52 protein-coding genes (1 of these 52 running past the window's edge) are annotated in these 57,671 nt (G+C 56.0%); 19 read left to right on the top strand and 33 right to left on the bottom strand.

Translation table 11 applies throughout. The features are described from left to right. From rsxC to blr, 7 genes are all read right to left on the bottom strand, one after another. Positions 1-1,670, bottom strand: a 1,670-nt coding sequence (gene rsxC, locus KO1_RS24905) for an electron transport complex subunit RsxC (RefSeq protein WP_064407158.1), incomplete at its 3' end; no start/stop codon positions are given. Next, positions 1,663-2,241, bottom strand: coding sequence for an electron transport complex subunit RsxB (gene rsxB / locus KO1_RS24910; protein ID WP_023321112.1), 579 nt, complete (start codon positions 2,239-2,241; stop codon positions 1,663-1,665). The genes rsxC and rsxB, both read right to left, overlap by 8 nt. Next, complete coding sequence (gene rsxA, locus KO1_RS24915) at positions 2,241-2,822, bottom strand: electron transport complex subunit RsxA (protein WP_004102633.1); 582 nt, start codon at positions 2,820-2,822, stop codon at positions 2,241-2,243. Before rsxA ends, rsxB begins: the two co-directional genes overlap by 1 nt. Before the next feature lie 77 nt (positions 2,823-2,899). Then, positions 2,900-3,340, bottom strand: a complete 441-nt coding sequence (locus KO1_RS24920; protein WP_004102630.1) for a DUF2569 domain-containing protein — start codon at positions 3,338-3,340, stop codon at positions 2,900-2,902. An 80-nt stretch (positions 3,341-3,420) separates the two neighbouring features. Continuing rightward, the gene (gene ydgT / locus KO1_RS24925) at positions 3,421-3,636 is read right to left on the bottom strand and encodes a transcription modulator YdgT (RefSeq protein WP_004102628.1); all 216 of its coding nucleotides are present in this window, start codon (positions 3,634-3,636) and stop codon (positions 3,421-3,423) included. Positions 3,637-3,856: 220 nt separating this feature from the next. After that, positions 3,857-5,227 (bottom strand): GH1 family beta-glucosidase, encoded by a 1,371-nt coding sequence (locus KO1_RS24930; protein WP_023321111.1) that lies wholly within the window; start codon positions 5,225-5,227, stop codon positions 3,857-3,859. A gap of 103 nt (positions 5,228-5,330) precedes the next feature. Further along, positions 5,331-5,480, bottom strand: a complete 150-nt coding sequence (gene blr / locus KO1_RS24935; RefSeq protein WP_017145752.1) for a division septum protein Blr — start codon at positions 5,478-5,480, stop codon at positions 5,331-5,333. Positions 5,481-5,664: 184 nt separating this feature from the next. Here blr and KO1_RS24940 point away from each other — a divergent pair, with 184 nt between their 5' ends. Then, positions 5,665-6,705, top strand: coding sequence for an oxidoreductase (locus tag KO1_RS24940; RefSeq protein WP_023321110.1), 1,041 nt, complete (start codon positions 5,665-5,667; stop codon positions 6,703-6,705). Between the two features lie 62 nt (positions 6,706-6,767). On the opposite strand, the gene add is transcribed toward KO1_RS24940, so the two are convergent. Then, positions 6,768-7,769 carry an adenosine deaminase gene (add, locus tag KO1_RS24945; protein ID WP_004102621.1) on the bottom strand — a complete coding sequence of 334 codons (1,002 nt, stop codon included), beginning with the start codon at positions 7,767-7,769 and terminating at the stop codon, positions 6,768-6,770. 272 nt (positions 7,770-8,041) lie between these two features. On the opposite strand from add, the gene metQ reads away from it, so the two are divergent. Next, a complete protein-coding gene (gene metQ / locus KO1_RS24950) occupies positions 8,042-8,857 on the top strand; it encodes a methionine ABC transporter substrate-binding lipoprotein MetQ (protein ID WP_023321109.1) in 816 nt (271 codons plus the stop codon). Between the two features lie 82 nt (positions 8,858-8,939). Here the strand turns inward: metQ and yedF are convergent, their stop codons facing one another. The 5 genes from yedF to malX all read right to left on the bottom strand — a co-directional run bounded on the left by yedF (position 8,940) and on the right by malX (position 13,910). Next, on the bottom strand, positions 8,940-9,173 hold the full coding sequence (gene yedF / locus KO1_RS24955; protein ID WP_004102619.1) for a sulfurtransferase-like selenium metabolism protein YedF: 234 nt from the start codon (positions 9,171-9,173) through the stop codon (positions 8,940-8,942). Continuing rightward, the gene (gene yedE, locus KO1_RS24960) at positions 9,170-10,381 is read right to left on the bottom strand and encodes a selenium metabolism membrane protein YedE/FdhT (RefSeq protein WP_023321108.1); all 1,212 of its coding nucleotides are present in this window, start codon (positions 10,379-10,381) and stop codon (positions 9,170-9,172) included. The genes yedF and yedE overlap by 4 nt, the downstream gene beginning before the upstream one ends. Positions 10,382-10,569: 188 nt before the next feature. Continuing rightward, complete coding sequence (gene ydfZ, locus KO1_RS24965; protein ID WP_004102617.1) at positions 10,570-10,773, bottom strand: putative selenium delivery protein YdfZ; 204 nt, start codon at positions 10,771-10,773, stop codon at positions 10,570-10,572. Between the two features lie 324 nt (positions 10,774-11,097). Then, positions 11,098-12,270, bottom strand: coding sequence for a MalY/PatB family protein (locus tag KO1_RS24970; protein ID WP_004102615.1), 1,173 nt, complete (start codon positions 12,268-12,270; stop codon positions 11,098-11,100). Between the two features lie 47 nt (positions 12,271-12,317). Continuing rightward, positions 12,318-13,910, bottom strand: a complete 1,593-nt coding sequence (malX, locus tag KO1_RS24975) for a maltose/glucose-specific PTS transporter subunit IIBC (RefSeq protein ID WP_023321107.1) — start codon at positions 13,908-13,910, stop codon at positions 12,318-12,320. A gap of 174 nt (positions 13,911-14,084) precedes the next feature. On the opposite strand from malX, the gene KO1_RS24980 reads away from it, so the two are divergent. Continuing rightward, positions 14,085-15,113, top strand: coding sequence for a Mal regulon transcriptional regulator MalI (locus KO1_RS24980; RefSeq protein ID WP_023321106.1), 1,029 nt, complete (start codon positions 14,085-14,087; stop codon positions 15,111-15,113). A 25-nt stretch (positions 15,114-15,138) separates the two neighbouring features. Here KO1_RS24980 and KO1_RS24985 read toward each other — a convergent pair whose 3' ends face one another. Together KO1_RS24985 and manA are read right to left on the bottom strand one after the other, a co-directional pair. Next, a complete protein-coding gene (locus tag KO1_RS24985; protein WP_004102609.1) occupies positions 15,139-16,686 on the bottom strand; it encodes a YdgA family protein in 1,548 nt (515 codons plus the stop codon). 98 nt (positions 16,687-16,784) lie between these two features. Next, positions 16,785-17,963, bottom strand: coding sequence for a mannose-6-phosphate isomerase (gene manA / locus KO1_RS24990; protein WP_024274264.1), 1,179 nt, complete (start codon positions 17,961-17,963; stop codon positions 16,785-16,787). Positions 17,964-18,160: 197 nt separating this feature from the next. Between manA and fumA (KO1_RS24995) the strand changes: the two genes are divergently transcribed. Further along, the gene (fumA, locus tag KO1_RS24995; RefSeq protein WP_023321104.1) at positions 18,161-19,807 is read left to right on the top strand and encodes a class I fumarate hydratase FumA; all 1,647 of its coding nucleotides are present in this window, start codon (positions 18,161-18,163) and stop codon (positions 19,805-19,807) included. 142 nt (positions 19,808-19,949) lie between these two features. After that, positions 19,950-21,350 (top strand): class II fumarate hydratase, encoded by a 1,401-nt coding sequence (gene fumC, locus KO1_RS25000; protein ID WP_023321103.1) that lies wholly within the window; start codon positions 19,950-19,952, stop codon positions 21,348-21,350. Here the strand turns inward: fumC and tus are convergent. The 4 genes from tus to iraM form a co-directional block, all read right to left on the bottom strand. Further along, entirely contained in the window at positions 21,340-22,272 is a 933-nt protein-coding gene (gene tus, locus KO1_RS25005) for a DNA replication terminus site-binding protein (RefSeq protein WP_004113404.1), read from the bottom strand. The two genes, fumC and tus, sit on opposite strands and share 11 nt — an antisense overlap. Before the next feature lie 76 nt (positions 22,273-22,348). Then, complete coding sequence (gene rstB, locus KO1_RS25010) at positions 22,349-23,650, bottom strand: two-component system sensor histidine kinase RstB (protein WP_004113401.1); 1,302 nt, start codon at positions 23,648-23,650, stop codon at positions 22,349-22,351. 15 nt (positions 23,651-23,665) lie between these two features. Further along, entirely contained in the window at positions 23,666-24,385 is a 720-nt protein-coding gene (rstA, locus tag KO1_RS25015; RefSeq protein ID WP_004102597.1) for a two-component system response regulator RstA, read from the bottom strand. 310 nt (positions 24,386-24,695) lie between these two features. After that, on the bottom strand, positions 24,696-25,043 hold the full coding sequence (gene iraM / locus KO1_RS25020; RefSeq protein WP_004102595.1) for an anti-adapter protein IraM: 348 nt from the start codon (positions 25,041-25,043) through the stop codon (positions 24,696-24,698). 1,031 nt (positions 25,044-26,074) lie between these two features. Here iraM and KO1_RS25025 point away from each other — a divergent pair. Next, positions 26,075-26,410, top strand: a complete 336-nt coding sequence (locus KO1_RS25025; RefSeq protein WP_004102593.1) for a GlpM family protein — start codon at positions 26,075-26,077, stop codon at positions 26,408-26,410. Here KO1_RS25025 and folM read toward each other — a convergent pair. The 3 genes from folM to ydgH form a co-directional block, all read right to left on the bottom strand. Beyond that, a complete protein-coding gene (folM, locus tag KO1_RS25030) occupies positions 26,407-27,132 on the bottom strand; it encodes a dihydromonapterin reductase (RefSeq protein ID WP_004102591.1) in 726 nt (241 codons plus the stop codon). The two genes, KO1_RS25025 and folM, sit on opposite strands and share 4 nt — an antisense overlap. Positions 27,133-27,168: 36 nt before the next feature. Beyond that, positions 27,169-28,551 (bottom strand): amino acid permease, encoded by a 1,383-nt coding sequence (locus tag KO1_RS25035; RefSeq protein ID WP_016810120.1) that lies wholly within the window; start codon positions 28,549-28,551, stop codon positions 27,169-27,171. Between the two features lie 179 nt (positions 28,552-28,730). Further along, positions 28,731-29,681 (bottom strand): DUF1471 family protein YdgH, encoded by a 951-nt coding sequence (gene ydgH / locus KO1_RS25040; protein ID WP_064407161.1) that lies wholly within the window; start codon positions 29,679-29,681, stop codon positions 28,731-28,733. 522 nt (positions 29,682-30,203) lie between these two features. Between ydgH and pntA the strand changes: the two genes are divergently transcribed. The 3 genes from pntA to KO1_RS25055 all read left to right on the top strand — a co-directional run bounded on the left by pntA (position 30,204) and on the right by KO1_RS25055 (position 33,466). After that, positions 30,204-31,733 (top strand): Re/Si-specific NAD(P)(+) transhydrogenase subunit alpha, encoded by a 1,530-nt coding sequence (pntA, locus tag KO1_RS25045; RefSeq protein WP_004102585.1) that lies wholly within the window; start codon positions 30,204-30,206, stop codon positions 31,731-31,733. A 10-nt stretch (positions 31,734-31,743) separates the two neighbouring features. Beyond that, complete coding sequence (gene pntB / locus KO1_RS25050) at positions 31,744-33,132, top strand: Re/Si-specific NAD(P)(+) transhydrogenase subunit beta (RefSeq protein WP_004102583.1); 1,389 nt, start codon at positions 31,744-31,746, stop codon at positions 33,130-33,132. Positions 33,133-33,277: 145 nt separating this feature from the next. Next, complete coding sequence (locus KO1_RS25055) at positions 33,278-33,466, top strand: YdiH family protein (RefSeq protein ID WP_004102581.1); 189 nt, start codon at positions 33,278-33,280, stop codon at positions 33,464-33,466. A gap of 127 nt (positions 33,467-33,593) precedes the next feature. Here KO1_RS25055 and uspE read toward each other — a convergent pair whose 3' ends face one another. The 6 genes from uspE to KO1_RS25085 form a co-directional block, all read right to left on the bottom strand. Further along, the gene (gene uspE, locus KO1_RS25060) at positions 33,594-34,544 is read right to left on the bottom strand and encodes a universal stress protein UspE (protein WP_004102579.1); all 951 of its coding nucleotides are present in this window, start codon (positions 34,542-34,544) and stop codon (positions 33,594-33,596) included. A 138-nt stretch (positions 34,545-34,682) separates the two neighbouring features. Beyond that, on the bottom strand, positions 34,683-35,435 hold the full coding sequence (fnr, locus tag KO1_RS25065; RefSeq protein WP_004102577.1) for a fumarate/nitrate reduction transcriptional regulator Fnr: 753 nt from the start codon (positions 35,433-35,435) through the stop codon (positions 34,683-34,685). Between the two features lie 193 nt (positions 35,436-35,628). Continuing rightward, positions 35,629-36,144, bottom strand: coding sequence for a methylated-DNA--[protein]-cysteine S-methyltransferase (ogt, locus tag KO1_RS25070; RefSeq protein WP_004102576.1), 516 nt, complete (start codon positions 36,142-36,144; stop codon positions 35,629-35,631). 462 nt (positions 36,145-36,606) lie between these two features. Beyond that, the gene (gene abgT / locus KO1_RS25075) at positions 36,607-38,133 is read right to left on the bottom strand and encodes a p-aminobenzoyl-glutamate transporter (RefSeq protein WP_017145760.1); all 1,527 of its coding nucleotides are present in this window, start codon (positions 38,131-38,133) and stop codon (positions 36,607-36,609) included. Between the two features lie 111 nt (positions 38,134-38,244). Continuing rightward, positions 38,245-39,690 carry a M20 family metallopeptidase gene (locus KO1_RS25080; protein WP_024274263.1) on the bottom strand — a complete coding sequence of 482 codons (1,446 nt, stop codon included), beginning with the start codon at positions 39,688-39,690 and terminating at the stop codon, positions 38,245-38,247. Then, positions 39,690-41,000, bottom strand: coding sequence for a M20 family metallo-hydrolase (locus KO1_RS25085; protein ID WP_024274262.1), 1,311 nt, complete (start codon positions 40,998-41,000; stop codon positions 39,690-39,692). The genes KO1_RS25080 and KO1_RS25085 overlap by 1 nt, the downstream gene beginning before the upstream one ends. Positions 41,001-41,166: 166 nt before the next feature. Between KO1_RS25085 and KO1_RS25090 the strand changes: the two genes are divergently transcribed. Both KO1_RS25090 and smrA read left to right on the top strand, forming a co-directional pair. After that, the gene (locus KO1_RS25090; protein ID WP_004102561.1) at positions 41,167-42,075 is read left to right on the top strand and encodes a LysR family transcriptional regulator; all 909 of its coding nucleotides are present in this window, start codon (positions 41,167-41,169) and stop codon (positions 42,073-42,075) included. Between the two features lie 102 nt (positions 42,076-42,177). After that, complete coding sequence (gene smrA / locus KO1_RS25095; protein ID WP_024274261.1) at positions 42,178-42,741, top strand: DNA endonuclease SmrA; 564 nt, start codon at positions 42,178-42,180, stop codon at positions 42,739-42,741. Here the strand turns inward: smrA and KO1_RS25100 are convergent. Continuing rightward, complete coding sequence (locus KO1_RS25100) at positions 42,738-43,544, bottom strand: IclR family transcriptional regulator domain-containing protein (RefSeq protein ID WP_004102558.1); 807 nt, start codon at positions 43,542-43,544, stop codon at positions 42,738-42,740. The two genes, smrA and KO1_RS25100, sit on opposite strands and share 4 nt — an antisense overlap. Before the next feature lie 167 nt (positions 43,545-43,711). On the opposite strand from KO1_RS25100, the gene KO1_RS25105 reads away from it, so the two are divergent. Genes KO1_RS25105 through pcaC form a run of 6 tightly spaced genes read left to right on the top strand, consistent with a single transcriptional unit; the run spans position 43,712 to position 48,773 of the window. Then, the gene (locus tag KO1_RS25105; RefSeq protein ID WP_004102556.1) at positions 43,712-44,398 is read left to right on the top strand and encodes a 3-oxoacid CoA-transferase subunit A; all 687 of its coding nucleotides are present in this window, start codon (positions 43,712-43,714) and stop codon (positions 44,396-44,398) included. 10 nt (positions 44,399-44,408) lie between these two features. Then, positions 44,409-45,065 (top strand): 3-oxoacid CoA-transferase subunit B, encoded by a 657-nt coding sequence (locus KO1_RS25110; protein WP_004102554.1) that lies wholly within the window; start codon positions 44,409-44,411, stop codon positions 45,063-45,065. A 10-nt stretch (positions 45,066-45,075) separates the two neighbouring features. Continuing rightward, on the top strand, positions 45,076-46,278 hold the full coding sequence (gene pcaF / locus KO1_RS25115; RefSeq protein ID WP_023321098.1) for a 3-oxoadipyl-CoA thiolase: 1,203 nt from the start codon (positions 45,076-45,078) through the stop codon (positions 46,276-46,278). Between the two features lie 9 nt (positions 46,279-46,287). Next, entirely contained in the window at positions 46,288-47,640 is a 1,353-nt protein-coding gene (locus tag KO1_RS25120; RefSeq protein WP_064407163.1) for a 3-carboxy-cis,cis-muconate cycloisomerase, read from the top strand. After that, positions 47,630-48,400 carry a 3-oxoadipate enol-lactonase gene (gene pcaD, locus KO1_RS25125; protein WP_064407166.1) on the top strand — a complete coding sequence of 257 codons (771 nt, stop codon included), beginning with the start codon at positions 47,630-47,632 and terminating at the stop codon, positions 48,398-48,400. The genes KO1_RS25120 and pcaD overlap by 11 nt, the downstream gene beginning before the upstream one ends. Continuing rightward, positions 48,390-48,773: a 4-carboxymuconolactone decarboxylase gene (gene pcaC / locus KO1_RS25130; RefSeq protein WP_004113382.1), complete on the top strand. Its 384-nt coding sequence runs from the start codon at positions 48,390-48,392 to the stop codon at positions 48,771-48,773. The genes pcaD and pcaC overlap by 11 nt, the downstream gene beginning before the upstream one ends. 83 nt (positions 48,774-48,856) lie before the next feature. On the opposite strand, the gene fumA (KO1_RS25135) is transcribed toward pcaC, so the two are convergent. Both fumA (KO1_RS25135) and KO1_RS25140 read right to left on the bottom strand, forming a co-directional pair. Beyond that, entirely contained in the window at positions 48,857-50,512 is a 1,656-nt protein-coding gene (gene fumA / locus KO1_RS25135; protein ID WP_064407168.1) for a class I fumarate hydratase FumA, read from the bottom strand. Between the two features lie 52 nt (positions 50,513-50,564). Continuing rightward, positions 50,565-52,070: an anion permease gene (locus KO1_RS25140; protein WP_004102542.1), complete on the bottom strand. Its 1,506-nt coding sequence runs from the start codon at positions 52,068-52,070 to the stop codon at positions 50,565-50,567. Positions 52,071-52,697: 627 nt separating this feature from the next. Here KO1_RS25140 and KO1_RS25145 point away from each other — a divergent pair. Next, entirely contained in the window at positions 52,698-55,475 is a 2,778-nt protein-coding gene (locus KO1_RS25145) for a flavocytochrome c (protein WP_064407169.1), read from the top strand. 65 nt (positions 55,476-55,540) lie between these two features. Then, positions 55,541-56,491 (top strand): FAD:protein FMN transferase, encoded by a 951-nt coding sequence (locus KO1_RS25150; protein WP_004102540.1) that lies wholly within the window; start codon positions 55,541-55,543, stop codon positions 56,489-56,491. On the opposite strand, the gene dcuR is transcribed toward KO1_RS25150, so the two are convergent. Continuing rightward, complete coding sequence (dcuR, locus tag KO1_RS25155) at positions 56,472-57,191, bottom strand: two-component system response regulator DcuR (RefSeq protein ID WP_016807965.1); 720 nt, start codon at positions 57,189-57,191, stop codon at positions 56,472-56,474. The genes KO1_RS25150 and dcuR overlap by 20 nt on opposite strands. Beyond that, on the bottom strand, positions 57,188-57,671 hold the end of the coding sequence (locus KO1_RS25160; RefSeq protein WP_016807964.1) for a sensor histidine kinase. It continues 1,136 nt past the right edge of the window; the window shows 484 of its 1,620 coding nt (coding positions 1,137-1,620); the start codon falls outside the window, past its right edge; its stop codon occupies positions 57,188-57,190. Before KO1_RS25160 ends, dcuR begins: the two co-directional genes overlap by 4 nt.

The following is a 57,671-nucleotide window of genomic DNA, read 5'->3' on the forward strand; positions in this document are numbered from 1 at the left end:
GCAGGTTGCTCTGCGTCCGGGGCAGGTTCAGCCGGGACTACCAGCTGCTCAGCCCTGCGCGCCCGCGCCTCGGCCTTACGGGCTTCGCGAGCGGCGATGGCTTCGCTATTATCCGGTTTCTCGCCGGAGAGCACGATAATCGGCTGCGCCGCGTTGCGCTGCTTTTCACGTACGCGGGCAAGGGCGGCGTTAATCGCATCCTGATCTTTCGCTGCTGGCTGTACGGCTGCCTGCTTATGACGTTCCAGCCTTGCGGCTTTATCCCGTTCCAGGCGAGCCTGACGCGCCTCAAAGCGGACTTTCGCTTCCGCTGCGCGTTTCTCTTCTTGCGCAATGGCGTATATCTCGGCTTTCTCCTGGCGGAAGTACTGCACCAGCGGGATATTGCTTGGACAAACCCAGGCGCAGGCGCCGCACTCGATACAATCGGCGAGGTTATGGCTGGTGGCTTTGTCGTGCTGCTGCCCTTTGCTGAACCAGTATAACTGCTGCGGCAGAAGATCGGCCGGGCAGGCGTCCGCGCAGGCGCTACAGCGGATACAGCCTTTTTCCTCTTCCGGTTCGCCCATTTCGCTCGCCGAAGGCGCCAGCAGACAGTTGGTGATTTTGACCACCGGCACGTCGAGCCAGGGCAGGGTGAAGCCCATCAGCGGGCCGCCCATAATCACCATCGGATCGGCGCCTGGGCAGAAACCGGCATCTTTTAGCAGATGGCTGACCGGCGTACCCAGGCGCGCCCAGACGTTGCCCGGACGCGTGACCGCTTCGCCGGTTAAGGTGACTACGCGCTCCGTCAGCGGCTCGCCGTCTATCACCGCACGTTTCACCGCATAGGCGGTGCCGACGTTTTGCATCAATACGCCGATATCAGAGGAGCGCCCACCGTGGGGCACCTGTTTACCGGTGAGGATTTGCGTCAGCTGTTTTGCACCGCCTGAGGGGTATTTCGTCGGGATTACGCGCAGCGAAATACCGTGCGTGTCGGCGAGTACCGCGCGGAGCATCGAAATCGCCTGCGGTTTATTATCCTCGATGCCGATCAGCACCTGTGCAGGTTGCAGAATATGGGCAAGGATGCGAATTCCCTCAACGATTTGCGCCGCGCAATCCTGCATCAGGCGATCGTCAGCGGTGATATAGGGCTCACATTCCGCCGCATTGATGATTAATGTTTCGATTCTGTCGCCGCCCCCGCGCAGCTTAGTGCCGGTGGGGAAACCGGCGCCGCCAAGCCCGGCTACGCCAAACTGGTGAATGCGCTCAATCAGCTCTTCGCGGGATTTATTCTGGTAATCGTTCCAGCCATCGCGCTCAATCCAGCGGTCTTCGCCATCGGCATCAATAATGACGCTCATTTCCGCCAGCGCGGAAGGGTGGGCGGTCGAGTGGGGGGCAATCGCCGCCACGATGCCGGACGTTGGCGCGTGCACCGGCAGCATTCTGCCCCAGCCGCGGGTAAGCGGCTGGCCGCGCAGGACGCGATCGCCCGGCTGGACGCAGAGCTCACCTTCCGCGCCGATGTGTTGTTTCAGCGGGATGACAAAACGCTGCGGCAGGGAAACCTGACGCAGCGGGGTACCGTTAGACTGGGTTTTCATTTCCGGCGGATGAATGCCGCCGTTGAAGTCCCAGACTTTGTCTTTGCGAAATGCGGAAAATAACTTAAACATGTTGTTCCACGGGAATAATGCGTACCGGGATGGTTTGAAGATCCCATTTCCAGGTTTCTGTCGTCGCCGCCACCGGGCGCAGTTCAATACATTGCGTCGGACAAGGCGCGACGCAAAGATTACAGCCGGTGCAGAGATCGCTCATCACCGTATGCATCGCACGGGTGGCGCCGACGATGGCATCCACAGGACAGGCCTGAATGCATTTTGTGCAGCCGATGCAGTTCGCTTCGTCGATCACCGCCAGCATTCGCGCAGGTACGGCTTCTTGCGCATCGCCGTCCGTAGGCTGCGGGTCGACGTTCAACAGTTCAGCGATTTTGAGCATCACCGCTTCGCCGCCGGGCGCGCAGCAGTTAATTTTCTCACCCTGAGTGCCTACGGCTTCCGCGTAGGGACGACAGCCGGGGTAACCGCACTGACCGCACTGGCTCTGCGGTAGCAGGGCGTCAATTTTCTCCACCACCGGGTCATCTTCCACCTCAAAACGGCGCGAAGCGTACCCCAGAATTAAGCCGAAAACCAGCCCCAGCAGGCTAATGGCAACCACGGCTATCCAGACAGCATTCATTACAACTTCACCAAACCACTAAAGCCCATAAAGGCGAGGGACATTAAACCGGCAGTGACCAGCGCAATGGCATTACCGCGAAACGGCGCCGGCACATCGGCAACCACCAGACGCTCGCGGATGGAGGCGAAAAGCACCATCACCAGCGAAAAGCCGACGGCGGCAGCAAAGCCGTACAGCGCAGACTGCAGGAAATTATGCCCGAGGTTAATGTTGAGCAGCGCAACGCCGAGCACCGCGCAGTTGGTGGTGATCAGCGGCAGGAAGATGCCCAACAGGCGATACAACGCCGGACTGGTTTTACGCACCACCATTTCGGTAAATTGCACCACTACGGCGATAACCAGGATAAAGGCCAGGGTCCGTAAATAGACCAGGTCCAGCGGAATAAGGATCCAGGTATCAATCAGCCAGGCGCAAATTGAGGCCAGCGTCATCACAAAGGTGGTGGCGAGCCCCATTCCCATAGCGGCTTCCAGCTTTTTGGAAACCCCCATAAACGGGCACAGTCCCAGAAACTTCACCAGCACGAAGTTGTTAACAAGAACGGTGCCAACAAAGAGCAGTAAATAATCAGCCATTATTCGACCTGAAATAGAAAAAGCCGTCTATTATCGAATAAATCGATACCGGCGACAACAGGTTAACTGTGTGGTTATTACGGATTCACAAAGGTCCGCTTAACCCGTTCAGAACGCTTGAAATAGGGAGCCAGCAGCGCCGCAGCGAGAAGGGGAAACAGCAGCTGGCGCAGCGCCAGAGCGTCTGATATTGGGGAAAAGGCAAATGCTTTTACCGCCAGCAGAAGCGTAATCAGCAGCCAGATAATGTAATGCTTTGGCACCCCTTTCCGCCGCTTGAAAAAGGCAATGGTCAACCACAGCGTGTAGTACCACATGGCGATCGCGAAGGCCAGCGAAGCAATCCACAAGGCGAGATGTTCAGTACTCATATTGCGCAGCAGGGTATAAGTCTGGGAAGACATCAGAGCATCAGCAAAAAACAGCAGCGACAATGAGGCGCTAAGCAGGGCCACCAGGAGCCATGCCAGCGGCGCCAGAAGCCATCCGCCAATACGTTCCACAGAGTCAGAGGACATTATTACTCCCGAATTTAACGCCAGTTATCAATAAAAGCAGGGCCGGAAGTATAAGCAACTGGCGTGAATGATGACAGTCTTTATTGCACGTAGCGCCAGACGGACTTGGGCACCTCGCCAATGTTGAACAATTTGCCGCCAGAAACCAGCTCCGCCCGACGATGGTCTGCGGCGCGATACATGTTGACGATCTCTTCGTTATCGGTCAGGGAATAGTTAAGGTGATCAAAAAGTTTTTCCAGACTTTCCAGCGTGCTGATTTTACGAAATTTTAATAAGTAGTCCTGAACGGTCATTTGCGTATCCATTTTATAATCAGAATAATTTAAGTTGAATATACCCATTCTGTGTAAACCTGTTCTCAACCGGCCGTTCCTTTTTTTCAGTAAACTGTATGGAATTATTTCGGTTGTAAATACCCGGAACAAGAACAGATGATGTTTCTGGCCTGGTAAAGAGGAATTTAAGAGTATTCCAGAACTGAATCAGGCGCCGGATGGCGCCTGGGAGAGAAGATTAACGCTGTTCGCCTCGGCTGGCAATAACGTTTTGGTACCAGAAAAAGCTCTTTTTACGTTTACGCGCCAGATTGTTCTGATGATCGACATAAACAAAGCCGTACTGTTTTTTATAACCGTTGAGCCAGCTTAATAGATCAATAAAGGACCAGGGATAATAGCCGCGCACGTCAGCGCCCAGTTCCAGCGCTTTTTCCAGCGCAGTTATGTGGCTATTCAGATAGTCAATACGCGGGTCGTCGACGATTTCGCCATCGATGATCGGGTCAATGGCCCCGAGTCCGTTTTCGGTGATGTAAATCGGTATGTCACCGTAGCGCGCTTTAATCATCATGATCCCGTCGGTTAACCCCTGAGGCCAAATTTCCCAGCCCCATTCGGTATAGGTACTTTGCGGGTTGCGTACAAAATAGAACAGCCCGTCGACGCCGGGTTCGCCGCCGGTCGGAACCTCCGGGGGCTGCGCTGAGACGGTTTCGCGGCGGTAGTAGTTCAGGCCGATAAAATCACAGCGGTTTTCACGCAGCAGCGCATCGTCGCCCGCTGCAAAAGCCGGAACGCCCCACAGCGCCTGGGTTTGTTGCAGGAGCTCTTCAGGGTATTGACCTTTTAGCACCGGATCGTAAAGCCAGTGGGTGTGAATAGCATCCGCCATCGCCGTCGCTTGCATATCCTCCTCGCTGTCGGTTAAAGGGGTATGCGGCTGCAGTACGTTGACAAAACCTATCTGCCCCTCGACTGCCATTTCACGAAACGCTTTCACGGCCAGCGCATGGGCGATAAAGACGTGGTGGCAGGCCTGAATCGCGCGCGCAGGGTCGCGCACCGCTGGCGGGTGGATGCCGTTAATATAGCCATGCCCGATAAAGACGATAGTTTCGTTGAAGGTCGCCCACAATTTGACCCGCGAGCCGAAGCGCTGATAGCAGAGGCGGGCGTACTCAGCGAACGCTTCCGCCGTACTGCGCGCTTCCCAGCCGCCTTCCTCCTGCAACGCCTGCGGAAGATCCCAGTGATACAGGGTGATCATCGGTTCAATATTATGCGCCAGCAGCTCATCAATCAGATCGCTGTAGAACTGAACCCCAGCCTCGTTAACCTCGCCGCGGCCTTCGGGCAGCAGACGCGGCCATGAAATTGAGAAGCGATAGCTTTGCAGACCCATTTCCGCCATCAGCGCAACATCTTCGCGAAAGCGATGGTAATGGTCTACGGCGATATCGCCGGTGGTGCCCTGAAAAGTGGTGCCTGGGAGATGGGAGTAGATATCCCAGATAGAAGGGCCTTTGCCGTCGGCATCGTGTCCGCCCTCAACCTGCCAGGCTGCGGTAGCGGCTCCCCATAAAAAATGCTGCGGAAATCCGGACATGAAGAAACTCCTTATCGATTGATAAGGAGAGTGTAATAAAACCCTGTACCGCCATGCAACCGGTTTCAGAAACCGGTTGCATAGTTGCGAAGCGGGTCACTGTTTATTTCGCCAGCGGCTTCGCCTGAACAGTATCAACGGTAGGTGGGGACTGGTAGTTATCAATATGATGAGCGATAACTAAAAGCAGGGCTGAGACGCCCAAAACAATCCAGCCAATAAGTTCTACAATACGGTTAAAAACGTTTTCCATAACTCTGTAGCAAATTGTGAAACCAGAAGGAAATGGTACTTGAGGATTGAAGTAACGCAAGTGTTACATGAACTTAGTTGCGCAAATGACGTAATGCTGCGCGATAACGCGGGCAACATGCGTTAACAGAGGTCTTATCCGCAGCGTAACTGGGACACCGTTATTCTCGTTAAGGGGGTAAAAAATGAGTGATGCTATCCGGGTAGGATTAATCGGTTATGGCTACGCTAGCAAGACCTTTCATGCGCCGCTAATCAGCGGTACGCCAGGGATGACGCTGGCCGCTGTGGCCAGCAGTGATGAAAATAAAGTGCATGCCGATTGGCCTGCATTGCCGGTGGTTAGCGGGCCAGAGCGGATTTTGAACGACCCCAATATCGATTTGGTGGTGATCCCGACCCCAAACGACACCCATTTTCCGCTGGCCAAGGCCGCGCTGGAGGCGGGCAAGCACGTAGTCGTCGATAAACCCTTTACCGTGACACTGTCACAGGCGCGTGAGCTTGAAGCGCTGGCAAAAAGCGGCGGGCGGCTGCTGTCGGTATTCCATAACCGCCGCTGGGACAGCGATTTTCTGACGGTAAAAGCGCTGATCAACGAAGGGCTACTGGGGGAAGTAGGATACTTTGAGTCTCATTTCGATCGCTATCGACCGCAGGTGCGTAATCGCTGGCGTGAACAAGGCGGACCGGGGAGCGGCATCTGGTACGATCTTGCCCCGCATCTGCTGGACCAGGTGGTAAATCTCTTCGGCCTGCCGGTTAGCATGCAGGTTGATCTGGCGCAGTTACGTCCGGGCTCCCAGTCCACCGACTATTTTCATGCGGTTTTAGCCTGGCCGCAGCGTCGTGTCGTGCTGCACGGAACTCTGGTCGCTGCGGCGGAAACGGCGCGCTTTATTATCCACGGTTCGCGAGGAAGCTATGTGAAATACGGTCTCGACCCGCAGGAGGAGCGGCTGAAAAGCGGCGAACGCCTGCCGCAGGAAGACTGGGGATACGATATGCGCGACGGGGTGCTGACGCGAGCGGAGGGCGAGGACATAACCGAGGAGTCGTGGCTAACGCTGCCGGGTAACTATCCGGCCTATTATGCCGCTATTCGCGATGCACTTAACGGAAGCGGCACTAATCCGGTTCCGGCAAGCCAGGCGATTCAGATTATGGAGCTGATTGAGCTTGGCCTCGAGTCGGCCAGACATCGAACGACGCTGTGTCTGAATTAGGTCATCCCCGCGACAACAACCGCCCGGCGTTGAATGACCCCCGTTTATCACGGGGGAGTCGATCAAGCCTGCTGAACGCGCTGCATCAGCGCTGCTTTTTCCCCGGCGCTTAAAAAGGCGAGTTCCAGGCCGTTGATCTGCGCCTGGCGAATCTGCTCGCGGCTCAGGCCGGCAGCCGGGGCGGCAACCGTATATTCGTGGATAATATCGACGCCCTGGACGGCGGGGTCGTCGGTATTAATGCAGGCCAACACGCCGTGCGCGAGGAAAGTTTTCAGCGGATGCCGGGCCAGCGACGGCACGGTGCTGGTCTGGATATTGGAGGTTAGACAGGACTCAATGCCGATGCGCTGCGCGGCGAGATAGTCCATCAGCGCCGGGTCCTGCACCGCCTTCACGCCGTGGCCGATGCGTTCGGCTCCCAGCTCGCGAATGGCCTGCCAGATGCTTTCCGGACCGGCGGCTTCGCCTGCATGGACCGTGATCCGCCAGCCCGCATCGCGCGCGCGGCGGAAGTGCTCCATAAACAGATTCCCCGGGAAGCCAAGTTCATCGCCGGCGAGGTCGAGGGCGGTAATGCCGTCGCGGTGGGCGAGCAGGGCTTCGAGCTCTTCCTCGCACGCCGCTTCGCCGAAGGTGCGGCTCAGAATACCGATCAGACGGGCTTCAACGTTAAAGTCGCGGCTGCCTTCTTTTACCCCAGCGATCACCGCTTCGACGACGCCCGCTACCGGCAGCTGGTGGGTCATCGCCATATAGCGCGGAGAGAAACGCAGTTCGACGTAATGCAGTCCGTTGCGCGCGGCATCTTCAAGGTTTTCATAGGCAACGCGGCGGCAGGCATCCAGAGAAGCGAGCATTTTTACACCCCAATCCAGCTTAGAGAGGAAGCTGACCAGGTCGGGCTCATTGCTGGTGACCTGTACATGAGGACGTAATGTTTCGAGCGTATTTGCCGGAAGTGCGAGGTTATACTGGCGGCCAAGATCGAGAATAGTTTGGGCCCGGATATTACCGTCAAGATGGCGATGGATGTCGGTTAATGGCAAAGTTAAATCAATCATGGTCGCACTCTTTTTTTAGTTAAAGTGCGCGTCATTGTACATCAGAACGATAAATGGTTAAAAGAGGAGAAAAATACCGAATAAATCAATGAAAAAGGGAGTGGTGAGGAAAGATTCCCCTCTCTCTGAGCCGCATGTCGCATTCGCTCATAGCAAAACGCTATTAATCATAGTGAATCAGTATTTAATTTCGCCCGTGTGATTTTCTATAGTCTCTGGCGCTGGTTTTCCTGCAATGAATGGCAGGCTATTTTAAAAAGGACCCTGGGAATATGATCTTTATGTTAAAAAAAATTGCAGTACCGCTGGTTGTCGCAGGCTCGCTGCTGCTGGCAGCCTGCAAACCTGGTGAGCAGGACCCTAACCACATCAAAGTGGGCATTAGCGCAGGCGTTGACCAGGAGGTCTGGGCGGTGGCGCAAAAAGTGGCAAAAGAGAAGTACAATCTCGACGTCGAAGTGGTGACGTTTAATGATTTCGTCCTGCCCAACGAAGCGCTGAACAACGGCGATCTTGATGCTAATGCTTTCCAGCATAAGCCTTATCTGGATAAACAAATTCAGGAGCGCGGCTATAAGCTGGTTCAGGTTGGCACGACGTTCGTTTATCCGATTGCCGCCTATTCGAAGAAAATCAGTTCGGTCGACCAACTGCCCGATGGCGCGCAGGTGGCCGTTCCCAACGATCCAACTAACCTCGGACGCTCGCTGCTGCTACTGCAAAAGCAGGGGCTGATTACATTGAAGGAGGGCACCGGTCTGCTGCCCACTTCGCTTGATATCATTAATAACCCGAAAAACTTAAAAATCGTCGAGATTGAGGCGCCGCAGCTCACCCGCGCGCTGGACGACCAGCAGATAACTATGGCGATAATTAATACCACTTTCTCAAGCCAGGTGGGCCTGTCACCGTCGCGCAACGGCCTGTTTGTGGAAAGCAAAGATTCGCCCTACGTCAATATCTTTGCCAGCCGCATCGAAAACAAAGATAGCGAAAAGGTAAAAAATCTGGTGAAGGCCTACCAGAGCGATGAAGTGGCCGCGGCGGCAGAACAGCTTTATAAAGGCGATGCGGTTAAGGGCTGGTAATCGTTTCATACCCGGTATGGCGTCAGCCGCCGACGGGCAAGCGCATATAACGGCCGGTAGCGTGCTACCGGCTTTTTGATGGCTATTTTTGAATCAAATAGCGGATGGTTGGCCCATCTTGCTGAATATCGAGCACGGTATAGCCGTGATTTTTGGCATCCAGCGGGATATTGTTAATCGACTGCGGGCAGTCGCTGACCACTTCAAGAATTTCGCCTTTCTTCAGCGAGGGCATCGCTTCAAGCGTGGCGATGGCAGGATAGGGGCAGGGTTCGCCAACCATATCCAGGCGATAGTCCGGGACCAGAGTTTTCATGCGCTTTCCTTAACCGTTGAGGTGGCGAGAGATTTGCGGTGGAAAAAGCGTTTTTCCCAGCCAATAACCAAACCCAGCGCGATCAGCAGCAGGAGATAGGTCACCAGCAGGCCGCCGAAAGGCCCGAATGTCGCCAGCAGGTTGATTTTATCCCAGCTTGTGGCCAGCGCCGGGGAGAGTCCGTCCCAGTAGTATGCCAGGATCGTTGAACCTATCACGTTGCCCAGCCCAACCCACCAGAAGTGCACCTGGCCTTCCACCGCGCGGTACATCCAGCCGGTTTCGCAGCCGCCCGCCAGGACGATTCCAAAGCCGAACAGCAGACCGCCGATGACCGCGTTGGGGCCGGCCCACATAATTTTTGGTTCCATGCCAAGCTGCACGTAGCTGAAGATCCCGATGGCGCTGGCCGCCATACCGAAAATGATCGCCTTCGCCATATTGGTGCGTCCGGTGATCCACATATCGCGAAAGGCAGAGGTAAAGCAGATCTGCGCGCGTTCGATAAGCAGGCCAAACCCGACGCCAAACAGCAGCGCCAGGCCGAGCTTCGGCTGGTTAGCTGCGGTGAGCAGACCCCAGGCGATCATGGCAAAAAAGACCACCATCCCGAGACGGAACCGGCGTCGCGCCTGGTCAGGTTTTTGCGTCAGCGGCGACGCCTGCGACACTTTTTGCATCTTAACCGGAATACGGAAGATGGGCAGCAAGGTAAAACGCGCGCCGAACCAGGTGCCGATAGCCGTCGCGATGGCAAAGAACCAGGCGTGCAGAGAAAACTGCGGGATACCGGTGAAGAAGGCGGCCAGGTTACAGCCCATCGCCAGACGGGCGCCGAAGCCGGCAATGATGCCTCCGGCGACGGCCTGCAGAATACGCACCCGGCTGCGAGGAAAACGCAGCTTCACGTTATTCGCCCACAGCGCAGCGGCGAAACAGCCGCCGAACATGCCGATGATCATCATGCCGTCGATGCGAGTGAGCGGGGTGCCCTCAAGATGAATGAGTTTGTAGTACCCCCACTCTTCGCTGTGCACGCCGATAAGTTGCAGCAATTGTCCGCCCCAGCGGGTAAATTCGCCGGTGACGGCCCAAAAAGTGCCGGTAATGCCGAAGTAGTAGGTTGAGAGAATCCCCGCGGCGATAACGGCGGGAACGGGTGACCAGAATTTAATCAGCCACGTCTGTTTGAATTGTTGCCATGTCATGAAGATGCCTCTGAACTCAGAAGGTATATTACCCGTAACGGGTTGAAGAGGGGCGATACTACGCTGTTTAGTTCCTGAAAACGCTCGACAGGATCAAATTGACCGATAAAGAGAATATAAAAGGCCACGCGCTGGTGGCCTTTCACGACCGCTTATTCGCGGCCTGCTGTTAATGACGGTACGCGAATTCAGTTAAAGCCCAGACGAATCAGGTTCAGCGGGCTAAATAACCCTTCGTGTCCGTCTATTTCCACGCAATCAGCACGACGGATCTGCTCCGCCGTTTTACCTTCAGCGTGGATGGCCTTAATGACGCCCGTCGCGCCGCTATCGGCTACCATAACCATGCTGCCGGTAGAGATAGCATTACGGTTACGATCGTAAGTTTTCATAATTTCGTCCTCCTGATTAATACTTTGACGGGAATGAAAAGCGGCAATTAAATACACCTTTGCGGCGCGAATTTTTTTGCGTCTCGTCAAAATTTGGTCTCATTATGCCCGGAGACTCTTAGGTCGGGGGCAGGCAGGGGAGCGGGATTGAGACGGTTAATAAGCCAGAGGTTATTTTTTCCGCGGTCAGGTGAATCTCATCGGCGTGGCACAGAGAGAACTATGATTTTATTCGCGCTTAATGTTTGTACCGCGCAAAGCGCCGGTGAAATAAACGCCAGCGGTAGCGGGGAGCCCGCTACCTGATTATTGAAGGGAAAATAATTAGCGCAGCGAACGCAGGGCGGCGATTAATCCCTGCACGCCTTTTTCCAGCTTCTCGCGTGGGCAACCGGCGTTGAGACGGACAAAGCCCTTACCCTCTTCGCCGTAAGTGTAGCCGGGCATAATGGCGACCTTCTGCTCCTCGATAAGTGCTTTTTGCAGAGCGCGATCGTCAACGGCCAGCGGGCGCAGGTCAATCCACGCCAGGTAAGTCGCCTGCGGTGGCTGCCAGCCTAGCTCCGGAAACGCCTGATTCAGTTCGCCAGCGATGAAGCGCATATTTTCCTGCAAATAACCGCGCAGGGCATCCAGCCAGGGCGCTCCCTCGCGATAGGCGGCAATATGGGCGACCAGCGCCGGCACGGAAGGTGATGAGAGGCCATCGCGGCTCTTCAGCGCGTGCAGATAGCTTTCGCGCACGGCGGGATCGTCAATCAACCCGTATGCGCCGGTGAATGCCGGAATGTTGAAGCTTTTCGAGCCGGAGGTGAAGAGCGCCCAGGGGCTGCGGGCCACGTCGCACCACGGGATGTGCTGCTGCCCGTCCCAGACCATGTCCATATGGATCTCGTCGCTAATCACTTTTACCCCATGCTTCTCACACAGCTGCGCCATGGTTTCCAGCTCTTCACGGGTCCAGACCTTGCCGGTGGGGTTGTGCGGGCTGCACAGCAGCAGAACGGTATTACGCGGCTGAGCCAGTACCCGCTCCAGGGCCGCCATATCGCAGCGCCAGTGATGGTTGTCGAGAGAGAGCGGCACGGCCGCGACGCGCCGCTGGTTGCCTTCAATGGTTTTATAAAAGGCATCGTAGGCCGGAGTGTGTACCACGATGCCGTCGCCCACTGCCGACCACTGACGAATCATCTCCGCGACCATATAGATCACCGATGGCCCGTAAACAATCGCTTCGCGGTTGATTGGGCTATGAAAACGGCTGGCGAACCAGTGGCTCACCGCGCCGAGGAATTCATCATTTTTCCACCGGCTGTAGCCAAAAACACCGTGCCCCAGACGTTTGCTGACGGCATCAAGAATACAGGGGGCGGTGGCGAAATCCATGTCGGAGATCGTAAAGGGCAGCAGGTCGGCTACGCCAAAACGGTCGGCGACGTAATCCCACTGCGTGCACCAGGTACCGTGACGGTCGATCTGCTTTGAAAAATCAAACATCGCAACTTCCTTCATCCTGGCCCCCTGCCGCAAGGCGGGGGCGGAGCTTATGCCTCGACGGTATTCATCAGGACAGCCATTTCATCTTTTACCGACTGCACCTGCGGGCCAATCACTACCTGCAGGTTATGCTGGTTGAGCTGAACCACGCCGATGGCGCGATTCGCTTTCAGCGCGGCGCTGTCGACTTTGCTCATATCGTTAACCGACAGACGCAGGCGGGTAATGCAGTTATCGAGCGAAACGATATTTTCCGCGCCGCCGAGCGCGGCCAGAATCGCCGGAACGTTATACCCTGATTTGCCGGTCACGCCGGTGACAGCCTTCTCAAATGCGCTCGTTGTTTCAATATCGCGTCCCGGCGTTTTCAGGTTAAAGCGGGAGATCGCGAAACGGAAGATACCGTAGTAAACCGCAAACCAGATGGCCGCAACCACCGGTACCATGTACCACCTGGTGGACAGACCGTGCAGAATGCCGAATACCACAAAGTCGATAACGTTGCCGTCGGTGTTGCCGATTGTCACGCCGAGGATCGCCATTACGGTAAAGCCCAGGCCGGTCAGTAACGCATGGATAACGTAGAGAACCGGCGCGACGAACAGGAACAGGAATTCCAGCGGTTCGGTGGTGCCGCCTACCACGCAGGCGATAACGCCGGAAATCAGCAGGCCTTTAATCTTATGGCGATTTTCCGGACGCGCGCAGTGATACATCGCCAGCGCTGCGCCCGGCAGGCCGCCGAGGAATGCCGGCATTTTACCCTGTGACAGGAAGCGGGTCGCGCTCTCGGCGAAGCCGTGGCTGGTCGGGCAGCTTAGCTGGGCCTGGAAAATCGTCAGCGCGCCGCTGACGCTATGCCCGCAAACGTCCAGGGTACCGCCCGCTTCGGTAAAGCGGATCAGCGCCACCAGAATATGGTGCAGGCCAAAAGGCAGCAGCAGGCGTTCACCGGTACCGAAGATCATCGGTCCGAAATCACCTGCGCTATTGATGACCTGACCGAGTGCGTTAATCCCCATGGCGAAAACGGGCCATATTATCGGGATCACCAGACCGACCAGGCCGAGAACCACGGTCGTAATAATGGGCACAAAGCGGGTACCGCCAAAAAAGGCCAGCGCGTCGGGCAGGCGGATGTTATGGAAACGTTCGTGCAGCATCCAGACGATGATCCCGGCGATCACCGCGCCGAGGATCCCGGTGTCGATCGATTGAATACCGATAATGTTCTGGATGTTATTGGCTTTGAGGATGGCGGCATCGGTGGTCGGCAGAATACCTTTGGCCGTCAGCCAGAAGTTTACCGCCAGGTTCATTACCGCGTAGCCGACAAAACCGGCAAACGCGGCGACGCCTTTGTTTTCTCGCGCCAGACCCAGTGGAATGGCGATACAAAACATCACCGGCAGAAAGCTGAAGGCAAAGGAGCCGACTTTGCCCATCCAGACGAAAACGGTCTGCAGCAGCGGCACGTCCAGCCACGGCAGAAGCGTCAGGACATCATGGCTGCTCAGAGAGCTGCCGATCCCCAGCATGATCCCGCAAAAGGAGAGTAATGCTACGGGTAACATGAAGGTTTTCCCGAGCTGCTGGAAAAACTCCCACAAGGTAATTTTGTTTGCTGTTTTCGCCGTCATAACATGAATCCTGGTTCTAAAAGTTATCGGTAGGATGCAACGCCACGAAAAGATAAAACGTTTTACCAAACTTTAGTGCGATAAAAATCACATATTCCAGCGATAATAAAGTTTATAAAGAGGGCATCCTGATAAAACGTTTTATCGACAGCCAAAGGGAGTCGGCCTGCAGTTATGGCTATCGTGAAAAAAATTACCATTAATGATGTCGCGCAGGCGGCGGGGGTATCCGTCAGTACCGTCTCGCTGGTACTGAGCGGCAAGGGGCGTATTTCGTCGGCAACCGGCGAGCGCGTCAATCACGCCATTGAACAGCTGGGCTTTGTGCGTAACCGCCAGGCGGCGTCCCTGCGCGGCGGCCAGAGCGGGGTGATTGGCCTGATCGTCAGCGACTTGTCGAAGCCTTTCTACGCGGAGATGACCGCCGGATTGACCGATGCGCTTGAGTCGCAGGGCAGAATGGTCTTCCTCACCCAGGGCGGGCACAGCGGAGAAAAAATGCTCCAGCGTTTTGATACCCTGGTTTCACAGGGGGTCGATGGCGTAGTGATTGCCGGCGCCATCGATCGGGGGGGCGAACTGCGCGATCGCGCGGCGGAAGCCGGAATGCCGCTGGTCTTCGCCTCCCGCGCCAGCTATCTCGACGATGTGGACCTGATCCGCCCGGATAATATGCAGGCGGCGCAAATTGTCACCGAGCACCTGATCCGCCGCGGTCATCAGCGCATTGCCTGGCTGGGAGGGCAAAGTTCATCCCTGACGCGCGCCGAACGGGTTGGCGGCTACTGCGCTACCCTGCTGAAATATGGCCTGCCGTTTCATAGCGAGTGGGTGGTGGAGTGCGGCTCAAGCCAGAAGCAGGCGGCGGAGGCGATGACGGCCCTGCTGCGGCAAAACCCGACCATTAGCGCCGTGCTCTGTTATAACAGCGTGATCGCGACCGGGGCGTGGTTTGGCCTGATGCGCGCCGGGCGACAGAGCGGAGAGGATGGCGTTGAAAGCTATTTCGAACAGCGGGTCGCGCTGGCGGCATTTGCGGAATTACCCGAGGAGGCGCTGGATGATCTGCCGCTGACCTGGGTTACGACTCCCGCCCGGGAGATGGGGCAAAGCCTGGCGGAGTGTATTTTACGGCGTATGGAAGAGGGGCAGGGAGCGGCGCGAAACCAGATCATCTCTCCTCGGCTGATTACGCGTAAATAGCCCCTGGTGAGGGGCTATATGTCATTTATTGCTGCGGCGCGACTGGCGGTACCACTTCTTGCGGCAGCGTCTCCTGCGGCTCAGCGGGCGCCGGGACAGGGGGAAGCGCTAAACCGAACATCCCGGCAAACTCATCCAGCGGCATTTTCTGCCCGTTCAGCGTCACCTGGCCGTCAGCATACTGCAGGCTGGAGGTGATGGCGTTATCTTCCATAGTGGTAATACGGAACATCTGTCCCATCGCCGCCAGGCCTTTCACCTGCTGCTCTGCAAGCTTAGCGGCGTCGGCGGGCTGATAGCCTTCCAGCCCGGCAATCTGAGTCATAAACGCCGTCGCCATATCGACCGGGATCACCAGCTTGCCGTCGAGAGATTTGACGCTACGATCCACTTCCTCGGCCAGCGTCTGCGGCGGAGTGGTAGTCAGCGACGGATCTTTGAGCAGAATCGATAGATTCAGGGTGGTTTCGCCCTTCGCGTTGCGCCAGCTCAGCGGAGAAATGGTCAGGGACGGGCTGCCTTTCAGCATCATCGGCAGTGAGCTAAAGAAGGTTTGCGTTAGCGCCTGCTGGTACAGCTCAGGATTCTGCGCCAGCTGAGGGTCCGCCATCAGCGCCTGGGCGTCGGCATTGTACTTCTGGCTGAACTGATGGAAAGCTTCACCATCAATATTGTCCAGCTTCAGGGTCAGCCTGCCGCTACCGATATCCTGATTTTGCAGCTTCAGGCTGTTGACGGTGTAGTCCAGCTGGCTGTTAATCCCTTTGCCGTCGGCGGTCAGCGAAGAGTTGCCGTCGATTTTCATCCCTTCAAACAGCGCCAGCTCTTTTCCTTCAACGCCAATCGCCAGTTTTTCCAGCGAGATGGCCTGCTTGCCAATACGCTCGTTGAAGCTGGCCATTTCGGTGGAACCGTCGGTTTTCAGATTATTAAAGGTGAGCTGTACCTTCTGATTGTATTCGTTGACCGCGTTAATTTGCCCGCTGCCCGCTTCGCCGCTCAGGCTGAGGGTTTTTCCCTCTCGATCGGCGTTAAGCTGGAACTGACCGCCGCTAAAAGTGACTTTCTCGTCGTCTTTCGCGTAATCAAGCGGTTTCAGCACGATAGCGGACTGGTTATCGCCGCTGTAGGCGATGCGGGTATCGATAGTAAACGGCGTTTCGCCTTTTGCAATGTCAAACAGCGACTTGCTGGCCTCGTTGTTCACTAAGGTGGTTTTGACGGATGCCATCGCCGGGGCGAGGTTAAAGGATTTCAGTGAAGCCAGCGGGAAGGGGCCGTGATCGACAACTTCGTCAAACACCAGCGACTGTCCGGCGGCCAGCCAGCGGGGCGCTTTGCCGGCGATGGGTTTCAGGACCAGTTGTAAACGGCTGCTGAACAGGCCGCGCTGATAGTCCTGATAGGTGAGCTCTACGCCAGCCTGCGGCGCGCTGCTTTGCAGCTGAGCATTCGCCTGCTGCACCATATCGGCAATGCGGCTTTCCAGCTGCTTCCCTGTGTACCACGCGCCGCCCGTCCAGACGACGCCCAGCGCGATGATAATTCCTGCTGCGACCAGCGATTTTTTCATAGCATTTGTCCATAAATGAAACCAGGCGGATTGGGCCGCCTGGTTGTGTTGTCATGATGAGTGAAAGTCTAGCAACTGTGGCTAAAAAGTTCAGTAACTTACTGGAGCTTATTAAACACGCGCGCCACGCGACCGCTGCCGCTGACCTGTACCGGTGATTCGTTGTGCGCCACGAAAGCCGACTCGCCCGGCTTCAGCGTCAGACGCTGTTCGCCTTTCACGATCGTTGCTTCACCCTCGACGCAGAACAGGATCGCCGCGCTATCCTGGGCGATGGTGGACGCCTGCGCTGAAAGGTCGTGCAGTGAGAAAGCAAAATCGTCAACCGGGATGGGGAAGTCCAGCTCCGCGCCGTGAATGACCGGCTGGGTCAGGAGTTCGCCAGCGGGTTTGGGTTCAAATTTGACGTTTGCCACCAGCTCCGGAATATCAATGTACTTCGGCGTCAATCCCGCGCGCAGGACGTTATCGGAGTTGGCCATCACCTCCAGCGCCACGCCCTGCAGGTAGGCGTGCGGCGTTTCCGCAAACAGGAACATCGCCTCGCCGGGATTCAGCTTGACCACGTTGAGCAGTAGCGGAGAGAAAAGGCCGCTATCGTCCGGATAGAACTCGGCGATCAGGCGGATAGTCTGCCACGGTTCTCCCTGCTCGCTGTCCAGCGCTCTCTGCAGTACGCTCAGGGCGTGCGCTTTTTCGTCGCCTTTCATGTTCAGCAGGCTGGCAAACAGCTGGCTCAGATGGGCGGCGTCAGGCTGCGCCAGGAACTGCGCTATTGCCGGATGTGCTTCAGCTACCGGCTGCAGCAGCTTCACGATTTCGGAAAACTCGCGGAAGGCGTTCATGGCAAGGAATGGCGTTAACGCGAAAACCAGCTCCGGCTTGTGGTTCGGATCTTTATAGTTACGTTCGGCGGCATCAAGCGGGATCCCGGCGGCATTCTCTTTGGCAAACCCGATTTCCGAGGCCCGTTTGTTCGGGTGAACCTGAATAGAGAGCGGCTGGGCGGCGCACAGCACTTTAAACAGGAACGGCAGTTCACCAAAACGCTCGGCAACTTTGGCGCCAAGCAGGGTCGTTTTATCGCTCTCGATTGCATCGCGCAGAGAACGCGGCGTTCCGGCGTCATCGAGAATTTGCGAGCTGCTCTTCGGATGCGCGCCCATCCACAGCTCCGCCATCGGCAGGTTGTTTGGGTTAGCAATGCCATAAAGTTCGGTTAAGGCGGTATGACTTCCCCAGGCGTAATTTTGCACTGAGTTGATGAGTTTTTGCATTCTCAATCCCTGTTTCCACTTGATAGTAATGGCACTATTAAACCAGCAAACGCCCGAGAAGCAACCGGTGCGAAGAAAAAGTCGTCCTTGTCTCAGTTTTTGTTAAAAAATTGTGTAGAATCGATCGACTCGCTTTTCTACGGGCAAATGGAGTGTCTGCCTGAAATATAATCAGCCAAGCAGTAAGTGAGAGCACAATGTCGAATAAACCCTTTGTATATCAGGATCCTTTTCCACTGAAAAAGGACGATACCGAGTATTACCTCCTCAGCAGTGATTACGTCTCCGTCGCCGAATTCGCCGGCCAGGAAGTTCTGAAAGTTGAACCTCAGGCGCTAACTTTACTGGCACAGCACGCTTTCCACGACGCCTCCTTTATGCTTCGCCCGGCTCACCAGCAGCAGGTCGCCGATATTCTCAACGACCCGGAAGCCAGCGACAACGATAAATACGTGGCGCTACAGTTCTTGCGCAACTCGGATATTGCCGCCAAAGGCGTGCTGCCGACCTGCCAGGACACCGGTACCGCAATTATCACCGGCAAGAAAGGTCAGCGCGTGTGGACCGGCGGCGGCGATGAAGCCGCGCTGGCGCAGGGCGTGTACAACACCTATATCCAGGATAACCTGCGCTATTCGCAGAACGCGCCGCTGGATATGTATAAAGAGGTCAACACCGGCACTAACCTGCCTGCGCAAATCGACCTCTACGCTACCGACGGCGAGGAGTACAAATTCCTCTGCATCGCCAAAGGCGGCGGCTCGGCTAACAAAACCTATCTGTATCAGGAAACCAAAGCGTTAATTACTCCGGCGAAGCTGAAAAATTACCTCGTCGAGAAGATGCGCACGCTGGGGACCGCGGCCTGCCCGCCGTACCATATTGCTTTTGTGATTGGCGGTACGTCGGCGGAGTCTACTCTGAAAACCGTTAAGCTGGCCTCAACGAAGTATTACGATGGTCTGCCGACCGAGGGCAACGAGCACGGCCAGGCCTTCCGCGATATTCAGCTCGAAAACGAGCTGTTGCTGGAAGCGCAGAACCTTGGCCTCGGTGCGCAGTTTGGCGGTAAATATTTCGCCCACGATATTCGCGTCATCCGCCTGCCGCGCCACGGCGCCTCATGTCCGGTGGGCATGGGCGTTTCCTGCTCCGCGGATCGCAACATCAAAGCGAAGATCAACCGCGAGGGGATCTGGATTGAGAAACTGGAGAGCAATCCGGGCAAGTATATTCCCGAGCATCTGCGTCAGGCCGGCGAGGGAGAAGCGGTTAAGGTCAATCTGAACCAGCCGATGAGCGATATTCTGGCGCTGCTGTCGCAGTATCCGGTGTCGACCCGCCTGTCGCTGAGCGGTACGATTATCGTGGCGCGCGATATCGCCCACGCCAGGCTGAAAGAGCTCATCGATAATGGCGAGGAATTGCCGCAGTACGTCAAGGACCACCCGATCTACTACGCGGGCCCGGCGAAAACCCCTGACGGCTACGCTTCCGGTTCTCTTGGCCCGACCACCGCAGGCCGTATGGACTCCTACGTCGATCTGCTGCAGGCGCATGGAGCGAGTAAAATCATGTTAGCCAAAGGTAACCGCAGCCAGCAGGTGACCGACGCCTGTCACAAGCACGGCGGTTTCTACCTCGGCAGCATCGGCGGTCCGGCGGCGGTACTGGCGCAGCAGAGCATCCGTAGTCTGGAGTGCGTGGCCTGGCCGGAGCTGGGGATGGAGGCTATCTGGAAAATTGAAGTGGAAGACTTCCCGGCGTTTATCCTCGTGGATGATAAGGGCAATGACTTCTTCCAGCAGATCCAGAGTTCGCAGTGCGCCCGCTGCGTGAGATAAGCTCAGCCGCCCTTCGGGGCGGTTTTTTTATGCCGCTTAGCGGCACGAACCACCAAAATAACTTATAAATCTGACCCATACTTTACGCTTTAAGCAGGTGAGCTTTGTCGCTATTACGCACTTTGAATCCAAGGAGAAAGTAATGACAACGCATCGCAGTGAAAAAGACTCTATGGGCGCAATCGATGTGCCTGCCAATAGGCTTTGGGGCGCGCAGACTCAGCGCTCGCTGGAACATTTCCGCATCTCGACGGAAAAAATGCCGATCGAGCTTATTCATGCGCTGGCGCTGACCAAGCGTGCGGCGGCGAAGGTGAATAACGATCTCGGTCTTCTGAGCGCAGAAAAAGCGCAGGTGATTATTCAGGCTGCGGATGAAGTGCTGGCAGGCAAGCATCCGGACGAGTTTCCGCTGGCAATCTGGCAAACCGGCTCCGGTACGCAAAGCAACATGAATATGAATGAGGTGCTGGCTAATCGTGCGAGTGAACTGCTGGGCGGGGTACGCGGGATGGAGCGTAAGGTTCATCCTAACGATGATGTTAACAAGAGCCAGAGCTCTAACGACGTTTTCCCGACGGCGATGCACGTAGCGGCGATGATTGCGCTTCGGGTAAAGCTGATCCCGCAGCTCAACATTCTGAAGCAAACGCTTAATGATAAATCCCTGGCCTTCAACGATATTGTCAAAATCGGCCGCACCCACCTGCAGGATGCGACGCCGCTGACGCTCGGCCAGGAGATCTCAGGATGGGTCGCCATGCTCGAGCATAACCTCCGGCATATTGACCATAGCTTGCCCCATCTGGCGGAACTGGCGCTGGGCGGCACGGCGGTGGGAACCGGGCTTAATACCCATCCGGAATACGCGGTACGCGTCGCCGCCGAGCTGGCGGCCCTGAGCGGCCAACCGTTTGTGACCGCGCCGAACAAGTTTGAAGCGCTGGCGACCGTTGATGCGCTGGTGCATGCCCACGGCGCGCTGAAAGGGCTGGCCGCTTCGCTGATGAAAATCGCCAACGATGTGCGCTGGCTGGCCTCCGGTCCGCGCTGCGGCATCGGCGAAATTGCGATCCCGGAAAATGAACCGGGGTCGTCGATTATGCCGGGCAAGGTTAACCCGACCCAGTGCGAGGCCCTCACTATGGTCTGCTGTCAGGTGATGGGTAACGATGTCGCGGTAAACATCGGCGGCGCTTCGGGCAACTTTGAGCTCAACGTTTACCGCCCGATGGTGATCCACAATTTCCTGCAATCGGTGCGGCTGCTGGCTGATGGGATGGCGAGCTTTAATGAGCACTGCGCGACAGGCATTGAACCTAACCGCGAGCGCATCAGCCAGTTGCTCAATGAGTCGCTGATGCTGGTTACCGCCTTGAATACTCATATTGGCTACGACAAAGCGGCGGAAATTGCCAAAAAGGCGCATAAAGAGGGGTTAACGCTCAAGGCCTCCGCGTTGGCGCTCGGCTACCTGACGGAAGAGGAATTTGACCGCTGGGTGCGCCCTGAAGATATGGTAGGCAGTATGGCTATTCGCTAGCCAGCCACAGGTGCAGTCGCGGAATCATTAGCCTGAGCGATTGCGCCTGCGGTTTATAACGATACTGCACGTTCCCGGCGTCATAGTTCAGAAGCTCTCCGAGGTCCGGCACGCTAACGCCCTGCGTGCCGGATATCAGCGCGATCATCGGCCCTGGACAGGCGTATTGCACCTGCTTTTGCTGCCCGCTATACCACACCCTGGCGATAGGCTGAACCTTTACCGGCCTCTTTATCTTCAGCTTCGCCCGCTGCGGCAGGGCGGCAATATCCTGGTACTCTCGCTCCAGCTTGCTTTGCCACTGTTCGCGCGTCCACGGCGGAACCGCGCGGGGCGACTGAAGACTTTTTTCCAGTTGCATGAGAACCTGGTCGCGGGTGAGATTTTTAATCACATGCTTATTGGCCCAGCCGAAGCGGATAGTGCTCGGGTCAATTAACGGGGTGAGCGTGCGATAGGCGCTCAGCGTGATCAGTCCCGGCAGGTGGCGATGGACCCACTCAAATCGTGCGGTAGCGGGAAGACCGGAATCGACGGTGATAATCTTCTCGAAGGTCGCTTTAAGAACGTTGATATGGGCGATCTTGCGTAATAGTTCTGCCTGCTCGCTGGCCTCAGTTCGCAGGCAGATCGCGCCGGGCAAACGCACGGCAGCCTTACTGCTGCGGGTTTCCGACTGCTGCTGGATAAACAGGTGGCTATAGTGTTTGAGCGCCATCTCCAGCGCGGGTTTACCGGTGTGCTGAACCACGTTGATGTTCTCCAGCGGCTGGTGTTCGGCATCTTTGCTGACCGGCGGCAGCTCAAAGACGCGCGCAGCCAGCAGACGGCACTGGCTCAGGGCCTGTTTAAGCGCCTGCAGTTCACGCTCGAGCTGGCGAAAGGTGTCGTTCAAACGTTCAACGAGGTCATAGCTGGCCATATTTCTCCACCTTAGTTACAACATACTTTATGTTTTTTTAAACTATAGCAGACCTCAGCTCCTGCGCAAGGGCTCATCAGGCCGAGGTAAAATTCGGCAGCTGATGATAAACCGGCCAGCTAAAACAAAAACAGGCGCCACCGAGCTCGCTCGCCTGGCAATGGACTTCGCCAGCCATTGCCTGGGCAATACTGTGGACGATAGCCAAACCAAGACCGCAGCCGCCGGTGGCGCGATCGCGGCTGGGGTCGAGACGAACAAACGGCTCGAACACTTTCTCCCGCTCAGCGGGCGCGATACCTGGACCATCATCTTCGACGCGCAGCGTTGCGCGCGAACCCTGCAGCGTCAGGCTGACCTGAATACGCTGGTTACTGTAGCGCAGGGCGTTGTTCACGAGGTTATCCAGCACTCGTTCCATTAAGCGCATGTCCAGCGCGCCGTAATTTCCGTCCACGACTTCGCTTAGCGCAACGTCGCGCTGGGGATTCACCGCCTGAATATCTTCTACGCGATCGCCGAGCCACGCCGGGAAATTGGGGGTCGTCAGCTTCAGTTCATTCTGCGGGCGATCGAGGCGCGCATAGGTCAGCAGCTCTTCAATCAGGGCCTCCAGCTGGCCGATATCGCGATTTAACGCCTGTGATTCGGCTTCTGTAAGGTTCTCGCTCATCTCCAGGCGGTAGCGCAGACGCACCAGCGGGGTGCGCAGTTCATGGGCAATACCGTCGATCAGCTGTTTTTTGCTGGCGATAAGCGCGTTGATATTATCGGCCATCTGATTAAACGCCACGCCCAGCCGTTCGAAGCTGGACATGCTATCGAAGTGGATCCGCTCGCTAAGATGCCCGTCGCCGAAGCGCTGAGCGGCGGTTTCGATACGCAGCATATCCTGCCAGTGGGGGCGCATCCAGATGAATACGGGAAAGGCCAGCGAAATAGCAATGAAGGCCATCAGAGCCAGATCCAGCAGGCGCATCTCATGCAAAAAATAGAGATACGGTACCGGGCCGACGGAGAGCACGTAGTGGCTACGAGGGATACGCTGAATAAAGGTGTACTGATCGTCCAGGGCTACGATATCGCCAGCGCGCAGATGCTGCATCGAGTTTTCCGAGAGCTTGAATTTGCTGATAGGCTCGATATGCAGATCGAATGAAAGATTAAGGTCCAGCTCTTTGAGCGTTTTGCTCCAGTCGCGCGGCGGGATCTCGCGCAGCTCGCTGCGCATCAGATACAGCGAGCTCTTCATCAAATCATCCAGCGACTGGCGGCCTGCTCGCTCGGCGGTAAATTTGTACACCAGGCCGACCATCATCGTCATTACCAGAAAACAGACGAACAGCAGGAGGTAAAACTGCACAAACAGCTTTTTCATAGCCAGATCCGTAAATTAATTGTCCCACGCGTGCGGGGCGAATAAATAGCCTTTATTGCGTACCGTTTTGATGCGATAAGGCTCAGTCGCGTTGTCGAGAAGCTTTTTGCGCAAACGCGAAATGGCGACGTCGACGCTGCGGTCCATACCATCGTAGCTTACGCCGCGCAGGTTTTTTAATAGCGCATCCCGATCCATAATTTGTCCTGCGTGGGTCGCCAGCTCCCATAACAGATCGAAATCCGCGGTGGACAACGCGACGTTTTCCCCGCTGAGCATAACCTGACGATTGACCGGATCGATACTCAGCGAACCAAAAGCGATCGCTTTATGCGGCGTCAGCGAGGAGGGGACGCCGCTACTGTCCTGGGGGGGGACATGCTGGCGCAAATGCAGACGCAGTCGGGCTAACAGCACTGCGGGTGGCGTTGTTTTCAGAATATAATCGCTGGCGCCCATTTCGAGCGACAGGATATGGTTCATATCGCTATCCAGTGACGTAAGCAGCACGATGGGCCCTTGCCACTGGCCGCGTAAATCCCGGCACAACGTCATCCCATCTTTACCGGGCAGCATGATATCCAGCAGCACCAGATCGGGCTTTTCGCGCGCGATAACCTCTTCGGCACGGTCACCGCGAGGCTCAACCACGACGTCCATATCATGTTTCCCGAGATAGGCCGCAATCAGCGCGCCTACTTCGGCATCATCCTCAACGAAAACAATTTTATTCATAGCGTGTATGCTTACACTCATCTCTGGCTGATTGAATCTGTTGCCCTTAGGCGCGGTCAGTGCCACGCTTAAGGCATCATCAGGGCGTAGCCCGTTAATTCACTGTTGTCATTGTAAACTATTCGGGCATCAATATGAGCTATGAGTTAGCGATGAAATTCGCTATGATGGCTGAATTCGCGCAATGATTGATCAGATTTATGCTTTGCCGCGCGTTTAGCGCATCGTGCTGGATGCGGGCAGGACTGGCTGAAGAGCTTCTGCCCGTACAAAATAGATGCTGCTAAATTAAGGTGAGATCGAAGCTGCCTTATTCCATGCTCTTTTGCCTGGCGCCGTAGGGGCAGAGGACGAATTTGCAGATGCTTCTTCGGTTGCAAATTAGCAGCGTTGGATTTTGATTGCCGGGGCACTGGATAAACTTTGTCAGCGTTGACCATAGCTTTTCGCTATAGGGAAAAGCATGAATAACCTGTAAGTCGCCGGGCTCACCGTTTATGAAGACGTCATCTTGCGTGATGTTAATAACCGAACCGATGTTCAAAAAATAATCTCCATTATACCATATAATTAATTTCAGATTTCTGGCACTGGCCGCAACTGAAAATCCTGTTCCAGTTAAAGGACATACAAGACTATTTTCAATATTCCACTCCATGCTAGACGCTCTCCAGTAATTCACGAGCATTTTCGCGTTGATAAATATAGTTTAATGAGTTTCAGATGCTTTTGGATTGTGTATAACGCAGGTCCGAACATGAAGATTCCTTTAGCTGGTTCTTATTCAGGCTAATATAAAATGATTGCGGTTATATGAGTGTCTAATACTAGTAAAGATAATAGCAACAAGTAAAAGATTCGAAAAACTCGGCAGGAGTGAACTAATAAACTGAAATGCATGTTATGAACAGAATTATATTCTGCAATGGATATTATGTTTAGATCGAAAGATCGTAAAATCAGTTAATTACGATCTTATTCACTGCGGTTGCTTTGATTAATGGCAAAGTATGCTTTTATATGAAATCGGTTTTATATTGATCTAAGTCAATAAATTGTGCCTTATTGTGCTCTTTTTCTCAAAAAAGGCTACGTGCGCTATTTAAGGTTATGCGCAAGTAGAATAACGCAAAAGCAAGCGATTAAGATGAAAAACCATCCATGTCAATAAATGGTTTCTACCATATTTAGTAGGTATTGATGTGTATCATTTAGTTCCAGATAATAGCTCTATTTAACGCACGATATAATTGATATTTATTTCTTTTGTAGGCCCGTAAAAACGGAAGGCCGGCGTTCAGGAAGGGGGCTTTGCCTGCGGAGGCTGCAAAAAAGAAATACGCTAAATGGATGAGCAATAATGCTTGCGATAAATCTTAATCCGCTATAATGAACGAAAAATCGACTAATCCTTTACGCCTCGTTTGATAAAATAATTTATTTAAGCTCATGGGGTTAGCAGGCGTAAAATTAGCCGGAAATAGCAGACTCTGTTTCCTGGTAAATTGTCACTACGGCAAGCATTAATAACTGTTCATAAGGCATCAGAGTGATAGGCGAGGCCATTGTGATGATGGGATTCAGGGCGCTGGCGGATTCTGCGCCATGGTGTCTGCGTTTGCACATTTATCAACAGCGGGACTTAGGTTATGCTGCAGGTTCTTGTTGTTTAAATGTTAAGGCAAAGGAATGGGGCTGTTGATAAAAGCGCTGCTCGGCGCGCTGGTCGTCGTGTTGATCGGCGTACTTTCTAAAACGAAGAATTACTATATCGCCGGCTTGATTCCGCTCTTTCCCACTTTCGCCCTGATTGCGCACTATATCGTTGCCAGCGAGCGGGGGATCGAGGCGCTGCGAACCACCATCGTATTCGGAATGTGGTCGATCATTCCGTACTTTATCTATTTGCTTTCGCTATGGTATTTCACCGGCATCATGCGCCTGCCGTTTGCTCTGGCAGGCGCGGTGGTGTGCTGGAGCCTGTGCGCGTGGCTGTTGATTATCGGCTGGAGCCGTTTTCACTAGCGCAGATGTCGTCCGCCGTCGACGGCAAACGAGCGCCCGGTAACGTAGTGACTGCCGAAGAGATACTCGATCAGATCAATGATCTCTTTTTCACCCGGCGCGATTTTCATCAGCGATTTGTCGAGGGCCTGTTTGCGGTACTCCGCATCATCGCCTTCATTAAATAAAATCAGCGATGGGGCGATGGCATTAACTTTGATTTCCGGCGCCAGCTTACGAGCGAACGAGCGGCTCATATTATCCATTGCCGCCTTGCTGGCCGCATAGGCAATATGCTTGTCGCTGCCGCGCTCCACGACGTAGTCGGTAATGTGAATAATATCGCTGGCGGCCTGTCCGTGACCGCGTAGCAGGCTCTCCAGCGCATGGTTGAGCAGGTAAGGGGCGTTGACGTGAATTTGCATCATGCTGGCGAGCACCGTGGTTAACGGGATCCCCGGTTTTTCAGCCATCCAGCCGCTGGCGTTATGAATGACGGCGCGCAGGCCGGCGGCGGCCTGCGCTTTTACTTCTTCGGCGAACGCCAGAATGCTGTCGTCAGTGCTGAAATCCGCGTGCAGACAAACGGCACCCGCATTACGCAGTTCGTCGATGGCCGGATACCATGTGCGGTAGCTGATCATAACGGGCTGCTGCCGGGCCAGAAAATGGCGAGCCAGGGCGAGACCGATGCGACGGCCTCCACCGGTAATCAGGATCGGGCGAGGCTGGATGTCAGCCATGGGTATCTCCTATGAGTTCAGCGGCAGGGTAACCGCTTACCCTACCAACATCCACGTTGCCGGTACGGCGGCAACCAGCAAAAAACCAATTAATGCCAGGTCACGGCGTTTAAGCGGGCGATCGTGCTGGTGTGTACGACGGGCATACAGGAACACCAGAAGACCCGGAGCGTAAAGTATCACTGACAACAATAAATGCACAGGGCCGGACGCATATAATAACCATAAGCCATAAATGCAGGCTCCGACGCCTACCGCCTTGTGCAGCGGGCGCCGGGCAATCTTCAGCAGAAATGCGCCGACCAGAAAATAAGGGACCAGAATCATCTCGGAGGCGATCGTCAGCAGCGTGTTGTAATCCGAGCCGGTCAGCCAAATCAATACCAGTGAAGCCTGCACGCTAATATTGGTGAGCCACAGCGAAGACGACGGCGCATTATTTTTGTTGGTGCGCGCGAATAGACGCGGAAAGGCTTTATGGGTTGCAGCCAGATAGGGGACTTCCGCCGCCATTATCGTCCAGCTCAGGTAAGCGCCGCAGACGGAGATAATCAGCCCGGCAGCGATCACGATCTCGCCCCACGGGCCCATCATTTGCACCATCAGCCCGGCCATTGACGGATTGCGTATTTCCGCCAGCTCGCTCCGCGGTACGACGCCTAAAGAGAGAAGCGTCACCAGCAGGTAGACCGCCAGCGCGGAGAGTACCGCCAACAGCGTTGCGCGTCCGACATCCCGTTTATTACGCGCGCGAGCGGAAACCACGACCGCGCCTTCCACGCCGATGAATACCCACAGGGTGATCAGCATGGTGTTTTTCACCTGCTCCCATACCGGTACGCCCAGCGCCAGACCGCTAAAATCAATCCGGAAGGTCTCCATGCGAAACGCAAAGGCGGCCAGCGCGACAAATGCGCCGAGCGGTAGCAGCTTGGCAAGCGTCGCGGCGAGATTGATACCCGCCGCCGTTTGGACGCCGCGCAGCACCAGGAAATGGACAATCCATAGCAGCGCGGATGCGCCGACGATAGCTTGCCAGGTGTTGCCATCGCCGAACAGGCGTAGCTCGGGAGTATCGGTAAAAAAGCTTAGCGCCGAGAACACGATAACCAGATAGGAAACATTCGCGATAACCGCGCACAGCCAGTAGCCCCAGGCGGAGCAGAAACCAATCAGTTCACCGAAGCCTTCGCGGGCGTAGGTAAATATGCCGCCATCGAGGTCGGGGCGGATGCGGGTAAGCAGCAGCATAGCGAAGGCGAGGAACAGGATCCCCACGCCGGTAATGCCCCAGCCAATCAGCAGCGCGGAAGGACTGGCGACGGCCGCCATGTTTTGCGGCAGACTGAATACACCCGCGCCCAGCATCGAGCTGAGTACCAGCGCGGTCAGGGCGCTAAGGCCCAGTTTCTTTTCCATGGCGTTCCCGAGGTGACAATCATCAATCTAAGAATATTTATTTGGCGGAATCGCATAAAAATGGAGGATTACGCTAAGGCGCGGGATTTTACGGAGTGTTTTGTATGCATGCAATGGAGATAAATGAAAAAAAAAGAAAAGGCGACAGATCGCCGCCTTTTTGTTCAGTTCAGACGCCGTTATTTATACAGGTCGGCGCTGATAGTGATGTTGCCACCGCGCTCCTGCCACTGGCGTGTGATGTGATAGTACTTCGCGCCTTTCTTCGCGGCGCGCTTAGCCGTCTGGTAGGAGATTTCCGTCATGTTACCGAAATTACCGGTGAACTTGATGCTGTCATAAGGAACCATCTGCGCGGCGGTAATTTTGTTCACTTCCTCAACTTTGGTGCCGTCCGGGAGCGTGACGGTGTAACGTCCACCTTTAGAGGATTGCGTTTCAAAGAAACGGCCTACGCCAGTGCCGGAACCGACCGCTGCGGTCGTCGCAACGCCCGGAATTTCCACTTTCTTAGCCGCTTCTCCGCCTTCTGCCAGCGCGGCGCGTCCGGCTTCTGAATCGGCCGGGATCGCATCCGGGCTTTGCAGAACGCGCTTTTTGGCATCCGCTTTGTAGATATAAGCGGTGATACGCTGGTTGCCGCCCTGGTTAGCATCAACCTGGCGCACGATAAAGAAAGAGGCGGCGCCCTTGGCCTTAGCCGCTTTAGTGATGGCGTCGTTGACTTCCGGCTGGCTGCGGTAGAAACCTTGCACGGTAACGGTATCGAACGGTTCCAGCTCAACGGCCTGGTCTTTCGGTAATTCCATCACGCCGTTGATAATGCGATTTTTAGGCGCGTCGGCCTCCGGGGCGTTTTCTTTATAAAAATCGGCCGTTACGCGCAGGTTGCCGCCGCTGCCAAAATCAGACGTGTCGACAACATAAAAGGAAGCTGCGCCTTCTTTGTCCGCTTTACGGGAAACTGCCTGCACGGCGTCGCCAATGGCGTTAAAACGACCGGTGACCACTACGCGATCGTAGGGCTTCAGCGCCGCCGCCTGCTCCGGGGTCAGTTCGGTCGCTGCGTGGGCAGACAACGCGGTTGTAGCCAGAAGAGCAGACGCCAGGAGTGAGTTCTTAAGCTTCATAAAAATAATCCTTTGCCTTGCGCAAACCATGTACTGGTGTTGTTGTTGACTGAAAACGTTTGATTATTGCATTTATCGTGAGTGACTGTCTGCGTCAATTTTCAGTTGTCGCTCTAAACGTATAGTGCAGAAATATAACATTTTTCGATATGTTGAAAAAACAGCCGCTTGACCAGCAAAATCGATAATCAATATCACTTTCATAAGTTAACGTAATGTTAATACTATGATCCAGATGGCGATAAATGGTGAATTAACCCCTCATCCAGGCGAATTATCAGGTGCTGGCATGAAAATGAGGTAAATATTGCTGCCTGACACGGTTAGCCGTGCGTTTTACCAATAAAATCAAAATTTCTTTTTTATCGCTGTAGATCACAATCGGTATTTTCAGTAGGTTATAAAAAGTTTGTTACTGTTTCATTTTTTCAGACATATGTTGCCAGGTGCGTTCATCCGCCTTCGCAACGGTCGTTTGTAAGAAAAGTAAACCATCATCAAAAACCGATGGAAGGGAAAACTATGCGTATTGGTGTACCAAGAGAGAGACTCGCCCTGGAAACCCGGGCCGCCGCAACGCCGAAAACGGTGGAGCAGCTGCTGAAACTCGGGTTCAGCGTCGCGGTAGAAAGCGGCGCCGGTAAACTGGCCAGTTTCGACGACGAAGCCTTCGTTCAGGCTGGAGCGGAGATCGTGAGCGGTAATGACGTGTGGCAGTCTGACGTCATTCTGAAAGTTAACGCCCCTGATGACGATGAAATTCTGCTGCTGAATCCGGGCACGACGCTGATCAGCTTCATCTGGCCCGCGCAAAATCCGCAGCTGATGGAAAAACTGGCGGCGCGGAATATTAACGTGATGGCGATGGATTCGGTGCCGCGTATTTCGCGCGCGCAGTCGCTGGATGCGTTAAGTTCGATGGCCAACATCGCCGGCTACCGCGCGATTGTTGAGGCCGCCCATGAGTTTGGTCGCTTCTTTACCGGGCAGATTACCGCAGCAGGTAAGGTTCCTCCTGCGAAGGTAATGGTCATCGGCGCAGGGGTTGCCGGGCTCGCGGCCATCGGCGCGGCGAACAGCCTGGGCGCGATTGTCCGCGCGTTCGATACCCGCCCGGAAGTCAAAGAGCAGGTGCAGAGTATGGGCGCCGAGTTCCTTGAGCTGGATTTTAAAGAGGAGGCGGGCAGCGGCGACGGTTATGCCAAAGTCATGTCCGAAGCCTTTATCAAAGCCGAGATGGCGCTCTTTGCCGCGCAGGCCAAAGATGTTGATATTATTGTCACCACCGCCCTGATTCCGGGCAAACCGGCGCCGAAGCTGATCACCCGCGAAATGGTTGACTCCATGAAACCGGGCAGCGTAGTGGTGGATCTGGCATCACAAAACGGCGGCAACTGCGAATACACCGTACCGGGCGAAGTGGTCACCACCGCTAACGGCGTGAAGATCATCGGTTATACCGATCTGCCGGGACGTCTGCCGACGCAGTCGTCGCAGCTGTACGGCACTAACCTGGTTAACCTGCTTAAACTGCTGTGTAAAGAGAAAGACGGCAATGTCGTTATCGATTTTGATGATGTCGTTATCCGCGGCGTTACCGTGGTTCGCGAGGGTGAAATCACCTGGCCCGCTCCGCCCATTCAGGTTTCTGCTCAGCCGCAGGCGGCAGCGAAAAAGGTTGAAGCGCCAAAAACAGAGGAGAAACCGAGCTCGCCGCTGCGCAAGTATGCGCTGATGGCGCTGGCGATTATTCTGTTCGGCTGGCTGGCAAGCGTCGCGCCGAAAGAGTTTCTCGGCCACTTTACCGTCTTCGCGCTCTCCTGCGTGGTCGGTTATTACGTAGTCTGGAACGTCTCCCATGCGCTGCATACGCCGCTGATGTCGGTCACCAACGCCATCTCCGGCATTATCGTCGTCGGGGCATTATTGCAGATAGGCCACGGCGGCTGGGTCAGCTTTCTGAGCTTTATCGCGGTGCTGATCGCCAGCATTAATATTTTTGGTGGTTTCACCGTCACTCAGCGCATGCTGAAAATGTTCCGCAAAGGATAAGGGGTAACAAATGTCTGGTGGATTAGTTACAGCTGCATACATTGTTGCCGCGATTCTGTTTATTTTTAGCCTGGCGGGGCTTTCCAAACACGAAACCTCCCAGCAGGGCAACTACTACGGTATTGCCGGGATGGCGATTGCGCTGGTGGCGACCATTCTGGGGCCGGACAGCAGCAACGTCGCGTGGATCCTGCTGGCGATGGTCATCGGCGGCGCTATCGGTATTCGTCTGGCGAAGAAAGTCGAAATGACCGAGATGCCGGAGCTGGTGGCGATTCTGCACAGCTTCGTTGGCCTGGCGGCGGTGCTGGTTGGCTTTAACAGCTATCTGCAGCACGAAACCGGTATGGAACAGATTCTGGTCAATATTCATCTGACCGAAGTGTTCCTCGGCATCTTCATCGGTGCGGTCACCTTTACGGGTTCCGTGGTTGCCTTTGGCAAGCTGTGCGGCAAGATGTCCTCTAAGCCGCTGATGCTGCCGAACCGCCACAAGCTGAACCTGGCGGCGTTGGTCGTATCCTTCCTGCTGCTGATCGTCTTCGTGCGTACCGACAGCATTGGCATGCAGGTGCTGTGCCTGCTGGTGATGACCGTCATCGCGCTGGCCTTTGGCTGGCACCTTGTGGCCTCCATCGGCGGCGCGGATATGCCGGTGGTGGTGTCAATGCTGAACTCCTACTCCGGTTGGGCGGCGGCGGCGGCGGGCTTTATGCTCAGCAACGACCTGCTGATTGTCACCGGTGCGCTGGTGGGTTCTTCCGGTGCGATTCTGTCTTATATCATGTGTAAGGCGATGAACCGTTCGTTCTTCAGCGTTATTGCCGGTGGTTTTGGTTCTGACGGTACGGCGTCCACAGGAGATGAAGAAGTGGGCGAGCATCGCGAAATCAGCGCTGAAGAAACCGCTGAGATGCTGAAAAGTTCCCAGTCGGTCATTATCACTCCGGGCTACGGCATGGCGGTTGCGCAGGCCCAGTATCCGGTAGCGGAAATCACCGAACGACTGCGCGCGCGCGGAATCAAAGTCCGGTTTGGTATTCATCCGGTCGCCGGACGTCTGCCGGGCCATATGAACGTCCTGCTTGCGGAAGCGAAAGTCCCGTATGACATAGTGCTGGAAATGGACGAGATCAACGATGATTTCTCCGACACTGACACCGTGCTGGTTATCGGCGCTAACGATACCGTTAACCCGGCGGCGCAGGACGATCCGGGCAGCCCAATCGCCGGTATGCCGGTACTGGAAGTGTGGAAAGCGCAGAACGTGATTGTATTCAAGCGTTCAATGAACACCGGCTATGCTGGCGTACAGAACCCGCTGTTCTTCAAAGAGAACACCCACATGCTGTTTGGCGATGCCAAAGCCAGCGTTGATGCGATTCTGAAAGCGCTGTAGAGTCAGGTCTTTTAAAACCTGTGCTTCTTAAGCCGTCTCTTCTGAGACGGCTTTTTTATATAGCGAGCGAAGCCATGATTTGCTCATAAAATCATCAGTTCAGAGTGATATAATACGCCTGTTTTTCACCCAAACTGAGGATATTATGGATACCGAGTTAACCCCCACGCAACTGGCTATCGAATTTCTGCGTCGTGACCCCGCTGCACTAACCCCCGCGCAGTATCTGAAAAAGCTGAAACTACTGGAACTTGAGTTTGCTGATTTGATGGCGCTCTCATCCATGGAGCTTAAAGAAGAGATCGATCACGCCTGGCGTTTAGGTATCCACTAACGTTTTCGTTACCGATATAGCTGTTGAAATAAGGGCCATGAGGCCCTTTATTTTTGCTATCGACATGGCAAAAAAATCCCCCGCGCGGGCAGGGGATGATTGTTATGACAGCGATAAACGGCGCTGGTTAATCGTCTTCTTCGTCATCAAGCTCAACCGGCGTCTGATACTGATCCGGTTTCAGCGCCAGCAGATCGCAGCGCAGGTGGTCGATTACCTGTTCAGCGGTATTGCCGAGGAAGGCCGCTGAAAGCCCGGTACGGCCAATCGTACCCAGCACCACGATCCCCGCCTGGAGATGCTCCGACAGGTCTGGAATGACCTCTTCAGGTAACCCTTTTTCAACATGAGTACGGTTTTCATCGATGCCGAATTTCTGCCGCAGCGCTTTCATGGCCAACAGGTGCTGGCCGCGTATGGCGTCGTTGTAGACGCTGGGGTCAAAATCCGGTAGCTCAATGGCAATATTGATAGGCGTAACCGGATAGGCACCCACCAGATGGACCTCAGTATGGTTAACCTGTTCCGCCAGCTCAATGGTTTCTCTTACCAGCTTTTCATTGAGCGCGTTGTGGTAGTTCTCTTCACTGGCGAGATTAACCGCCACCAGCGCTTTGCCGCCTTCCGGCCACGGCTGATCTTTAACCATCCAGACCGGGCACGGACATTTGCGCAGCAGATGCCAGTCCGTAGGCGTGAAAATCACCGCTTCCAGCTTGTCGTGCTGGTGCGCCATCTTCAGAACCAAATCATGCTTCTCGCTTATGATTTCCTGAATAATGGCTTCGAAGGGGCGGTTATGCCACACCACTTTGATGTCAATGGGTACGCCGGACTCAATATAAAATTTGGCCTGCTCGCGAATCCAGGCGGTACGCTGCCCGATTACGCCCTGGCGCATAGCGGTACGCTCGTCCGGGGAGAGCAGGGTGGTCATTTCATAGGAAAAATCATAGATCGGCAAAAAGGCTTTGATGCGTCCACCAATCCGTTGGTGCAGATACACCGCACGCCGCAATGCAGGCTGGTCGTCCTGATTGGGGTCGATTACTACCAGCATGTTCTGATACTTCGCCATACAGGGTCTCCTTACAACTGTAACTACAGTCTGTAATTAAAAAGATAACCTATATGGATGAAATGAAACAGGGGATAAGCCTGGCCAGATCAACAAATGAGAAAAAAATTCGCGATCTGGCCGGATAGGAAGGAACTATCAGGCGACGTTGCGGGCCTGACCAGCAAGCTGCGCCAGCAGGTCGCTGTTTTCGATGGTGATGTATTTTCCTTTAACCGCCAGCATACCGCTTTTCTGGAAACGACCCAGCAGGCGGCTGATGGTTTCAACCGTCAGGCCCAGATAGTTGCCGATATCGCCGCGCGTCATGGTGAGGCGGAACTCACGCGGGGAGAAACCACGCTGTGCAAAACGGCGGGACAGGTTGTAGATGAAGGCCGCCAGGCGCTCTTCTGCGTTCTTTTTAGAAAGCAGCAGGATCATATCCTGATCGCCTTTGATCTCACCGCTCATCAGACGCATCATCTGCTGACGCAGATTCGGCATCTTGCCGGAAAGGTCATCCAGCGTTTCGAACGGAATTTCGCAGACCATTGAGGTTTCCAGCGCCTGAGCAAAGCTCGGGTGGTGGCCGGTGCCGATAGCGTCAAAGCCGACCAGATCGCCCGCAAGATGGAAACCGGTGATCTGCTCATCACCCTGTTCGGTAATGGTGTAGCTTTTAATGGTGCCAGAACGAATTGCATACAGCGATTTCAGCTCATCACCGGCTTTGAACAAGGTCTGTCCTTTCTGGATAGGCTTTTTCCGCTCGATAATGTTATCAAGCTGATCAAGCTCATGCTCGTTCAGAGTAAAAGGGATGCAAAGCTGGCTAATGCTGCAATCCTGGCAATGGATTGCACAACCGCCAGACTGAATGCGTCGTATAATTCGCTTTTCCGGGATCATAAGTCTGCTCAGGCTTTAATTGATATTGGTCAATTTTAACATCTTTTTGGTGAGCAGGTAAGCCTCGAACCTCTGAAACACGTAATATTAAGAGGGTAAATCCATTTTGTTAGTTATCCATTTGATTATTAATAAGTTATCTGGCTAATTTGGATTGTAAAGTTACCGGAAACTTCCAAAAAGGCACTTACGGTCAAAGAAGCAGATACCCCTCATGGCGCAATAACCACTCTTTTCGCTGCACGCCGCCGGCATAGCCGGTCATGGTTCCGTTGCGTCCGATCACCCGATGGCAGGGCACCACTATGCTGACCGGATTTGAACCATTAGCAGCGCCCACGGCGCGCGCTGCGCCCGGTCGGCCCAGCGCCTCCGCCAGTTGACCGTAATGCATGACCTGACCGCAGGGGATAGTGCGCAGCGTTTTCCAGACTTCCCGTTGAAAAGGGGTGCCTGCGGTGGCGGTAGGAAGCGTATCAATAATGGCGAGATCGCCCGCGAAATAATCACTGAGCTTACTGCTCAGGTTACCGGGATTGCGGGAATCAACGCGTTGGTAACCTTCATGCCGATAATGAACATCCAGCAGTTGCTCCATGCGCTCGCGATGCTGATCCCACTCAACGGCCCGCAGGTTGAACTGCTCATCGCAAATCACCCAGAGCGGCCCCAGCGGGGTGTCAATTTTATCTTGTAGCAGCGTCAGCATCGGTAATCCTTCATCGAGGTTAGTTTGACAGGACATCACCATAGCATGAGGCGAGGTTGGCAAACTATACCCCGAAAAGGTCAACAGAGAGGGTCAACATGGACTATTAATTATGATGTGAGTAAAGCGATGTTTATTGCGGTATTCACTAACTGGCGCGCGGGCAATGCGATGTTATCCGGCGGCGAATTTTCCTGTACAGAGAGGGCTATTTACCGGCAGGCGCCGGTACTCTTTATGAATTGACTGGCATTTTTTGAGGCCATATTTCCTGGCGTTTCTTCGCTGTTTTTTCAACAAAGGTGGTGATATGCAATATATGATGACTGGCGTTGTAGTAGTGATTATCAGCGGCTTAGCAATTCATCTGATCTCTTTGGCGATTGAGGGCCTGTATAAAGTTATCCGTAACCGCACGACCTGGCGCTAACGTTTGGCGGCCTTCCCTGGCCTTTGGCGACGTTAAGGCAACCGCGGATAAATACCCGGTCCGATAGGGAGTCCCGCGAGATACCAGACCACCAGCAACAGTAGCCAGACGACAAGGAAAATGAGTGGATAAGGCAAGACCAGCGAGTAGTAGGTCCCCAGTTTAGCCTCGGGCCGGTAGCGCTGTAAGAAGCCGAGAAATAGCGGCACAAACGGCGATACCGGCGCCAGCGGCAGCACCGATGAGTCGGCAATACGAAACAGAATCTGCGCGAATGCCGGGTGAAAGCCCAGCAGCATAAACATCGGCACGAAGATCGGCGCCAGAATCGACCAGATTGCCGAACCGCTGGCGATGAACATACACAAAAAGGCGGATAGCAGCGCCAGGCCGACGAACGCCGGCACGCCGCTCATTCCCGCGCTCTCCAGCAGGTCCGTTAAACCGACGGCCATAAATTTTCCCATATTGCTCCAGTTAAACATGGCGACGAACTGGGCCAACGGGAAGACCATCACGATAAAACCTGCCATCTCTTTCATGGGTTCAATCATCAGCGGAGGCAGATCGGCCTGGCGGCGAATTTTGCCGGTGGCAATGCCGTAAGCCAGTGAGACGACGAAGAAGAAAAAGATGATGAGCGGGACGATCCCTTTTATAAATGGCGAAGGCATCACGGTATGCTTAATGGGGTCACGCAAAATACCGTTTTCCGGCACGACCATCAGCGCGATGACCGCCATGAATAACAGCGCGGCAATACCGGCCACGCGCAGGCCGAAGCGCTGTTCTGGCGTTAACGATTGCAGCGTTTCATCGCTTTTGCCTTGCCATTGACCTAAGCGCGGCTCGACCAGCTTATCGGTAATCAATCCACCGACCAGAGTGAGAACGATCACCGAAGTTGCCATAAAGTACCAGTTATCGATCACGCTGACGTGCAGCGAGGCGTCAAGGGTTTTGGCCGCTTCGGTACTGATTCCTGAGAGCAGGACATCGGTGGTGACGATGAGCAGGTTGGCCGTGAAGCCGCAGCCGACCCCGGCGATTGCCGCCAGCAGCCCGGCAACCGGGTGGCGGCCGACGGCGAGGAACATCAGGGCGCCTAACGGCGGCATAATCACCAGCGCGGCATCGGAAGAGATATGGCTAAAGAAGGCGATAAACAGCACCATATAGCTGGCGTAACGGGCGCTAACGTGTGATGACATTTTTGCCATCAGCGAAGGCAACAGGCCCACTCGTTCAGCAAATCCAGCCCCCAGAACCAGAGCCAGAATGGCTCCCAGCGGCGCGAAACCGCTGAAGTTTTTAATCACGTTCGGCAAAAACCAATGTAATCCTTCAATGCTGAGCAGATTTTTCACCACCACTCGCGAGCCGTCGGTGGGGTTCTGGACGCTGACGTTCAGCGCCGACAGGATGGCGGTGGCGGCCATTAATACCACGATCAGATAGATAAACAGTAAAAACGGATGCGGGACCTTATTACCAATTTTTTCAACCCAGCCATAGAGCTTACCGGTGGGGGAAGGCGACGGTATGGATGACATACTCATGGGCGTTCCTCAGTTGTCGTTGTTGTGTTGTTTGTCTCTTAACCCCAGGGCGTGTCAGCAGTTGTTTTTTTGCGCTTAACGCGTTGCTGTACTCCATCCGGAGGTCTTTTATTATTTTAAAATCGAAGGTTTAACGTCCTGCGGGATCGGACACCGGTAGGGCCTTTCGGCTAAAACCTGTGCCAGTTCCTGCTGACTGGTAGTCAGTAGCGACCTGTCGCTGAACAAACGAATGGCCGTTGCAGCCAGTATTTTCCCCGCCAGAAGCATTCCTTTGTGAGCGATGGAGGTTCTGCCCTGGCTCACCAGTTGCCAGGTATGCAGCGGCGTCCCGACGGCAAAGCAGGGGCTGAAGCATTGGGCTACGGGAGCTTTCCAGCTTACGTCGCCGACGTCGGTAGAGCCCGCAAGGATGTTATCGGTAGCCGCCCACGGCGCCACTTCATCGATAAGGATCGTCTCGCGGTGGCGGCGGGCGAATGCTTTCCCCTCGTCTCCGCTGGTATCGGCGATGTTTTTCAGGCTGTTATGAATATCGTTAGCGCTTAAGGTCGCGCGAATTTCGTCGGCGAAAGCGCGCTCTTCCTCGCTCCAGTGCGGCGTGCCGTAATGGCATACCGCCTGATACATCGCCGCTTCCAGGGGGCGGTTGGGGAGATAGCTGGAACAGGCTTTTTCGAAGCGGCAACTGACGCTGGTCTCGGTCATCAGCGCGGCGCCCTGGGCGATTTTTTCGATCCGGGCGAAGATTTGCTGTGCGTCGGCCATTTCCGGGGCGCGAATGAGATACAGCACTTCCGCCTGCGCCTGAACAACGTTAGGAGAGACGCCGCCGGTATCGGTGATGGCGTAGTGCACCCGCGCCTTTTCGATAATATGTTCGTTAAGGAAGTTGCTGCCGGTGGTCATCAGCGTCACGGCATCCAGCGCGCTGCGGCCAAGATGCGGAGAGTTTGCCGCGTGCGCCGCGGTGCCAGTAAACCGCCATGCCGCCTGAATGTTGGCAAGGGTACTGGTGCTGAACATCCCGGCCCAGGCTTCCGGGTGCCAGGTCAGGGCGGCGTCGATGTCATCGAATAACCCCTCGCGGACCATAAAGGTCTTCCCGGAACCGCCTTCCTCGCCGGGACATCCGTAGAAACGAAGCGTGCCGACGCCGCCTTGTTGCAGCAGCCAGTTCCTGGCGGCGACCGCCGCGGCGAAAGCCGCCGTACCAAGCAGGTTATGCCCGCACCCGTGGCCGTTTTCCCCCGGCGTTGGAGATGCGGGCGCTGCGCAGTAAGCCTGCTGGCTGAGCCCCGCCAGGGCGTCAAATTCGCCGAGCAGGGCAATTACCGGTTGGCCTTCACCAAAACTGGCGATAAAGGCGTTGGGGATCCCGCCCGCATTGCGGGTCAATTGAAAACCTTCCGCTTCCAGCGCATCGGCCAAACGCGCGGCGGACCAGAACTCCTGAAAGCGGGTTTCCGGATGATCCCAGATATCATCGGCAATCGCGCAAAAATCGTTGCGCCGCCCCTCAATAATGTCATCGACAAATTGATAAACCTGTTCCATTACACACCTCGCTGCCAGGGAAAGTTCAGGGCGATGCGCGCTAACGTGGCGACGGCCTGGGTCATCACGCTTTCGTCGAAATCGAATTTTTCGTTGTGGTGGCCAGCGCTCAGTTCCGTGCCGAATATCATGTATGAGGCGAGACCGCCGCGCTCCTGGACCCGGGCCATCATCAGGGTGGCATCTTCGGAACCCGCCGGGGCAGCGATACGATCGACGGCCTGCTTAACGCCGGGGACCTGCGCTGTCTGTTGACGCAGATAGTCCACCCACGCCGGCGACGGGGCGCTGGAGGTGGCCGCGCCCATCAGGTGCAACTGGTAGCTGGCTGCATACATCGTCGCTGCGCCGGCGATAGCCTGCTTGGCCCGCTCAAATACGTACTGGTTAATAGCGTCGGTTTCGCCCCGGGTTTCGACTTTTAATAGCGCGGAGGAGGGAACTACGTTACGCCCGGTACCGGCCTGCATGACGCCGACGTTAACCCTTGATGCCCCGGCGCTATGTGGCGCGATGGCATGCAGGGCAAGGGCGGCTTGAGCCGCAGCCAGCAGCGCATTACGTCCATCTTCAGGTTTACCGCCAGCGTGGGCGGCGACGCCGCTGAACTGCACATCGAATTTGGTGGTGGCCATAAAGTTATCGCCGCCGCAAACGACGGTACCGGCAGGGACGCCGGTACCGATATGAATGGCGGTGAAGTAGTCCACGTCATCAAGTACGCCCGCCGCCACCATGGCGCGAGCGCCGCGGGTACCTTCTTCTGCCGGCTGGAAAATCAGCTTAATCGTCCCGTTGAGCTGCGCGGCATATTCCTTGAGCACGTGCGCCAGCCCCAGGCCGATTGCGGTATGACCGTCGTGGCCGCAGGCATGCATCATGCCTTCGTTGCAGGAGGCAAAACGATCGCGATGCGGACGATGATTATCGTCGTGCTGCTCGTTGAGATCGAGCGCATCCATATCGACGCGAAACGCCAAAGTCGGCCCGGGCCGCCCGGTGTCGAGCGTCGCTACCACCCCGGCGAAGCCGCCTTCAAACGCAGGTAGCCAGCGCCCCGGTGCACCCTGGGCGCGAGCGCGCTGGAACGCCTGCGCCAGCGTCTCTTCATCAGGCAGCCCCATACGGCTATCGGCATCGATAACGTCGCGCCCCAGCGCCAGCTGATAACCCAGAGCGTCTAATATCTCCGCCACCTTGCTGGCGGTGCGGAACTCCAGCCAGCCGGATTCCGCATGCAGGTGAAAATCGCGACGCCATTCGATCATTTTTGGCGCCAGCTGGCGGATGAATTCATTAAGTTGCGGCATAACCTTTCCTGTCATAATCAAAAACTGTGATAGTGTTCACGAAGTGATAGCGTTTGCTTATCGCTATGCCCTTTCATGCATACTCACCCTTAACCTGCCACAGCATGATCGATTACAGTAGATGTCATTTTCTTCTGTCTGATAAACATTGGTTATCACTTGCGATATGTCATTTCAGATTAAATTTCATCAGATTCGCGCCTTTGTTGAGGTCGCGCGTGAAGGCAGTATTCGCGGCGCCAGTCGGGCGTTGGCGATTTCGCAGCCGGCGTTAACTAAAGCGATTAAAGAGCTGGAAGAAGGGCTCTCCGCACAGCTGTTTGTGCGCCGTAGCCAGGGGGTGGCGCTGACTGAAAACGGCGAAAGCTTTTATCAACATGCGAGCCTGATTCTGGAAGAGCTACGGGCGGCGCAGGATGAGTTGCTGCAGCGCCAGGGAGAAAAGGCCGGGCAGATTAATATCGGCCTTGGCGCCAGCGTAGCGCGATCGCTGATGCCTTCGGTCATTTGCCGTTTTCATCAGCAGCATCCGCTGGTGAAGGTGCGGATTATGGAAGGTCAGCTGCTGGCGATGATTAATGAACTGCGGCAGGGTGAGCTGGACTTCACTATCAATACTTACTATCCCGGTCCGTACGATCATGAATTCAGTTTTGAGAAGCTATTTGAGAAACCCTTTGCGGTATTCGCCCGCGCCGGTCACCCGGCGGCAAAAGCGACTTCACTCAAGGCGTTGCTCGAACATCACTGGACGATGCCGACGCCGCGTGGCAGCTATTTCAAACAGTTACAGGAAATGTTTAACCAGGCCGGACTGGCGCCGAAAGTGGATATCGTTTGCGAGACTTTCTCTTCGTGCATCAGTCTGGTGGTGAAAAGCGATTTTCTCAGCATTCTGCCGGTAGAACTGGGTAACGACCCGATGATGGCGGATAAGCTGGTGATGATCCCCATCTGCGAAGCATTACCCAAAGCCACCTACTATCTGATTCAGCGCCGCGATATGCGGCAAACGCCTTTGACGGCATCATTAATCACCCTGTTTCGTCGCCAAAGTCGTCAACTGTTTCCCTAATCGCCTCGGGCCTCCGATTTGCCAGCATAAATGGCTAAACGCGTTGAGGAGGCGTCGTGAGGCGGCTATAGTACCCTCCCGGTAGTAGCTGGAGGAACGCGCATGAACCTTGACGACAAATCCCTATTTCTTGGCGCCATGGAGGACGTTCAGCCTCTGAAACGCAACAACGATGTTCACTGGCATCCCGAGCGGAAAACCCGCGCCGTACAGCGGGTTGACACCCTGCAGCTGGATAACTTTTTGACCACCGGTTATCTCGATATCGTGCCGCTGGCCACCGCGCTGGAGTTTAAACGCGAAGGGCTGCAAAGCGGCGTGCTGGAGAAGCTCCGGCGCGGCAAATATGGCCAGCAGGCGAGCCTTAATCTGCTGCGTCAGCCGGTGGAAAAGTGCCGACAGATGTTATTTGCTTTTGTGGTTCAGGCGCAAAAAGAGGGGCTGCGGAATCTGCTGATCGTTCATGGCAAAGGGCGCGACGACAACGCGCACGCCAATATTATCCGTAGCTACCTGTCGCGCTGGCTGGTGGAGCTACCGGAAGTCCAGGCGTTCTGCGCGGCGCTACCGCACCACGGCGGCAGCGGCGCCTGCTACGTGGCGCTACGAAAATCGCCCGAGGCTAAGCTGGAGAACCGGGAGCGCCACGCCAAGCGCAGCCGCTAGCGCATCAGCAGCGTTAATTCCCGGGCTGCCTTCTGGAGCTCGGGTAATACGCGTTCGAGCATCTCCTGGGCGGAAACCTGTCCGGCGTGCACCCCGACGTTCAGCGCCGCCTGAATCTGGCCCTGGGGATTAAACAGCGGTACCGCCAGCGAGCGCAGCCCCATCTCCAGCTCCTGATCGTTGAGCGCATAACCCTGCTGACGTACGCGTTTGAGCTCAGCGCGCAGCCTGGCGACCGAATCAACGGTTTGCGGGGTGTAGCGAATCATCGTAACCCGACCCAGCATATCGTTCAGCTTCTCTTCCGGCTGATAGCTCAGGAGCACGCGCCCCATTGACGTTGCCCATGCCGGCAGGCGGCTGCCGATGTCCAGGTCGATGGTCATAATTCGCGAGCTGGAGGCGCGGGCGATATAAAGAATATCGTCGCCGTCGAGGGTGGCGATAGAGCAGGATTCATTGAGCATTTCGCTTAAATGCTTGAGTACCGGCTGCGCCGAGCGCGCCAGCGGCGTGGAGGCCAGCCAGGCGTGGCCCAGCGCCAGAATTTTCGGCCGCAGCTGGAAATTTTTACCATCTTCGGCGTACACAAACCCCAGCTTGCTTAGCGTATACAGACAGCGACGTACCGCCGCGCGCGGAATGCCGGTTTTTTGACTGATTTGCGAAATAGAGAGCAGCGGGCGCTGCGGAGTGAACGCCTGGATCACTTCCAGACCGCGCGCCAGCGAGGCCATGAAGTTGGGATCGCCCTTAAACGGCTCGCTATCGCCGGTCAATAAATCGTCTGGATGTTTCTCCATTTTCCTCTCCCAATTTGCCGTCGATCACATTCTTTCGCTAAACATACACGATGTTCGATTATCGCACCATATTTCGATTATCGCCCTTGACCAGCATCGTTAAGCGGGTCACATTTTGTGCGAACAACGAATAAAAGTGCGATTACCGCACATACGGGAGCGACCTGATGATTGATAAAAGCGTGTCGACGCTAAGTGATGCCATCGCCGGGATCCACGACGGGGCGACGATTATGATTGGCGGTTTTGGCCCCGCCGGCCAGCCAACGTACCTGATAGATGCCTTGATAGAACAGGGGGCCCGCGATTTAACCATTATCAACAACAATGCGGGCAATGGCGAAGTGGGACTGGCGGCGCTGCTGAAAGCCGGGCGGGTGCGCAAAATGATCTGCTCGTTCCCTCGGCAGGTTGACTCGCAGATTTTCGATGACCTCTATCGCCGCGGCAAAGTCGAGCTGGAGCTGGTTCCGCAGGGGAACCTCGCGGCGCGTATTCAGGCGGCAGGGGCGGGTCTCGGCGCGGTTTTCACTCCAACCGGCTACGGTACGCCGCTGGCGGAAGGGAAAGAGACTCGCGAGATCGACGGGCGTCACTATGTGCTCGAATATCCTATCAAGGCCGACTTTGCGTTGATCAAAGCCCATCAAGGCGATCGCTGGGGAAACCTGGTATACCGCAAGGCGGCGCGCAACTTCGGCCCGATTATGGCGACCGCCGCGAAAACCACTATCGTGGAAGTCTCGCAGCTGGTGCCCCTCGGTAGCCTTGACCCGGAGAGCATCATTACCCCGGGCATTTTTGTTCAGCGCGTCTTCTCCCTGGAAAACCTGATTGCCGCTAAAAGCGCCTGAGGACCCCGTTATGCAAAAACTGACTCGCGATGAGATGGCCCAGCGCGTGGCTCGCGATATACCTGAAGGCGCTTATGTCAATCTGGGGATCGGCTTGCCTACCCGCATTGCTAACTATCTTCCCGCTGATAAAGAAATCTTTCTGCACAGCGAAAATGGCCTGCTGGGGATGGGGCCGAAACCGCTGCCGGGGGAAGAGGACCCGGAGCTGATTAACGCCGGAAAAGAGTATGTGACTTTGCTTGAGGGGGGCTGCTATTTCCATCACGGCGACTCCTTCGCCATGATGCGCGGCGGTCATCTCGATATCTGCGTACTCGGCGCTTACCAGGTCTCCGCCAGCGGCGATCTGGCGAACTGGAGCACCGGCGCGCCCGACGCGATACCTGCCGTTGGCGGGGCGATGGATCTGGCCATTGGTGCTCGTCAGGTCTTCGTGATGATGGATCACCTGACCCGCGACGGTGAATGCAAGCTGGTAGAGCACTGCACCTATCCGCTGACCGGCGTCGGCTGCGTAAGCCGCATCTATACCGACCTGGCGGTCATCGATATCAGCGAAAGCGGTCCGGTGGTACGGGAAATCTTTAACGGCCTCTCTTTTGAGGAACTGCAGCGCATCACTCCGGTGACGCTGACTTTTGCACAACTGGCGGAAAGCGCGTAAGGAACCTATGATGAATCAGGCATTTATCTGTGATGCGGTGCGTACGCCGTTTGGTCGCTTTGGCGGTACTCTTGCCACCGTACGCGCCGACGATCTGGCGGCACTGCCGCTCAAGGCGCTACTGGAGCGCAACCCGGGCCTCGATCCGGCGCGCATTGATGATGTGATTTATGGCTGCGCTAACCAGGCGGGTGAAGATAACCGCAACGTCGCGCGGATGGCGCTGCTGCTGGCTGGCTTGCCGGAAAGCGTGCCGGGCAGTACCGTCAATCGCCTGTGCGGTTCCAGCCTCGATGCGATCGGCATCGCAGCGCGCGCGATTAAAAGCGGCGAAACTCAGCTGATGGTCGCCGGCGGCGTGGAGAGCATGTCGCGGGCGCCGTTTGTGATGGGCAAGGCCGAAAGCGCCTTTAGCCGCACGATGCAGATGGAAGATACCACCATCGGCTGGCGCTTTATCAACCCGCAGATGAAAGCGCTGTACGGCGTGGATTCGATGCCGGAAACGGCGGAGAACGTGGCCGGTGATTTCGCCATTTCTCGTGCCGATCAGGATGCGTTTGCGCTGCGCAGCCAGCTGCGCACAGCGGCGGCGCAGGAAGCGGGGCGATTTGCCGACGAGCTGATCGCCGTCTCGGTGCCGCAGCGTAAGGGTGAACCGCTACTCTTTAGCCGCGACGAGCACCCGCGCAGCACCACGGCGGAGGCGCTGGCCAGGCTGCGCGGCGTGGTGCGCGCCGACGGTACGGTGACGGCAGGCAACGCCTCCGGAGTTAACGACGGCGCCTGTGCGCTGCTGTTAGCCAACGAGCAGGCGCTGACCGCCAATGATTTACAGCCGCTGGCGCGCGTAGTGGGCGTCGCGACGGCAGGCGTTGCGCCGCGAATTATGGGATTTGGTCCGGCGCCGGCGGTGCGTAAAGTGCTGGCGCAAACCGGGTTAACGCTTGGGCAGATGGACGTCATTGAACTGAATGAAGCCTTTGCCGCTCAGGCGCTGGCGGTCACGCGCGATCTGGGTTTGCCCGACGATGCGGCGCACGTCAATCCTAACGGCGGCGCCATTGCCCTCGGTCATCCGCTGGGCGCCTCCGGCGGTCGTCTGGCAATGACCGCAGCGTATCAACTGCGTCGTACCGGCGGGCGCTATGCGCTGTGCACTATGTGTATCGGCGTTGGTCAGGGGATCGCGCTGATAATTGAACGCGTTTAAGGAGCCATAATGAGTTTGTTGACCCCGATGCTGCGTACCAGCCCGCTGACAGACTGGTTCAGCGATGTACAGCGGGTGCAGGGGATGCTGGACTTTGAGGCCGCTCTGGTTCGCGCCGAGGTCGAATGCGGCCTCGTGCCGCAGACGGCGCTCAATCCCATCATCGAGAGCTGCCGGCACGAAAAAATCGACTTTTCCGCGCTGGGGCAGGCCGCCGCCAGCGCCGGGAATCTGGCGATCCCGCTGGTCAAACAGCTGACCGCTCGGGTCAAAGAGCGGAATGAGGCGGCGGCGCGCTACGTGCACTGGGGGGCCACCAGCCAGGATGCTATCGATACCGGTTTTATTCTACAGCTGCGCGGCGCGCTGGCGGAAACGGAATCTCTGTTACAGCGTCTGCTCGACGCATTAGCCCGTCAGGCGGAGCGCCATCAGGATACGGTGATGCCTGGCCGTACCTGGATGCAGCATGCGCTGCCGGTCACTTTCGGCCTGAAGCTTGCCGGGACGCTGGATGCGCTGCTGCGCTGGCAGGTGCGTCTGCGAGAGATGCGGGCAAGGGTGCTGGCGCTGCAGTTTGGCGGCGCAGCGGGCACCCTGGATTCCCTAAAAACGCAGGCGCCGCCGATCGCCGCCGCGCTGGCGAAAGCGCTCGACCTGCTGCTTCCGGACGCGCCCTGGCACAGCCAGCGCGACCGGATGCTGGAAGTCGGGGCATGGTACGCAGGCGTCTGCGGTACGCTGGGTAAATTCGCGAATGATTTTTCTCTACTGATGCAAACCGAAGTGGCAGAGGTGGGTGAACCGGTTGCCGAAGGGCGCGGCGGTTCGTCAACCATGCCGCACAAACGTAACCCGATCTCCTGCGCCGCTATTTTGACCGCCGCTCAGCGAACGCCGGGCCTGGTGGCGACGCTGTATGCTGGCCAGATCCAGCAGCATGAGCGGGCGTTGGGCGGCTGGCAGGCGGAATGGGAAACGCTGCCGGAGCTCATCACCCTCGTCGGCGGCGCGCTGACGCAGAGCGAGGCGCTGGTCAGCGACATGCAGGTCTTCGCGCACAAGATGCGCGCCGACCTTGAGATGACCCACGGTCTGATTATGGCTGAGGCTGTTACCCTGGCGCTGGCGGAATTTATCGGTAAAGCCGAGGCCCATCACCGGGTTGAAGCGCTGTGTCGTCAGGCGCTGGATACGTCTCGCTCATTGCTGAGCGTGCTGGAAAACGATCCGCTGGTCAGCGAGCATCTCTCCGCCAGCCGCTTAACCCAACTGCTGGACCCGGCAACGGCGACCGGCAGCTCAGCACTCTTCGTGCGCCAGGTCGTGGCGCGATATAAGGAGCAACGTCTTGAATGTTGATTATCAGATTGACGGGCCGCAAGACGCGCCGGTCATCGTTCTCTCTAACTCGCTGGGCACCACCCGGGCGATGTGGCAGCCGCAGATCGAGGCGTTGACGCAGCATTTTCGCGTGCTGCGCTACGATACCCACGGTCATGGCGCCACGCGTAAAAATGGTAAAGTGACGCTGGCGCAGCTCGGCGAAGATGTGGTTGCGCTGCTCGATCATCTTAATATTGCCAAAGCCTGGTTTTGCGGAATTTCCATGGGCGGTCTGACCGGTCTGTGGCTGGGACGCTTTGCTCCGGAACGTTTTTACGGGCTGGTCGTCGCCAACACCGCCGCGCGTATTGGTGACCAGGCAAGCTGGCTGTCGCGCGCCCGCGCGGTGCGTCAGGAAGGTATGGAAGTGGTGGCCGCAGGCGCGGCGGATCGCTGGTTTACCCACGCGTTTCGTCAGAAGACGCCGGAAGTGGTGGCAGCGCTCTGTCACCAGTTGACCCATATCGATGCGGAAGGCTATGCGGCCTGCTGTGAAGCGCTGGCCGCCGCCGATCTGCGCGCTGAGGTCGGGCAGATTGCCGTTCCGGTGCTGATCGTTGCCGGTGAAAGTGACCCTGTCACGACAGTGGCCGATGCGAACTTTCTGCATCAGCAGATCGCGGCCTCTGAGGTAGTGGTGCTGGCGGCATCGCATTTATCGAATATCGAAGCGCCGCGGGCGTTTAGCTCGGCGCTGCTGGGCTTTATTGAGGGGGAACAACAGCATGGACGATAAACAGCGTTATCAGCAGGGAATGACGGTTCGTCGCAAGGTGCTTGGCGATACGCATGTCGATAAGACGCTGCAAAAGCTGACGCCGCTGAATGAAGAGTTCCAGGACTTCATTACCCGCTACGCCTGGGGAGAGACCTGGACCCGACCGGGGCTCGATCACCATACCCGCAGTATGATCACCATCGCCATGCTGATTGCCCTGAATCGCGAGGCTGAGCTGAAAATGCATCTGCGGGCGGCGTTTAATAACGGTGTTACCCGCGATGAGTTAAAAGAGTTAATTATGCACTCCGCGCTTTACTGCGGCCTGCCCGCGGCCAACGCGACGATGCATCTGGCGCAGCAGGTGTTTGATGAGATGGATGCTGTTTAGCCGCCACCCGGCAGGTTTGTCGCTCATCTCAGGCCGTCACGCGACGGCCTTCGACAGTGACCCGCCGCCAGGGGCGGGTAATATCACCCTCTTTGCTGTGAACAGCCCGCGCACTGCTTATTCTGGATCTGCTGGAAGAAATCGTTGCCTTTGTCATCCACCAGAATAAATGCCGGGAAATTTTCCACTTCGATTTTCCAGATGGCTTCCATACCCAGTTCCGGCCAGGCCACGCACTCCAGGCTCTTAATACTCTGCTGCGCCAGTACCGCAGCCGGGCCGCCGATGCTGCCGAGGTAAAAACCGCCGTGCTTGCGGCAGGCGTCGGTCACCTGCTGGCTGCGGTTGCCTTTGGCCAGCATGACCATGCTTGCGCCGTGGGATTGCAGCAGATCAACGTAGGAATCCATACGGCCAGCGGTAGTCGGGCCAAGGGAGCCTGACGCATAGCCTTCCGGAGTTTTCGCCGGGCCCGCGTAGTAAATCGGATGATCTTTAACGTACTGCGGCAGTTCCTCACCGTTATCGATAAGCTCTTTCAGCTTCGCGTGGGCGATATCGCGGGCCACAATAATGGTACCGTTGAGCGTCAGACGCGTTGAAACCGGGTGGGCGGAAAGCTGGGCCAGAATCTCGCTCATCGGCTGATTAAGGTTAATGCTGACGACCCTGCCTTCACCCTGCTGGCGCAGGTGTTCAGGAATATACTGGCCCGGATTGCTCTCCAGTTTCTCAATCCAGATACCGTGGCGGTTGATTTTGGCTTTGATATTGCGATCCGCTGAACAGGAGACGCCCATGCCTACCGGGCACGACGCGCCGTGGCGCGGCAGGCGGATGACGCGAATATCGTGAGCGAAATATTTACCGCCGAACTGCGCACCGAGGCCGAGGTTTTGCGCTGCGAGCTGCAGCTCATTTTCCAGCTGAATATCGCGGAAGGCCTGGCCGTGCTCGTTGCCTTCGGTCGGCAGGCCGTCGTAATACTTCGTTGAGGCCAGCTTAACGGTTTTCAGCGTGGCCTCTGCCGAGGTGCCGCCAATCACAAAGGCAATATGGTACGGTGGACAGGCGGCCGTGCCGAGCGTGCGCATTTTCTCGACGAGATAGTTTTTCAGCTTCGCTGGGGTGATTAACGCCTTGGTTTCCTGATACAGATAGGTTTTGTTGGCCGAGCCGCCGCCTTTGGCCATACAGAGGAATTTATATTCGTCGCCGTCAACGCTATAGAGATCAATCTGCGCCGGAAGATTGGTGCCGGTGTTGACCTCTTTATACATATCCAGCGCGGCGTTCTGCGAATAGCGCAGGTTGTCTTCGGTATAGGTGTTATAGACGCCGCGGGCGAGGGCCGCCTCATCGCCGCCGCCGGTCCATACGCGCTGGCCTTTCTTGCCCATAATAATCGCCGTACCGGTATCCTGGCAGGTGGGCAGCACGCCTTTCGCCGCGATTTCAGAATTGCGCAGAAACTGCAGCGCCACGTATTTATCGTTGTCGCTGGCTTCAGGGTCGAGAAGGATTTGCGCGACCTGTTTCTGATGATCCACCCGCAGCATAAATGCCGCATCGTGGAAGGCCTGCTGCGCCAGCAGAGTGAGGGCCTGAGGATCGATTTTGAGGATCTCCTGGCCTTCGAACTCGGTCACGGAAACGTGATCCTTGCTCAGCAGATAGTATTCAGTCTTATCTTGCACTAACGGAAAGGCTTCCTGATAGACAAAAGGTTTAGTCGACATTGCTTTGCTCCCTAAGAGTAAAACCGCCGGAGTTGGCCCCGGCGGTTATGAATCAGAACATCATGGACATCCACGGATAGCCAATCAGCAGCAGGGCAGCCAGGAAGATGGCGCCGAAAATCGTACCAAGACGCCAGTAGTCTTTGGTCGGCAGATAGCCGCTGCCGTAGTAAATCGGGCTGGGGCCGGTACCGTAGGGGGTAATAATCCCCATCACGCCGAGCGAGGTCACCATCAGCAGCACGAAGACCTGCATGTTCATACCCGGGATGGTGGAGGCGATAGTCAGCATCGCCGGCAGCAGCGCGGTGGTGTGGGCGGTGGTACTGGCAAACAGATAGTGCAGCAGATAGAACGCCAGCAGGAGGATAACGGTAGCCACGCCCGGAGAGATGCCGCTCATTAGCGCGCCGCCTTCTTTACCCAGCCAGGCGATAAAGCCGGTGGAGGAGAGACCGTCGGCCAGCGCCACCAGGGTCGCAAACCAGGCGAAGGTATTCCATGCCGCTTTATTACTGGTGATATCGTTCCATGAGAGTACGCCGGTCCATAGCATCAGCACGATAACCAGCAGGGCGGCCAGCGCCGGTTCAATCCACTCGGCGGCGAAGATCCACATCATCAGCGCGAAGCAGACGAAGACCAGCAGCAGGATTTCATTGCGCGACAGGCGGCCAAGTTTTTCCAGCTCGCGGGCGGCCCACAGCGGCACTTCATCGTTGACTTTGACTTCTGGCGGATAGAACCAGTAGGCCAGCAGCGGCATTGCCAGAATCAGCAGGATACCCAGCGGCAGGAAAGCGATAAACCAGGTGCCCCAGGAGATATTGATTCCAACAATGCTTTTCACCAGCGCCAGAGCCAGCAGGTTCGGCGCCAGAGCTGAGAGAAACATCGAGCTGGTGATACAGGCGGCGGTGATCGCCACCCACATCAGGTAGGAGCCGATGCGGCGCGCGCTTGGGTCATTGGGTTTTGAGCCATAAAGCGGCGGCAGGTTAGCGATAATCGGGTAGATGGTCCCCCCGCTGCGCGCGGTGTTGGAGGGGGTAAACGGCGCCAGTAGCAGATCGGCGAAGGTGATGGCGTAGCCCAGCGTCAGGCTACGGCGGCCAAGATATTTCACCAGAATGAGCGCCAGACGGCGGCCAAACTGGGTCTTATCGTAGCCTGCGGCAAACATAAAGGCGCCGAAGATCAGCCACACGGTGGAGTTACCGAAACCGCTCACCGCCCATTTAAAGGAGGCGCCGGCAAGCTTAAAGCCGGGTGCGGCGAGCTGTTCAGGACTGAACAGCAGCCACTGGCTGCACAGGGCAATCACCACCACGCCGGTAATACCGATGACCGCGCCGGGCAGCGGTTCAAAGATTAGACCGACGATGACGCCGACGAAAATGGCAAAGTAGTGCCAGGCGTAAGGGGGCAGGCCCTCGGGCACCGGGATGAACAACAGCAGGACGGCAACGATAATGGGCATCGCCATCATCAGTAGACGTTTATAAGCAGCCTGGGGGGCTGCACCGGCAGGCGGTATGGTTGTCTTTTTCTCTTTCATAATGAGTATCTGCAAGTAGTTAAAAATTGGGTTTTGTCACCGACCAACCTTTCGATTTCTTTAGTTGCAAAACTTACTTTAATTATTAATCGTCGATTCTGGTTATGCCGATGACCATTATTTAACGCTTTTTGTTGGGCGCTAAATTAAAAAGATTGGTTATTTATATATTGCGCTTTCATGCGGTATTGCAATTGATTGAGATCAAAAAAAGCGGGTTGTTGAGCAAATTTTTATTATCTCTAATAACCCTGTTTAGTGAGGTGTTTATTTGTATGAAATATAGATAGATGTTAAATATAAATTGAGCTCGATAAAGTAATTAAAATTTATCTTGTTGAAATATATGTCTATTTATTGGTTTCCTGGTGGGGGCTCATGTTAACAATGGTTTCCTGATTGTTATGATTAGTCCTGTTTTTGTGAATAATTTATTTTTAATTAATAATACAAAGGAGGTATTGGTGTTATTGCTGGTATTAAATAGTTTTTTAACTAACGTAATATCTTTGGTAACTAAAAAAAGCGCTATATTATGGGCATGACTTAAGGGATTACTAAATACAAGCAAAAACAATTCCGTCGCCTGATTCTCAATTTTTAATATTTATAATCTGGAGCGTCATTATGACCAGTTATCCACGAATTTTGCGTCCTTTTACTTTACCGAACGGTACCGAGCTTAAAAACCGCCTGTTAATGGCGCCGATGACAACCTGTACCGGTTATTTTGACGGAACCGTAACCAGCGAACTGGTGGAGTACTATCGCGCTCGCGCCGGCAGTATCGGCACCATCATTGTTGAATGCTGCTTTATCGATGATTACGGCCTGGCATTCCCGGGCGCTATCGGCATCGATAACGATGAAAAAATAGCCGGACTGGCGAAAATCGCCGCCGCTATCAAAGCGGAAGGCTCAAAAGCGATTCTGCAGATTTACCACGGCGGCCGGATGGTCGATCCGCAGCTTATCGGCGGACGCCAGCCGGTCGCGCCCAGCGCCATTGCCGCGCCGCGCGATGGCGCTGCGACGCCGCGTGCGCTGAGCGGTGATGAAGTTGAAGGCATGATCGCGAAGTTTGGCGACGGCGTGCGCCGCGCCATTCTGGCCGGGTTCGACGGCGTAGAAATTCACGGCGCGAATACCTATCTGATCCAGCAATTTTATTCGCCAAACTCTAACCAGCGCGACGACGAGTGGGGCGGCAGCCGCGACAATCGAGCGAAATTCCCGCTGGCAGTGCTGGATATCACTCATAAAATGGCCCGCCAGTACGCCGACGATGCCTTTATCATCGGCTATCGTTTCTCCCCGGAAGAGATGGAAGTCCCGGGCATCCGTTTTGATGACACCCTGTATCTGCTGGAAAAGCTGGCCGCCCGCGGCGTGGATTATCTCCACTTCTCCGTTGGCGCAACGCTGCGCCCGTCGATTGTCGATACCACCGATCCCACGCCGCTAATTGAAAAATATTGCGCCATGCGCTCTGAAACCCTGGCTCAGGTGCCGGTGATGGGCGTGGGCGGGGTCGTTAACGCAGCCGATGCGGAGCAGGGGCTGGATCATGGCTATGATCTGATGGCGGTGGGGCGTGCCTGCATTGCTTACCCTGACTGGGCGGCGCGCATTGCCGCCGGCGAAGAGCTGGAATTGTTTATTGACAGCACCCAGCGTGAAGCTCTGAACATCCCGGAACCGCTGTGGCGCTTCTCGCTGGTGGAGGCAATGATCCGCGATATGAGCATGGGCGACGCCAAATTCAAACCGGGGATGTTCGTCGAAACCGTTCAGGACGACGCCAACGAGCTGGTTATCAACGTCAGCCTTGAAAACGACCGCATCGCCGATATCGAGCTGGCGGCAAGCCCGGTGCAGACCGTCGAGTTCACCACCAGCTTTGAAGAGATCCGCGAACGTATTCTCAGCGCTAATACCCCGCACGTGGATGCGATTTCCGGCGCAACCAGCCAGAGCGAAGCGGTGAAAAAAGCGGTGTCCAAAGCGATGCTGAAGTCCAGTAAAGCGCTGGCCGCCGAAGAGGGCGCGGGCGATGCGGCGCCGAAAAGCTACGATGTGGTGGTGGTCGGCAGCGGCGGAGCCGGGCTGGCGGCGGCGATTCAGGCGCACGATGAAGGCGCGAGCGTGCTGATCGTTGAAAAAATGCCGACCATTGGCGGCAACACGATTAAAGCTTCAGCCGGGATGAACGCCGCAGAGACCCGCTTCCAGCGCGTGAAAGGTATTGAAGATAGCAAAGAGCTGTTTTACCAGGAAACGCTGAAAGGCGGTAAGAACAAAAACGACCCGCAGCTGCTGCGCCGCTTCGTGGAAAATGCGCCGGAAGCCATTGAGTGGCTGGCGCGTCGCGGCATTATGCTTAACGATATCACCACTACCGGCGGAATGAGCATCGACCGCACCCACCGTCCGCGCGACGGGTCGGCGGTCGGCGGCTACCTGATCAGCGGCCTGGTGCGTAATATCACTAAACGCGGGATCGATGTCTTGCTGGATACGTCGGTTGAAGAGATCCTGATGACCGACGATGAGGTGAGCGGCGTACGCCTGCTTAACGATGAACAAGAAACCGTTGTGGTACAGACGAAGAGCATTGTCGTGGCTACCGGCGGCTTCAGCGCCAACAGCGCGATGGTGGTGAAATACCGCCCGGATCTGGCCGGCTTCGTGACCACCAACCATCGAGGGGCGACCGGCGGCGGTATCGCGCTGCTTGAACGCATCGGGGCCGGGACGGTGGATATGGGCGAAATCCAGATTCACCCGACCGTCGAGCAGCAAACCTCGTATCTGATTTCCGAGTCGATCCGCGGCGGCGGGGCGATTCTGGTGAACCAGCAGGGCAACCGCTTCTTCAACGAAATGGAGACCCGCGATAAGGTTTCCGCCGCGATTATCGCGCTGCCGGAGCACTTCGCTTATATCATCTTTGACGAGCACGTCCGGGCGAAAAACAAAGCCGCCGACGAGTACATTGCTAAAGGTTTCGTCACCAGCGCCAGCTCGCCGCGCCAGCTGGCGGAGAAACTGGGGATGGATTACCATGCCTTCCTCGATACGCTGGAACGCTATAATGGTTTTGTTGAAAAACAGCATGACGATGATTTTGGCCGCACTACCGCGCTGCGCGCGCCGATTAATGAAGGCCCGTACCATGCGATTCGCATCGCCCCGGGGGTTCACCACACGATGGGGGGCGTGACCATCAATACGGAAACCGCGGTATTGAACGCCGGTCAACAGCCGATTGCGGGCGCTTTTGCTGCAGGTGAAGTGGTTGGCGGCATCCACGGCGGTAACCGCATCGGCGGTAACGCAGTGGCCGATATCATTATCTTCGGTACCCTCGCGGGCCATCAGGCGGCGAAACGCGCCAGAGGTTAAGCGTCAGCGACACCTGCCGGGCTGGCAAATAGACGGCCCGGCTTCTTATCTCTCAGGAGTATGATATGTCCGACAACCGCGTCTACAGCTACTCCGCCGTGCTGATGGGGTCGCCCATTCTCCTCAAGCTCTATGTTCACGATGAACCGCTCGCTTCACGCGTTTTTCAGCTGATTAAGGGCTACGAAGATCTTTTCACCGTTAACCGCGCGCACTCCCAGGTGATGGATATCAACCAGGCCGCCGGGCGGCATCCGGTGACGGTAAGCCGTCCGGTCTACGCGCTGATCAAATGCGCCAAAGCCGCCAGCATGGTGCGCGACAGCGCGTTTAATCTGGCGATTGGCCCGCTGGTGAAGTTGTGGCGCATCGGTTTTCAGGGCCGCAGCGTGCCCGCGGCACCCGATATTGCCGCCCGACTGGCGCTAACGCGTCCGCAGGATGTGATCCTCGATGATGCCGCCAGTAGCGTCTACCTTGCGCGGACGGGGATGGAGATCGATCTTGGGGCCATTGCCAAAGGCTATATCGCCGATCGGGTGCGCGACTATTTGCAGCAGCAAGGCATAAACGCCGCGCTGATTAATCTCGGCGGCAACGTCCACACGCTCGGTGAGTGGTCTATCGGGCTGAAAAAGCCGTACTCAGCGGCGGATGCGCTGATCGGCAGCATTGCGGTGGCGGGGCAGTCGGTGGTGACCTCGGGCATTTACGAACGCTATTTCGAGCAGGATGGCAAACGCTGGCACCATATACTCGATCCGCGCAGCGGTTATCCGCTGGATAATGAGCTGGAAAGCGTAACCATTATTTCCGCCGACTCGCTGGACGGCGATATCTGGACGACCCTGATTTATGGCCTTGGCGTGGAGAAAGGCTGCGCGGCCCTGCGCCAGCGTGAGGATATCGAAGCGATTTTCGTTACCAAAAACCGCGACGTTATTCTTTCTTCACAGCGCCGGTTCCGCTTTCAGCTGCTGGATGACGGCTACCGGCTTAGTGACTGTACTGCTTAAGCAGATTGTATTGCTCGGCTATCAGGTGATAGCGATACACCGGACGTCCGGTGGCGCCATAATGAATGCTGGTATAGAGAATGTTAATTTGCGCCAGCCAAATCAGGTATTTACGGCACGAGACCCGAGATATGTTCACCGCCGCCGCCAGTTCGTCGGTGGAAAACTCCACGTCCGGGTGGGCATCAATCCACTGACAGAGGGTGCGCAGCGTCTGGGGGGTTAAGCCTTTCGGCAATTTACGGGCATCCGCGGCATCCGGCACATTGCCGTGCAGCAGCCGGTCAACGTCCGCTTGTTCGTAATAGGGTTGACCGGTCATCAGCTTACGTTTTTCGCGCCAGGCGGTCAGCGCCTCTTCAAAACGCGGAAACTGGAAGGGTTTGATCAGATAGTCCACCACGCCGTAGCGCATAGAAGCCTGAACCGTCGCGGCGTCAGCGGCTGAGGTGATCATAATCACGTCGATGGCCCGTCCCGAGGCGCGGATAGCGGGCAGCAGATCCAGGCCGCTATCCTGCTGCATATAGACATCCAGCAGCACCAGGTCTATCTCCAGATCCTTGTCGTTAATCATCTCCCTGGCTTTACTCAACGTAGACGCGGTGCCGCTACAGCGGAAGCCGCTGACTCGTCCCACGTACAGGCGGTTCAGTTCAGCAACCATGGCATCATCGTCAACAATTAATACATTTATCACGCACTTTTCCTTTTACTGTCCCAGGGGAGGTGAACAAAAAATTGGGTAAACACACCGGGCTCGGATTCCACGGCCAGCGACCCGCCCAGTTCACGAAGCTGCTGGCTGGCGAGAAACAGCCCGACGCCGCGATTTTCGCCTTTGGTGGAGAAGCCTTTATTAAAAATATCCTCGATAAAGTCTGCCGGGATGCCGGGGCCATCATCGCTGACTTCACCGCTCAGCCAGCCGTTCTGATAATGCAGCAGCAGGCCGACTTCGCCTTCGGCCTGGCCGCTCATAGCATCCAGCGCGTTCTCGATTAAGTTGCCCAGCACCGTGACCAGCACGGTGACCTGTTTTTCATTCGGGCAGTCCGGCACCAGGCTCTCTTCGGCAAGGGTGAGGGTAAAACCTCGCTCCTTGGCGCGCTGTATTTTGCCGATCAAAAAGCCGGCCACCACTGGCGATTTGATCCGATGCTGGATTTCGCCGATATCC

Source organism: Klebsiella oxytoca NBRC 105695 (assembly GCF_001598695.1).
GTDB classification, from domain to species: Bacteria; Pseudomonadota; Gammaproteobacteria; order Enterobacterales; family Enterobacteriaceae; genus Klebsiella; species Klebsiella oxytoca.

Coding starts and splice junctions, on each gene's coding strand:
- pcaC (WP_004113382.1), top strand. CDS start 48,390: ATGGACGATAAACAGCGTTATCAGCAGGGAATGACGGTTCGTCGCAAG.
- yedE (WP_023321108.1), bottom strand. CDS start 10,381: ATGACATGGCAACAATTCAAACAGACGTGGCTGATTAAATTCTGGTCA.
- ogt (WP_004102576.1), bottom strand. CDS start 36,144: ATGCTGACGCTGCTACAAGATAAAATTGACACCCCGCTGGGGCCGCTC.
- metQ (WP_023321109.1), top strand. CDS start 8,042: ATGATCTTTATGTTAAAAAAAATTGCAGTACCGCTGGTTGTCGCAGGC.
- rsxB (WP_023321112.1), bottom strand. CDS start 2,241: ATGAATGCTGTCTGGATAGCCGTGGTTGCCATTAGCCTGCTGGGGCTG.
- iraM (WP_004102595.1), bottom strand. CDS start 25,043: ATGGAGTGGAATATTGAAAATAGTCTTGTATGTCCTTTAACTGGAACA.
- rsxA (WP_004102633.1), bottom strand. CDS start 2,822: ATGGCTGATTATTTACTGCTCTTTGTTGGCACCGTTCTTGTTAACAAC.
- fumA (WP_023321104.1), top strand. CDS start 18,161: ATGTCGAATAAACCCTTTGTATATCAGGATCCTTTTCCACTGAAAAAG.
- ydgH (WP_064407161.1), bottom strand. CDS start 29,681: ATGAAGCTTAAGAACTCACTCCTGGCGTCTGCTCTTCTGGCTACAACC.
- KO1_RS25025 (WP_004102593.1), top strand. CDS start 26,075: ATGGGGCTGTTGATAAAAGCGCTGCTCGGCGCGCTGGTCGTCGTGTTG.
- pntA (WP_004102585.1), top strand. CDS start 30,204: ATGCGTATTGGTGTACCAAGAGAGAGACTCGCCCTGGAAACCCGGGCC.
- fumC (WP_023321103.1), top strand. CDS start 19,950: ATGACAACGCATCGCAGTGAAAAAGACTCTATGGGCGCAATCGATGTG.
- pntB (WP_004102583.1), top strand. CDS start 31,744: ATGTCTGGTGGATTAGTTACAGCTGCATACATTGTTGCCGCGATTCTG.
- pcaF (WP_023321098.1), top strand. CDS start 45,076: ATGAATCAGGCATTTATCTGTGATGCGGTGCGTACGCCGTTTGGTCGC.
- folM (WP_004102591.1), bottom strand. CDS start 27,132: ATGGCTGACATCCAGCCTCGCCCGATCCTGATTACCGGTGGAGGCCGT.
- KO1_RS25085 (WP_024274262.1), bottom strand. CDS start 41,000: ATGCCGCAACTTAATGAATTCATCCGCCAGCTGGCGCCAAAAATGATC.
- blr (WP_017145752.1), bottom strand. CDS start 5,480: ATGGAAAACGTTTTTAACCGTATTGTAGAACTTATTGGCTGGATTGTT.
- fumA (WP_064407168.1), bottom strand. CDS start 50,512: ATGTCGACTAAACCTTTTGTCTATCAGGAAGCCTTTCCGTTAGTGCAA.
- ydfZ (WP_004102617.1), bottom strand. CDS start 10,773: ATGAAAACTTACGATCGTAACCGTAATGCTATCTCTACCGGCAGCATG.
- KO1_RS25150 (WP_004102540.1), top strand. CDS start 55,541: ATGTCCGACAACCGCGTCTACAGCTACTCCGCCGTGCTGATGGGGTCG.
- KO1_RS24970 (WP_004102615.1), bottom strand. CDS start 12,270: ATGTTTGATTTTTCAAAGCAGATCGACCGTCACGGTACCTGGTGCACG.
- KO1_RS24920 (WP_004102630.1), bottom strand. CDS start 3,340: ATGTCCTCTGACTCTGTGGAACGTATTGGCGGATGGCTTCTGGCGCCG.
- KO1_RS25035 (WP_016810120.1), bottom strand. CDS start 28,551: ATGGAAAAGAAACTGGGCCTTAGCGCCCTGACCGCGCTGGTACTCAGC.
- KO1_RS25100 (WP_004102558.1), bottom strand. CDS start 43,544: ATGGAGAAACATCCAGACGATTTATTGACCGGCGATAGCGAGCCGTTT.
- yedF (WP_004102619.1), bottom strand. CDS start 9,173: ATGAAAACTCTGGTCCCGGACTATCGCCTGGATATGGTTGGCGAACCC.
- malX (WP_023321107.1), bottom strand. CDS start 13,910: ATGACGGCGAAAACAGCAAACAAAATTACCTTGTGGGAGTTTTTCCAG.
- ydgT (WP_004102628.1), bottom strand. CDS start 3,636: ATGACCGTTCAGGACTACTTATTAAAATTTCGTAAAATCAGCACGCTG.
- KO1_RS24940 (WP_023321110.1), top strand. CDS start 5,665: ATGAGTGATGCTATCCGGGTAGGATTAATCGGTTATGGCTACGCTAGC.
- abgT (WP_017145760.1), bottom strand. CDS start 38,133: ATGAGTATGTCATCCATACCGTCGCCTTCCCCCACCGGTAAGCTCTAT.
- KO1_RS24930 (WP_023321111.1), bottom strand. CDS start 5,227: ATGTCCGGATTTCCGCAGCATTTTTTATGGGGAGCCGCTACCGCAGCC.
- KO1_RS25090 (WP_004102561.1), top strand. CDS start 41,167: ATGTCATTTCAGATTAAATTTCATCAGATTCGCGCCTTTGTTGAGGTC.
- KO1_RS24985 (WP_004102609.1), bottom strand. CDS start 16,686: ATGAAAAAATCGCTGGTCGCAGCAGGAATTATCATCGCGCTGGGCGTC.
- KO1_RS24980 (WP_023321106.1), top strand. CDS start 14,085: ATGGCTATCGTGAAAAAAATTACCATTAATGATGTCGCGCAGGCGGCG.
- KO1_RS25110 (WP_004102554.1), top strand. CDS start 44,409: ATGCAAAAACTGACTCGCGATGAGATGGCCCAGCGCGTGGCTCGCGAT.
- fnr (WP_004102577.1), bottom strand. CDS start 35,435: ATGATCCCGGAAAAGCGAATTATACGACGCATTCAGTCTGGCGGTTGT.
- rstB (WP_004113401.1), bottom strand. CDS start 23,650: ATGAAAAAGCTGTTTGTGCAGTTTTACCTCCTGCTGTTCGTCTGTTTT.
- smrA (WP_024274261.1), top strand. CDS start 42,178: ATGAACCTTGACGACAAATCCCTATTTCTTGGCGCCATGGAGGACGTT.
- KO1_RS25055 (WP_004102581.1), top strand. CDS start 33,278: ATGGATACCGAGTTAACCCCCACGCAACTGGCTATCGAATTTCTGCGT.
- KO1_RS25105 (WP_004102556.1), top strand. CDS start 43,712: ATGATTGATAAAAGCGTGTCGACGCTAAGTGATGCCATCGCCGGGATC.
- KO1_RS25120 (WP_064407163.1), top strand. CDS start 46,288: ATGAGTTTGTTGACCCCGATGCTGCGTACCAGCCCGCTGACAGACTGG.
- tus (WP_004113404.1), bottom strand. CDS start 22,272: ATGGCCAGCTATGACCTCGTTGAACGTTTGAACGACACCTTTCGCCAG.
- rstA (WP_004102597.1), bottom strand. CDS start 24,385: ATGAATAAAATTGTTTTCGTTGAGGATGATGCCGAAGTAGGCGCGCTG.
- KO1_RS25140 (WP_004102542.1), bottom strand. CDS start 52,070: ATGAAAGAGAAAAAGACAACCATACCGCCTGCCGGTGCAGCCCCCCAG.
- KO1_RS25080 (WP_024274263.1), bottom strand. CDS start 39,690: ATGGAACAGGTTTATCAATTTGTCGATGACATTATTGAGGGGCGGCGC.
- add (WP_004102621.1), bottom strand. CDS start 7,769: ATGATTGATTTAACTTTGCCATTAACCGACATCCATCGCCATCTTGAC.
- manA (WP_024274264.1), bottom strand. CDS start 17,963: ATGCAAAAACTCATCAACTCAGTGCAAAATTACGCCTGGGGAAGTCAT.
- uspE (WP_004102579.1), bottom strand. CDS start 34,544: ATGGCGAAGTATCAGAACATGCTGGTAGTAATCGACCCCAATCAGGAC.
- KO1_RS25145 (WP_064407169.1), top strand. CDS start 52,698: ATGACCAGTTATCCACGAATTTTGCGTCCTTTTACTTTACCGAACGGT.